Raw genomic sequence first — 55,768 nt, forward strand, 5'->3', positions numbered from 1 at the left:
TCGATGACCGAGATGATGTCGGCGATCTTGCTGCTGCTGGCGTTGATGCCTTTCATGGTCTCCACCACTTCGGCCACCACGTCACCGCCCTGTACGGCCACGGTCGAGGCGCTCAGGGCCAGCTGGTTGGCCTGGCGCGCGTTGTCGGCGTTCTGGCGCACGGTGGAGCCCAGTTCTTCCATCGAGGCCGCCGTCTCTTCCAGGGCCGAGGCCTGCTGCTCGGTGCGTGCCGACAGGTCGTTGTTGCCCGAGGCGATCTGCGCGCTTGCCGACGCCACGCTCTCGGCGTTGCCGCGCACCCCGGTGACCACACGGGCCAGGTTGGAGCGCATGTCCTCCAGGGCCGACAGCAGCTGGCCCATTTCATCGTTGCCATGGGCCGGCATGGCTGCCGTGAGGTCGCCTTCGGCAATGGCACGTGCAGCGCTCACGGCCTGGCCCGCGGGGCGCGTGACCGAACGCGTGATCGACACTCCCAGCACGATGGCGAGCGCCACGCAGGCGGCCAGCGTGCCCAGCACCCAGACGCGCGCCGCCTGGAAAACCGACGCCACCTCGGCCTGCTCCTTGTCGGCCTGCGCCGAGTTGATCTTCTGCAACTGGCCCAGGGTTTCGGCGGCAGCCACGAAGGCGGTTTCGGACTCACCGGCAAACAGCCCGGACAAGGCATCGGCGCTCAAGGCCAGGGTGTCGTTGGTGCTGAAGTCCACCGCCTTGGCGACATCCACCAGGTTGGCCTGGAGCTTGTAGTAAGCGGCCTTGCGCGTGCGAAAGGCCTGGAAGGCCTCGCGCTCCTCGCCCGCGCTGACCAGCGGTTCGTACTGCCCTTCCACGCGCTCCAGGTCCTTGGCGCGCGCGGTCATCTGCTCGGCAAAGGCCTGGACTTCGGCCGTGCTGCGGGCGGTGATCATGCCGGCTTCGGAGCGCCGCATGCGGTTCATCAGCACCCTGAGCTCGCCCGTGTAGCCCACGCTGGGCAGCAGGTTGCTCGCGATCTCCTGTGCGTTGTGGTGGATGCGTGACAGCTGGAACAGCGAGACCGCTCCCAGGAGACCCGTGAGCAGCACCAGGGCAAAGAACCCGATCCCCAGCTTGAGCCCGATACGCACGTCGGAAATCTTCATATCACCCCTTGGCCACGGCCATTCGTGCCAGGGCGTGCGCAGGATTGCGCACCGACACCTTGGCTTTGCCCAGTCTAGCAACCGCAGGGGCACTGCACAGTGCGGGGTTTCCATGAAAAAAAGCATGCAGCCCGCGAGGGCATGCATGCTTTCTGGTCAGCGGGCCACCGCAGGGGCAGCCGGCCCGGGCGCTCAGGCCGCGTTGTTCTTGGCCTTGAAGTTGGCGATGCCGTCCATGATTTCCTTCTTGGCGGCGTCCAGGCCTTCCCAGCCCAGCACCTTGACCCACTTGCCGGCTTCCAGGTCCTTGTAGTGCTCGAAGAAGTGGCTGATGGCCTTCAGGCGCATCGGGTTCACGTCTTCCACCTTCTGCCAGTGGGTGTAGATGGGCAGCACCTTGTCGGTGGGCACGGCCAGCACCTTGCCGTCCACGCCGGCTTCGTCTTCCATCATCAGGATGCCGATGGGGCGGCAGGGCACGACCACGCCGGGGAACAGCGGGTAGGGGGTGATCACCAGCACGTCCACCGGGTCGCCGTCGCCCGACAGCGTCTGCGGCACGTAGCCGTAGTTGGTGGGGTAGTGCATGGCCGTGGTCATGAAGCGGTCCACGAAGATCGCGCCCGATTCCTTGTCCACTTCGTACTTGATCGGGTCGGCGTTCATCGGGATCTCGATGACGACGTTGAAGGAGTCGGGGGCGTTCTTGCCAGGAGGTACGTGGTTCAGGGACATGTCTGTGGATAGTGGTTTGAAACGATAACCCGCGAGCCCGGTTCAGGACCCATGGCGTCGGGATTAACCCTGATTTTAGGCGCATGCCCCTTTCTGCCCGCTTGCAAACCGGCGTTTGCCTGTAAATTGGGCCTGTTGGCCAATCGACTCCTTGAGAACCTGCTCTCGATTTTGAGCAGGTTCCTCCCCCAGGAGCACGAGGAAGCAACGCAGCGGAAGCACCACCGACCTGCGTTGTGTTTCCTTCCGTGCAACTGAAAAAACCAAGGAGAAATGAATGGCTGACAACTCAGCGCTGACGTCCCCTCTGATACTGGCAGTGGTTTGCGGATTGATTGCGGTGGCCTACGGCATCTGGGCCCGTGGGTGGATTCTTGCCAAGGATGCGGGCAACGCGCGCATGCAGGAGATTGCCGGCGCCATCCAGGCCGGTGCAGCGGCCTACCTGGCACGCCAGTACAAGACCATTGCCCTCGTCGGCGTGGTGCTGGCCATTCTCATCGGTGCCTTTCTGGACCTGAGCTCCGCGCTCGGCTTCGTCCTGGGCGCATTTCTCTCGGGCGCCTGCGGCTTCATCGGCATGAATGTCTCGGTGCGCGCCAACGTGCGCACCGCACAGGCCGCCACGCAGGGCATCGGCCCGGCACTCGACGTGGCGTTTCGCGGCGGCGCCATCACCGGCATGCTGGTCGTGGGCCTGGGCCTGCTGGGGGTCACGGGCTTTTACTGGGCGCTGTCGCGGGGCATCACCTCGGGCCCCATGCTGGCCGAGGCGCTCAACCCGCTGATCGGCTTTGCCTTCGGCTCCTCGCTGATCTCGATCTTCGCGCGCCTGGGCGGCGGCATCTTCACCAAGGGCGCCGACGTGGGCGCCGACCTGGTGGGCAAGGTGGAGGCCGGCATCCCCGAGGACGACCCGCGCAACCCGGCCGTGATCGCCGACAACGTGGGCGACAACGTGGGCGACTGCGCCGGCATGGCGGCCGACCTGTTCGAGACCTACGCCGTGACGCTGATTGCCACCATGGTGCTGGGCGCGCTGATGGTGGTGGCCGCGCCGGTCAACGCCGCGGTGTACCCGCTGGCGCTGGGTGCCGTGTCCATCGTGGCATCGATCATCGGCTGCTTCTTCGTGAAGGCCTCGCCGGGCATGAAGAACGTGATGCCCGCCCTGTACAAGGGCCTGGCGATCGCGGGCATTCTGTCGCTGATCGCGTTCTACTTCGTCACGGTGTGGATCATGCCGGACAACGCCATCCGCGCCAGCGGCAGCCAGATGCGCCTGTTCGGGGCCTGCGCCACGGGGCTGGTGCTCACGGCCGCGCTGGTCTGGATCACCGAGTTCTACACCGGCACGCAGTACTCGCCCGTGCAGCACATCGCGCAGGCCTCCACCACGGGCCACGGCACCAACATCATCGCTGGCCTGGGCGTGTCGATGCGCTCCACCGCCTGGCCGGTGCTCTTCGTCTGCCTGGCCATCCTGGCGTCCTACCAGCTCGCAGGGCTCTACGGCATCGCCGTGGCGGCCACGTCCATGCTGAGCATGGCGGGCATCGTGGTGGCCCTGGACGCCTACGGCCCCATCACCGACAACGCCGGCGGCATTGCCGAGATGGCCGAGCTGCCCAGCAGCGTGCGCGACGTCACCGACCCGCTGGATGCCGTGGGCAACACCACCAAGGCCGTGACCAAGGGCTATGCCATCGGCTCGGCAGGCCTGGCCGCCCTGGTGCTGTTCGCCGACTACACCCACAAGCTGGAGACCTATGGCAAGGCCATCTCGTTCGACCTGTCGGACCCGCTGGTCATCGTCGGCCTGTTCATCGGCGGGCTGATCCCCTACCTGTTCGGCGCCATGGCCATGGAGGCCGTGGGGCGTGCGGCCGGCGCCGTGGTGGTGGAGGTGCGCCGCCAGTTCAGCACCATTCCCGGCATCATGGACGGCACGGGCAAGCCCGAGTACGGCAAGGCCGTGGACATGTTGACCACCGCCGCCATCAAGGAGATGGTGATCCCCAGCCTGCTGCCCGTGGTGGTGCCCATCGTGGTCGGCCTGGTCCTGGGGCCCAAGGCGCTGGGCGGCCTGCTCATGGGCACCATCGTCACCGGCCTGTTCGTCGCCATCTCCATGTGCACGGGCGGCGGCGCCTGGGACAATGCCAAGAAGTACATCGAGGACGGCCACCACGGCGGCAAGGGCAGCGAGGCGCACAAGGCCGCCGTGACCGGCGACACCGTGGGCGACCCCTACAAGGACACGGCCGGCCCGGCCATCAACCCGCTGATCAAGATCATCAACATCGTGGCGCTGCTGATCGTGCCGCTGGTGGTGCGATTCCATGGGAGCTGATACGCTGCGGTAGCAGCCAGTACGGCCACGGGCCCGCTTCGGCGGGCCTTTTTCATTTTCACACCCCAGTCGCCCTCCTTTGCCATGCCCATCACCGTGCAATCTCTGGACCATGTGGTCCTGACCGTCGCCAGCATCCCGGCCACCATCGCCTTCTACGAGCGCGTGCTGGGCATGCAGGCACGGGAGTTCAAGCCGGGGCGCCATGCCCTGCACTTCGGCAGCCAGAAGATCAACCTGCACGAGGTGGGCACGGTGGTGGACCCGAACGTGCGCCATGCCACCGCGGGCTCGGGCGACCTGTGCTTTCTCACGCGCACGCCGCTCGATGAGGTGCTCGTGCACCTGGCCGCGCAGAGCGTGGCCGTGGTGCAGGGGCCGGTGGGCGCCACGGGAGCGCAGCACCGCCTGCGCTCGGTGTACCTCTACGACCCGGACGAGAACCTGATCGAGATCGCCAACGAAGTCTGATTCAGAACTCCGCCGAGATCGCCGCACGCAGCAGCATCGCGGCCGGCTCCACCAGCTCCTGCAGGTCGTTGGCGCGCCCCTGCTCGATGGACTGCAACACCATCTCGTTGATGCCGCCCACCACCGCCATGGCCATCATGGGCTGGAGCGGCGCCTTGCGCAGGCGTTCGCCCGGGCGGTTGTTCACCACGTCGAGCATCAGGTCGGCCAGTTGCTGGTTGGCGCGGCGGCGCGCCGCCAGCCCTGGCGCCCCCAGTCCCAGCATCTCCACGAAAAGCGTGCGCAGCAGCACGGGGTTGCGCTCAAGCACGCCGAAGTAGGCCCCCATGGCCTGCTCCACCTGCGCCTGCCAGTCACTCGCCGGGTCGATGGCGTTGCGCAGCACGGTGATGGCGTTGCCGCTGGCGACCTCGTACAGCGCGATCAGGCACTCGGCCTTGTCGCCGAAGTTCTCGTAGAAGGTGCGGCGCGAGACGCTGGCCTCGCGCACGATGTCGGCGATGGTCGTTTCCGCATAGCCGCGCGCGGCCACGGCGCGCGCCATGCCCTCCAGCAGGCGGGAGCGGTGCACGGTGGCGGGAGACGGGCTGGCAGCGGTCGTGGCTTCGGTCATGGCGGCAGGCAATTCCAGGAAAGATCCAGAAGGTACTTGACAGTACCACACTCCGGGCGCATCATATGCATTGGTACCACGCAGTACCAAAACCTGTCCACCGATTGGAGCCTGCCATGACCGAACTTGTCGTCCGCCGCCTGCTCATTGACCTGGAAGCGCCTTTCGCGCGCCACTGGTGCGGTGGCGACGCGTTTCGCACAGCGCTCTTCAATGCGCTGTCCATGAGCTTCCCCGTGGGCGAGCAGTTCTTCATCGACGCGGTGCGCAATGGCCACAAGGCCTTGCCCGCCGATCGGCAGGCCCGGCATGCCGATGAGGTGCGCGGCTTCATCGGGCAGGAGGCCACGCACCGGCGCATCCATGCGCTGTTCAATGGCCACCTCGACACGCAGGGCCTGGTCAATACCTGGGCCCCGCGCGCGGCCGCGCGCATGAAGCTCTTCGAAGGCGCCGACCCGCGCCATCCCCTGGCGGTGACCGCGGCCAACGAGCATTTCACGGCCCTGCTGGCCGAGTGGCTGCTGGGCCATCCCGAGGTCCTGGCGGGCGCCGATCCGCGCCTGGCCACGATGTGGCAATGGCATTGCGCCGAAGAGGCCGAGCACAAGAGCACCGCCTTCGACATCTACCAGGCCCTGGGCGGCGACCATGCCTGGCGCATCACCTGGTTCCGGCGCATCACCCTGGTGTTCCTGGGCGACGTGCTGCGCCAGACCGTGGGCAACCTGCGCCGCGACGGCACGCTGTGGCGCTGGCGCACCTGGGCCAGCGCGGCACGCACCCTGTTCGGCCAGGGCGGCCTGGTGCGCGAGAGCTGGCGCCCCTGGCGCGCGTACCTGCGCAGCGACTTTCACCCCAGCCAGCAAGGCAGCGACCTCTCCGAGCGCTGGCTGGCCGACCACCGTGCTGCCTATATCCCCGTAGGCGCGCGCTAACCCCTCCCACCATGACCCAGAGCCCCTCCCACCGGCCGCATGCGGCGGCCGGCCAGCCCCGCCCTTGCCTGCGCACTTCCCCACTGCGGGCCGCCGCCCTGCTGGCCGCGCTCACCATGCAGCTGCCTGCACAGGCCGAACCCATGGCCTTCCACACGGCGCTGGAGCAGCTCGCGGCCCGCTCCGACCAGCTCGCCGCATCGCGCAGCGCGGTCGAAAGCGCCCAGCTGCGCCGCCAGGCCCTGGCACGCCTGGGCGGCCCGGTGGTCTCGCTCAGCGGTGCCGCGTACGCCTACAACGCCAACCTGGACCTCGACCTCAACCCCGTGAACCAGGCCCTGCCCGGCGTGCTGCAGCAGCTGCCGCCGCAGCTGGCGGGCTCGCTGGCCCAGTTGCCGCACCTGCCGGCCAGCTACACCTTGAACCGCCACAAGACGGACACCAGCACCTCGGTCTCGGGCATCTGGCCGATCTACATGGGCGGCGCGAGTGATGCCGCGCGCGGCCTGGTGGAGGCACAGGCCGCCGAGGTGCAGGCCGATGCCGACAAGACCGGCCACGAGGTCACCACGGTGCTGGTGCAGCGCTACTTCGGCGCCCAGCTGGCCGAGCAGGCGGCGAGGCTGCGCGAATCGGCGCTGGCCACGATCGAGCAGCACGATGCCGCCGCGCAGAAGATGCTGGAGGCCGGCGTGATTGCCCGCGTGGAGCGCCTGCAGGCCCGCGCCGCACTGGAGGAAGCGCGCCGCAACGCGCGCAAGGCCCGCGACGATGCCGATCTGGCGGCCACGGCCCTGACCCGCACGGTGAAGGCCAGCGAGCGCGTGACGCCCACCAGCCCGCTGTTCGTGCTCGGCCAGCCGGTGGAGCCCCTGCCCCACTTCGTCGATGCCGCCCTGCAGCGCCACCCGGGCCTGGCCAAGGTAGCCGCCAAGAAGGGCCAGGCCGAGCAGCTGCATGCGGCGCAGGAGGCCCTGCGCAAGCCCCAGGTGTTCGCCTTCGGCCAGCGCCAGCTCAAGACCGGCAGGGACGCGGACTGGGTGGCCGGCATCGGCGTGCGCTTCACGCTGTGGGACTCCATCGACCGCGACGCGCTGGCCGCATCGTCCTCGCGCCAGATCGAGCAGGCCGAGCGCAGCGGCGCCCAGGCGCAGAACGACATCGCCCTGCTGGTGGAAAAGCGCTGGCAGGCGCTGGAGCAGGCGCGGCGCGCCTACTTTGCCCTCCAGCCGGGGCTGGAAGTGGCCGACGAGGTGCTGCGCCTGCGCACCTCGGGCCTGCGCGCGGGCACCAGCACCACGCTGGACCTGATCGACGCCCAGGTCAACCAGGCCAAGGCGCAGACCGAACGCGCCCAGGCCGCCCACGACTACGTGAAGGCCCTGGCCGAGCTGCTTGAAAGCTGCGGCCTTTCCGATGAATTTGGCAAATACATGGCACGTGCCGATGTGAAGGTGGAATGAACATGAGCGATACCAGCAACAAGAACAACAACGGCAAGGGCAGCAAGAAGGCGGCCGTACTGGGCGCCGTGGCCCTGGTGGCCGCGGGCGGTTTCGTCGGCTTCGGCCTGTGGAAGGCCTCCCAGCCGGCCCCCGAGGTGTTCCAGGGCCAGATGGAGGCGCGCGAGGCCGACATCGCCCCCAAGGTCACGGCGCGCATCGCGCAGATCCTGGTCAAGGAAGGCGACCAGATCGCCGTGGGCGCCCCGCTGATCCGCATGGACAGCCCCGAGGTGCAGGCCAAGCTGGCGCAGGCCACCGCCGCGCAGGAAGCGGCCCAGGCCGTGGCCGACAAGGCCCAGCACGGCGCGCGCCCGCAGGAGGTGGAGATGGCGCGCCTCGCATGGCAGCGCGCCGTGACGGCGGCCGACCTGGCCGAATCCTCCTACCGCCGCGTGGATGGCCTGGCCCGCGAGGGCCTGGTGGCCGCGCAAAAACGCGACGAGGCCGAAGCCAACCACAAGGCCGCACGCGACCAGGCCCTGGCCGCCAAGGCCCAGTACGAGCTGGCGCGCGCCGGTGCCCGGCCCGAGGACCGGTCTGCCGCCAGCGCCCAGGCGCGCCAGGTGGCCGGCGTGGTCGCCGAGGTCAAGGCCGCCCAGGCCGAGACGGAGCTCAAGAGCCCTGTGGCCGGCGAGGTGGCCAAGGTGCTGGCACGCAGTGGCGAGCTCTCGCCCCAGGGCGTGGCCGTGGTCACGGTGGTGGACCTGGCCGACCAGTGGGTGGTGCTGAACGTGCGCGAGGACCGCCTGCAGCGCTTTGCCATCGGCAGCGAGTTCGAGGCCACGCTGCCGGCACTCGGTACCGCCGGCAAGCCCGTACGCTTCAAGGTCTACCACACGGCCGCCCTGCCCGACTTCGCCACCTGGCGCGCCACGCGCGCCGGCCAGGGCTTCGACGTGCGCACCTTCGAAGTGCGTGCCCGCCCGGCCTCCCCCATCGAAGGCGCCCGCCCCGGCATGACGGTGCTGGTGCAATGAGCCGGCACGCAACGCCCTGCCCCTTGACCACGCCATGAATCCCCTGGTCCACAGCTTTCGCCGCGAGGCGCGGCGCCTGCTTGCCAGCCCCTGGGACCTGGCCATGGTCAGCTGGGTGCCGTTGCTGGCGGTGCTGCTCATGGGCTGGATCTTCTCGGCCGGCATTCCCCGCCACCTGCCCGTGGGCGTGCTGGACGACGACCACTCGGCGCTTTCGCGCCAGGTGGTGCGCATGCTCGACGCCACGCCCGGCCTGCAGGTGGTGCAGCACTACGCCAACACGGCCGAGGCCGAACGCGCCCTGCGCTACGTGGAGGTCTACGCCGTGGTCACGCTGCCGCGCGACTTCGCGCGCACCGTGAAGGAGGGCCGCACGGCCCAGGTCACCCTGCTGCACAACGCGCAGTTGGGCACGCACTCAGGCGTGCTGCAGCGCGACGTGCGCGCCGTGGTGGGCACGCTGTCGGCCGGCATCGAGATGGCGGCGCGCAACAAGCGCGGCGAGCCGGCGCAGGCCGTGCGCGTGAGCATGGAGCCCATCCACACGCAGTTGCTGGCGCTGTTCAACGTGTCCACCAACTACGAACAGTTCCTGGGCGCGGCGCTGATTCCGGCGCTGCTGCACATCCTGGCCATGACGGCCGGCGCCTGGACCGTGGGCCGCGAACTGCGCGACCGCACGCTGGGCGAATGGCTGGGTGCGAACGGCGGCCTGCTGCGCACCGGTGGGGCCCTGGTCGGCAAGCTCGCCCTGCCCTGGGCATCCCTCACGCTGGTGGCCCTGCTGGCGCTGGTGGGCATCACCTGGGGCCGGGGCTGGCACCCGCCGGGCAACCTGGCCTGGGTGGCGGTCGGGCTGGCGCTGCTGATGGCCGTGTCGGTGGCCGCCGGAGCGGCACTGGCGGGCGCCACGCGCTCGCTGCGCACCGCCCTGTCGGGCGCGGGCTTCTTCGCGGCACCGGCGTTCGCGTTCAGCGGCGTGGGCTTTCCACTGGCGGGCATGCCGGCCAGCGCACGCGCCTGGGCCGAGGCCATGCCCTACACCCACTACATCCGCCTGCAGATCGAGCAGCTGCAGATGGGCGCTCCGCTGCGCACCAGCGTCTCCACCGTGGTGGCGCTGATGGCGGCCACGGCCGTGCTGCTGCTGGTGTGCACGCTGGCCTTGCAGCTGGCACGGCGCAAACCCGAGAGTTGGGGAGGACGGTGATGGACGCACGACACAACCCGTCGGCAGAGCCGGCGAGCCTGTGGAGCGCCTGGCTGCAGGCCCTGGCCACCATCGGCCGCGACAAGGGCGTGCTGCTGCTGCTCGTGGCGGCGCCGGTGCTCTACGGCTTCTTCTACCCCTGGTTCTATGCCGACGAGGTGCTGACCCGCGTGCCCGTAGCCGTGGTGGACATGGACCGCAGCAGCCTGTCGCGCCAGATCACGCGCTTTGCCGAGGCCGACCCGCGCATCGAAGTGCGCCTGGTGACTGCCAGCGAACGCGAGGCGCAGGAGGCGCTGTGGCGCGGCGAGGTGGAGGGCTACGCGCTGATCCCCCCCAACCTCAAGCGCAGCGTGGTGCGGGGCGAGGAAGCCCTGGTCCGCGTGGAGGGCAACGGCGCCTACGCACTGCTCAACAAGGCCGTGCAGTACGGCTTTGCCGAAGCCGTGGGCACCGTGTCGGCCGGCATCGAGATGCGCAAGCTGCAGGCCGCGGGCCAGAGCGCACAGCAGGCTGCCGCCAGCCGCAACCCGGTGCAGCTGCAGATGGTGGCGCTGTTCAACCCCACGGAAGGCTACGGCAGCTTCGTCGTGCCCGCCGTGGCGCTCCTGATCCTGCAGCAGACACTGCTGATGGGCGCAGCCATGCTCACCGGCACCTGGGTGGAGGCGGGGCGCCACCGGGCGCGCGCCCGCACCTGGCTGGGCCGGCTGCTGGCACTGTGCACCCTGGGCTGGGTGAGCGGCCTGTTCTATTTCGGCTGGATCTTCCTGCTGCACGACTACCCGCGCGGCGGCAACCCGCTCGGTGCGCTGGCGCTGCTGGCCTGCTATGTTCCTGCCATTGCGGCCCTGGGCGCGCTGATCGGCCTGTGGGTGGGCAACCGCGAGCGCGCGCTGCAGGTGCTGCTGTTCACCACCTTGCCGATCGCCTTCGTGGCCGGCTTCTCGTGGCCCGTGGAAGCGTTGCCCGAGCCGCTGCAATGGGCGCGCTGGCTGCTGCCCAGCACCTCGGGTGTGCAGGCCTCGCTGCGCCTGAACCAGCTGGGTGCGCCCCTCGCGGCAGCCTTGCCCCAGCTGTGCGCGCTGGTGGCGCTGTGCGCTGCAGGCACGGTGGCGCTGCTGGCCTGGACCCGGCCAGGGCCTGGCCGACCTGGCTGAGGAACCTGGAACCTGCTCAAGGTCTTCTTGAGCAGATTCTTGGGCACCTGGGCAGCAAGCCCGCGTACCATCACAGGCATTCCGGTATTCCCAGAGAAGATGGCCTTGACACATTCCGCACTGCCTGACCCTGCCCCTCTCGGCGGCAACGCCCCGCACTACCAGCGCATCGTCCAGGGTGTGCTGGCCGATTCCAGGCAGCTGATGGAGCGCGTCGCCGAGGCGACGCGCATGTCTTTGCAGCTGCGCCAGGACCAGGCCCGCACGCCGGGCGAGCACCAGGGCATGCTCGAAGCGCAGCAGCAGCTCATGCGACTCACCTCCGTGATGGGCGAGCGCTACCCCGGCGCGCTGCGCAAGGCACTCGCACAGCAGACCACGGCGCTCGGGGAGGAGAAACCCTCGCGCTCCCTGTTCTCCATCCATTTCGACCAGCTCGAACTGATGGACGAGTCGCAGATCACCGAAAGCATCGAGCGCGCCCGCGCCACCCAGGTGCTGGCGTCTGCCGTCGAGGGACCGCTGGCCGACCTCGATGCCCTGGTGTGCGCAGCCCAGGGGCTGCCCAGGGTGCAGCCCGAGCACAACCCCCTGCGCCCCGAAGTCTTCCTGCAGGCACTGCAGGCCGTGGTGTCGCAGATGCAGGCCACCGCCCAGGTGCGGCACGACTGGATGGCACACATGGCCAAGGCGCTGGGCACCGAGCTACGCAAGCTCTACCTGGCGCAGATCGATCTGCTCAAGCAAGGCGGGGTGCAGCCCGTGGGCTACGCCATGCGCCAAGCCGACGGCGAGTATGTGTACGTCGCGCCGGGTGGCGACGGAGCATCCCCCGGGTTCGGGGCGGAAACGGACCTGCCCGTGCCGGCAGGCTCCGGCGACCCGCTGCTGACGCTTGACCGGCTGCGCCGCCTGCTGCTCGGCGAGTTCAGCGAGAAACACGCGCCGGCGCAGGCCCCGGCGGCCGCGCCGGACGATGAGCCCTTCGCCGAACGTTTTGCACGCGAGTTCGAGAGCCCGGCCGAGCTTCCGCAGATCGACCCGCCCGCCACGGATTTCGCCATGACCGTGCCCGCCGCCTTCGAGGCGCTGCAGGAGATGAACCAGGTCGGCCAGATGATGGAGCGCCTGGGTGGCCAGCGCGCCCAGCCGGGCGACGGTTCGGGCCAGCGGCGCGCCGCGGGGCTGGGCGACGCCCTGGGCATGGAGGTGGTTGCGCTGATGGTGGACAACATCGCGCGCGACAGCCGGCTGCTGTGGCCCGTGCAGCAGTTCGTGCGCGCCCTGGAGCCTGCCCTGATGCAGCTGGCGCTGGCCGACCCCCGGTTCTTCAGCAACAAGGAGCACCCCGCGCGCCGCCTGCTGCAGGACATCACCGACCACGCCATGGCCTTCAACGGGCCCGAGGCACCGGGCTTCAAGCGCTTCATGCGCTCCCTCATGGACATTGCCGGCCCGCTGGCCACGGCCACCATCGAAGGGGCCGACGATTTCGAGCAGGTCCGCCAGCAGCTGCATGCGCAATGGGCAGACAGCGAGCAGGCGCGCGAACAGGAGCGCCAGCGCGCCATCGAGGCGCTGCAACACGCCGAGCAGCGCCACGTGCTGGCGGCCAGGTTGTCCGGCGAGATCCGGTTGCTGCCGCAGTTCGAGCAGATTCCCGGCGAAATTGCCCATTTCCTGCTCGGCCCCTGGGCCCAGGTCATGGCCCAGGCGCGCCTCATCGACCAGACAGGCAGCGCCGACCCGGGCCGCTACCAGGAGCTGGTGGGCGCCCTGGTCTGGAGCGCGCAGCCCGAGCTGACCCGCATGAACACCGGTGAGCTCGCGCGCCTGATCCCCCAGCTGCTGCCCCGGCTGCGCGAGGGGCTCGCCTTGATCGACTACCCAGCTGACAGGACCGAAGCCGTCTTCGAGCAGCTGATGCAGTTGCACCAGCAGGCCTTCCAGGGCGGGCCCAAGCCTGACGCAATGTCCCATGCTCCAGCGCCGCCGGGCACCGAGTCTGCGGAACCACCGGACCTGCTCCTGGATGAAGAGCCATGGGTCGCGCCATCGGAAGCCCAGGATTCCGGCTTCATGGACGACTTGCAGCCCTCTGTGCCAGGGGACCTGGAGCCCCTGCCGGCCCCCACCCCGGCGGATGCGCCCGCCAGGCCCACGCTGGCCGTCGGCAGCTGGGTCAACCTGCTGGTGGCGGGCCAGTGGGAACGCACCCAGCTGTCCTGGGTCGGCTCGCAGGGCACCTTCTTCCTCTTCACCAACGCGTCCGGCCGCACCCAGTCGATGACCCTGCGGCTGCTCGACCGGTGCATCCAGCAGGGCAACCTGCAGGTACTCAGCCAGCAGCCCGTGGTGGATGTGGCCCTGGACGCCGTGGCACAGACGGCCATGCGCAACAGCGTGGAAAGCAGGTCATGAGCCCGGGGCCTTCTGCCCCTGCCTGCGCAGCACCAGCATGCCGAACAGCGGCGCCATGATGTACATGCTGACCGAGTAGATGGCGGCCGGCAGCGCGAGCTGGAAGTTGTTCAGCACCGACAGCGCGATGAAGATCGCCAGCGTGGAGTTGTGGATGCCGATCTCGAAGCCGATGGCCGTGGCCATGGACTTGTCCATGCCCACCGCGCGCGGCAGGAAGTAGCCCGCGCCCAGGCTCAGGGCGTTGAACAGCAGCACGGCGGGGCCGATGTCGGCAAACGAGGCCGACAGGGCCGCCCATTCCTTCACGATGGCGATCAGTGCAAAGGCCGCCAGGACCACGGCACTGAAGAGCTTCATGGGCTTTTCCATGCGCGCGCTGAAGGCCGGCGCGCGCCGGTGCACCCACATGCCCACGACCACCGGGATGAGCACGATCACGATCACCTCCAGCACCTTGCCGAACTGCAGCGGCACCACCTGGCCCGTCTTGGCGAAGGTGGCGATGGCCCAGTTGGTGATGAGTGGCAGGCTCACGATGGACAGCAGCGTGTTGATGGCCGTGAGCGAGATGTTCATCGCCACGTTGCCGCCGAACAGGTGGCTGAACAGGTTGGCCGACACGCCGCCCGGCGAGGCCGCCAGCAGCATCAGCCCCACGGCATACAGCGGCGGCACGCCCAGCAGCACGATCAGTCCGTAGCAGACCGCTGGCAGCACCAGCACCTGCAGCACCAGGGCCAGCACCACGGCGCGCGGGTACTGCAGCAGGCGCTTGAAGTCCGCCACGGTGAGCGACAGGCCCAGGCCGAACATGACGAGGCCCAGCGCAATGAACAGCAGCGTGGGCAGGATGGAAATGAAACTCATGGTGCGCTCACGCGGCCAGACGGGCCGCGCTCCTGTGGCAAAGCCCACGGCACCGCCATGCGGTGCCGTGGGCCAGATTCAATGAACGGGGAGAGAGGGGGAGACGCGCCAGGTCAGGCCGTGGCAGCCGGCCCCGTGCGCAGGCGCACCGGGCCGCTGCGCTGCTCGATAGCGTGCTGCACTTCCTTGCGCAGGCCCATCAGAAAGCCCAGTTCCGCCACCACGAAGAGCGGGCCGACGATCAGGCCCGCCAGGTCGTCCACGAAGGCCGGCTTGCGGCCCTCGTAGTAGTGGCCCACGAACTGGATGATCCAACCCACGGCGAACAGGCCCACGCCCGTGGCCAGCCACAGCGTGGTGCCCTGCAGCGCCAGCCACTGGCCGCCGGCCAGCATGGCGGCCAGCAAGGTGGCCATCACCAGGCCGAAGCGCGTATCGAGCCGGAAGTAGAAGACACTGGCCGCGAGGGCCGCCACCAGGGCCGGCCCCACCGGCACCCCGCCCGGCAGCCAGGTGGGACGCGAGAGCAGGATCACCACGGCGAACATGATCATCGGCACGCCCACGAAGTGGGTGTGGATGTTGCGCGGGTCGCGGTGGTAGTCGGCGTACTGGGACAGCTGGTCGATCAGGGTTTTCATGGGTGTCTCCTGGTATTGTTTTGAGCAGCATCCATACTCGCCCGATGCCCCGCCACAGTCTGTCGGAAAGCCGACACAACGCCCTGCCCGACCGCCCTCTCCTTCCTGCATGACCGAACCCGCCGCCTACCTTCCCGTGCTCCAGACCGGCCGCTGGTTCGCCCACCTGCCCCCCGATTTTGCCCAGCCCCTGCTGGCCATGGCCCACCTGCGCCAGTTGGCGCCGGGGGAGGTGCTCTTCCTGCGCGGCGATGCGCCCTGCGGCCTGTACGCCGTGGTGCGCGGCGCTATCAACATCTCGGGCACGGGCGGGCGGGCCGACGAGGCACGCGCGGCCATGCTCACGCGGCTGGAGCCGCCGCACTGGTTCGGCGAGATCTCGGTCTTCGACAACTCGGCGCGCACGCACGATGCGCACGCGGCCGAGGCCAGCACCCTGCTGCAGATACCGCACGAGCCGCTGCAGGCCTGGCTCACCGCCCACCCGCAGCACTGGCATGCGCTGGCCCTGCTGCTCACCGACAAGCTGCGCACGGCCTTCGTGGCCATCGAGGAACTGGCCCTGCTGCCTGCCGGCCAGCGCCTGGCGCGACGCCTGGTGATGATGGCAGAGGGCTATGGCCAGTGGACGGCCGAAGGCCAGTCGCGCCGGGTGATCGGGATTTCGCAGGAGCAGTTGTCGCTGATGCTGGCCATTTCGCGCCAGACCACCAACCAGATCCTCAAGGACCTTGAGGCCCGGGCCCTGGTGCGCGTGCACCGTGGCGAGGTGGAGATCCTGGACCTGGCGGCCCTGCGCGCGACTTGCTATTGAAACGATAGCTATCGACGCATACGGGTTATCACCCAGCGGCAATTGCGCCACAAATACTAAGAACACGTTGTATTTCCGGGCAAAATGGCACCATGCAACTGAACTACATCGCCAACGCCTCCGTACCGTCTTCGTCGGGCCGTACGCTGCCCGTGATCGACCCGTCCGACGGCCAACCCTTCGACGAGATCCAGCGCAGCAACGCCGACGACATCGACGCGGCGGTGCATGCGGCGCGCCAGTGCTACAACGCCGTGTGGCAGCGCATGGCGCCCGCCGAGCGCGGCCGCCTGCTGCAGCGCCTGTCGGCCAAGGTGCTCGAGCATGCCGACGAGCTGACCGCGCTGGAGCAGCGCGACTGCGGCAAGCCCACCAAGCAGGCGCGGGCCGACACGCTGGCGCTGGCGCGTTACTTCGAGTTCTATGCCGGTGCCTGCGACAAGCTGCATGGCGAGACCCTGCCCTACCTGGACGGTTACAGCGTGCTCACCTGGCGCGAGCCGCATGGCGTGACGGGCCACGTGATCCCCTGGAACTACCCGATGCAGATCTTCGGCCGCAGCGTGGGCGGCGCCCTGGCCGCCGGCAACGTCTGCGTGGTCAAGCCAGCCGAGGACGCCTGCCTGTCGCTGATCCGCGTGGCGCAGCTCGCGGCCGAGGTGGGCTTCCCGTCGGGGGCCCTGAACATCGTCACCGGCTATGGGCATGAGGTGGGCGACGCGCTCGCGCGCCACCCCGGCATCGACCACATCAGCTTCACCGGCAGCCCCAAGATCGGCACGCTGATCCAGCAGGTGGCGGCCGAGCGCCACTGCCCCGTGACGCTGGAGCTCGGTGGCAAGAGCCCGCAGATCATCTTCGCCGATGCCGACCTGGATGCCGCCGTGCCCGTGGTGATCAACGCCATCGTGCAGAACGCGGGCCAGACCTGCAGCGCCGGCTCGCGCGTGCTGATCGACTCGCTGATCTACGAATCCCTGCTCGAACGCCTGGGCAAGGCCTTCGAGGCCCTGCGCGTGGGCCCGGCGGCGATGGACCTCGATGTGGGCCCGCTGATCCGCCAGACCCAGCAGCAGCGCGTGTGGGACTTCCTGTCCGACGCACAGGTGGCCGGCATCCCCATGGTGGCCCAGGGCGTGGTGGTGGACGAATCGCCCGAGGGCGGCTTCTACCAGGCCCCCACCCTGCTGCGCGACGTGCCGGTGCAGCACCGCCTGGCGCAGGAAGAAGTCTTCGGCCCCGTGCTCTCGGCCATGGCCTTCCAGGACGAGGACCATGCGGTGGAGCTGGCCAATGCCACGCAGTTCGGCCTGGTGGCCGGCATCTGGACGCGCGACGGCTCGCGCCAGTTCCGCATGGCCAAGCGCGTGCACAGCGGCCAGGTGTTCATCAACAACTACGGTGCCGGTGGTGGCGTGGAGCTGCCCTTCGGCGGCGTGAAGTCCAGCGGCTACGGCCGCGAAAAAGGCTTCGAGGCACTGTACGGTTTCACCACGCTCAAGACGGTCGCCATCAAGCACGGCTGATGCGCCAGGTGTCCCTCGCCCGCCGCGGGACACCGAGATTCAGAATCATTTTTCCATGCCCCTGAGCCCCCCCGCCCCTCGCACCGCCCGGCATGTCCGGCGCGTGACCTACCAGGGCTTCGAGCGCGACGACGGCCTGTGGGACATCGAAGGCGAGCTGCACGACAGCAAGGCCTACGATGCGCCCGTGCACCGTGGTCAAGGCATGCGCCGCGCGGGCGAGCCCATCCACCACATGCTGCTGCGCGTCACGGTGGACCGCCAGCTCGTGGTGCAGGCCATCGACGTGGCGATGGACGCCCACCCGCTCAAGGACTGCCCGCTGGCCCAGGCCGCGCTGCAGCAGATGGTGGGCTGCAGCATGACCCGTGGCTGGCGCCAGGCCATCCAGAAACACCTGGGCGGCGTGGCCAGTTGCACCCACCTGCGCGAGCTGCTGTTCAACCTGGCCACGGCCGCCTTCCAGTCCGTCACCGCCGTGTTCGCGCCGCCCGCCAATGGCGACCCGCCGCGCCACCTGGGCCAGTGCACGGGCTGGGCGTTCGACGGCAACGGCGTGAAGGAACATTTCCCGCAGTTCTACGGCCGTGTGCCCATCGCGCTCGGCAAGCCCGAGACGGCGGCACCGCCCGCCGAGCGCTGACCACGGCCGCCCCACCCTTACTTTTTACCGCCCCCCATTTTCCAAAGACAGGGAGACACTCCATGCGTGCACAGAACAAGTCCGTCATCGTCACCGGCGCCGGCAACGGCATTGGCGAGGGCATCGCCAAGCGCCTGGCGGCCGAGGGCGCCAAAGTCATCGTCAACGACATCAACGAAGCCGGCGGCCAGCGCGTGGTGGCCGAGATCACCGCCGCCGGCGGCACGGCCGCCTTCTTCAAGGCCGACGTGACGAATTCGGCCCAGGTCAAGGCCCTGGTCGACGAAGCCGTGCGCCTGTACGGCCAGCTCGACGTGATGGTCAACAACGCCGGCTGGACGCACCGCAACCGCCCCATGCTGGAGGTGAACGAGGAAGAGTTCGACAAGGTCTATGCCATCAACATGAAGAGCATCTACCTCTCGGCCATCCACGCCGTGCCCGCGCTGCGCAAGGTGGGCGGTGGCAGCATCATCAACATCGCCTCCACGGCCGGCCTGCGCCCGCGCCCGGGCCTGACCTGGTACAACGGCTCCAAGGGTGCCGTGATCATCACCAGCAAGTCCATGGCGGCCGAGCTGGGTCCGGACAACATCCGCGTGAACTGCATCAACCCGGTGTTCAACCCCGACACGGGTCTGGCCGCCGAATTCGCGGGCGGCCCGGTGGACGACGCACGCCGCGCCAAGTTCCTGGCCACCATCCCGCTGGGGCGCTTCTCCACCGCTCTGGACGTGGCCAACGCCGCCCTCTACCTGGCCAGCGACGAGGCTTCGTTCATCAATGGCGTCTGTATAGAGGTAGACGGCGGCCGCTGCGTCTAACCTACGAGCCCCAAGGGCAAGCTGCAGTGCAGCATGCCTGAATCCGCAACTGCGGCAAAATCGGCCCCATGGCCGAACGTGTGATCCCCCTGGTGGACCAGCGCATCGCCGCCTTGAAGGCGGTGGTGCCGCTGCATGGCCAGGCGCCCACGGGCCACCTGGTGGACACGCGCGGGCGGCCCTTGCGCGACCTGCGCATCAGCGTGACGGACCGCTGCAACTTCCGCTGCAGCTACTGCATGCCCAAGGAAGTCTTCGACAAGGACTACCCCTACCTGCCGCACAGCGCGCTGCTCAGCTTCGAGGAGATCACGCGCCTGGCCCGGTTGTTCCTGGCCCACGGGGTGCGCAAGATCCGCCTCACGGGCGGCGAGCCGCTGCTGCGCAAGAACCTCGAAGCGCTGGTGGAGCAACTCGCGGCGCTGCGCACGGTGGACGGCACGGCCCCCGACCTCACGCTCACCACCAACGGATCGCTGCTGGTGCGCAAGGCCCGGGCGCTCAAGGACGCGGGCCTGAACCGCGTGACGGTAAGCCTCGACGGCCTGGACGACACGGTGTTCCGGCGCATGAACGATGTGGACTTTCCGGTCGCCGACGTGCTGGCCGGCATCGAGGCCGCGCACGCGGCGGGCCTGTCGCAGATCAAGGTCAACATGGTGGTCAAGCGCGGCACCAACGACCACGAGATCCTGCCCATGGCGCGGCACTTTCGCGGCACGGGCACCACGCTGCGCTTCATCGAGTACATGGACGTGGGGGCCACCAACGGCTGGCGCATGGACGAGGTGCTGCCCTCGGCCGAGCTCATCGAGCGCCTGCGCGCCCACCTGCCCCTGGTGCCGCTCGACCCTGCCAGCCCTGGCGAGACCGCCGAGCGCTGGGGCTATGCCGATGCCAGCGGCCGGCACGACCCGGCGCTGGGCGAGATCGGCGTGATCAGCAGCGTCACGCAGGCCTTCTGCCACGACTGCAACCGCGCCCGCCTGTCCACCGAGGGCCAGCTCTACCTGTGCCTCTTCGCCACCCAGGGCCACGACCTGCGCAGCCTGCTGCGCGGCGGCGCCAGCGACGAAGACATCGCCGCGGCCATCGCCCCCATCTGGCAAGGCCGCAGCGACCGCTACTCGGAGCTGCGCAGCAGCCTGCCCGCGGATGCCACGCCAGGGCCGCGCCGGGTGGAGATGAGCTACATCGGCGGCTGACGGCGCAGCCACGGCTGCCCTTTCATTTTTTCTTCAACGCGCACGGGGCCACACCTTCCAATGATCGACATCCAGGACATCACCGGCCTCGTGCTGGCCGGGGGCCGCGGCTCCCGCATGGGCGGGGTCGACAAGGGCCTGCAGGGCTTTCGCGGCATGCCGCTGGCGCTGCACACGCTGATGCGGCTGCAGATGCAGACCGGGGCCACCATGGTCAACGCCAACCGCAACCTGGCAGCCTACGAATCCTTCGGTGCACCGGTGTGGCCCGACGTACTGGCCGACTATGCGGGGCCGCTGGCCGGCTTCATGACCGGGCTGGAGCGCTGCGAGACGCCGTGGATGCTGACCGTGCCCTGCGACACCCCCTTGTTCCCGCTGGACCTGGCTGCGCGCCTGGCTGCTGCGGCCGAGGAAGCGGGTGCCGACATCGCCATGGCGGCCGCCCCCGAGGACGACGGCAGCGGCCAGGTGGCCGTGCGCCCCCAGCCCGTGTTCTGCCTGATGCGCGTGGAGTTGCTGGAGAGCCTGGTGGCCTTCACCCAGGCCGGCGGTCGCAAGATCGATGCCTGGACCGGCCAGCATGCCTGCGCCGTCGTGCCGTTCAACGCACCGGGCGACGACCCGCAGGCCTTCTTCAACGCCAACACCCTGGCCGAGCTGCATGCGCTGGAGGCCGGTACACCATCCAACCGCCCATGAAGACCCTTGCCCAGATTGCCGCCGAACTGCAGGGCTACGACCCCAAGGCCCTGAGCGTTGCCGATGCCAACGCCTTCCTCGCGCGCCTGGTGCAGCCGGTGCAGGGCAGCGAAACCCTGCCCCTCTTCGATGCGCTGGGCCGCGTGCTGGCCAGCGACGTGGTCTCGCCCGTGAGCGTGCCGCCGCACGACAACTCGGCCATGGACGGCTACGCGCTGGACGGTGCGCAACTGGTGCCGGGCCAGCCGCTCACGCTGCGCCCCGTGGGCACGGCCCTGGCCGGCAAGGCCTGGACGGGCAGCGTGGCTGCAGGCGAGTGCGTGAAGATCATGACCGGCGCCATCATGCCGGCGGGCCTGGACACCGTGGTGCCGCAGGAGTTCACCAGCACCGGGGCGGACGGGTCCATCACCATTGCCGCCGATGTGCTGCGCCCGGGCGATAACCGCCGCTTCGAGGGCGAGGACCTGATGCAAGGCAGTGTTGCGCTCGCGCAGGGCGAACTGCTCACCCCCGCCGCGCTGGGCCTGGTGGCCAGCCTGGGCCTGCCCACGGTGGCGGTGTACCGGCGCCTGCGCGTGGCCTACTTTTCCACCGGCGACGAGATCCTGAGCCTGGGCGAGGCCCCGCGCGAGGGCGCGGTGTACGACAGCAACCGCTACACCGTGTTCGGCCTGCTCACGCGCCTGGGGGTGGAGGTGATCGACCTCGGGGTGGTGCGCGATGAGCCCGCCCTGCTGGAGGCCGCCTTTCGCCAGGCGGCGCAGCAGGCCGACGCCATCATCACCAGCGGTGGTGTGAGCGTGGGCGAGGCCGACCATACGCGCACCATGATGAAGCAGCTCGGCGACGTGGCCTTCTGGCGCATCGCCATGCGGCCCGGCCGCCCCATGGCCGTGGGCCGCCTGGCCAGCGACACGCAGGATGATGGCCGCAGCGCCGTGCTGTTCGGCCTGCCCGGCAACCCGGTGGCGGTGATGGTCACCTTCCTGGCCTTCGTGCGCCCGGCCCTGCTGCGCATGATGGGCAGCACCCACACCCCCGTGCCCCTGATGCGCGCCACCAGCACCGAAGCCCTGCGCAAGAAGCCCGGCCGCACCGAGTACCAGCGCGGCACGGTGAGCACCGCGCCCGACGGCAGCCTGCAGGTCTGCACCACCGGCAACCAGGGCTCGGGCGTGCTCAGCTCCATGGTGCAGGCCAATGGCCTCATCGTGCTGCACCATGGCCAGGGCGACGTGGCGGCCGGCGAGCCCGTCGACGTGATGGTTTTTGACGGCGTGATCTGACATGCAGGTGCGGCCTGGCCTTCCCCACGCCTGGCCCGACACGGTCTACGCTGTACCGAACATCCTCCATTGGAACGAGATACACCATGCCTTACGCAGCCAAACACCTTGTACAGCCCCCTTCGCGCGATGAAGTGAACCAGCTGGCGGGAACCACCGTCGTCGAGTTCGGCACGCCCTGGTGCGGCCACTGCCAGCGCGCCCAGCCGCTCATCGAAGGGGCCTTGAAGGACCGCGCCGACGTGGCCCACATCAAGGTCGAGGACGGCCCCGGCCAGCGCCTGGGACGCACCTTCGGCGTGAAGCTCTGGCCGACGCTGGTCTTCCTCAAGGATGGCAAGGAAGTGGAGCGCCTGGTGCGCCCGCAGCAGGCGGCCGATGTACAGCAGGCCCTGCAGGCCGTGGCCGGCTGAGCCCCTTCAGCCCTCCTTCTTCTTCATCGCCAACAGGTAGCCCACGCGCAGCGCGCGGTGCAGCCTGAATGCCCGGGTGAACGGGTTGTAGCCCAGCCCGCGCGCATCCCTAAGGGCCAGGCCGGCCCCATGGGCATGGACGGTGAGTTCGTGCGGGCGGATGAACTTGTGCCAGTCGTGCGTGCCCACGGGCAGCAGCCGCAGCACATACTCGGCACCAAACACTGCGATCAGCCACGCAAAGGGCGTGCGGTTGATGGTGGAAAAGAACACCCAGCCACCGGGCTTCACGAGCCGCGCACAGGCCTCGACCACCAGGCGCGGGTCGGGCACATGCTCCAGCATCTCCATGCAGGTCACCACGTCGTAGCTGCCTGGCTGCTCGGCCGCCAGCTCCTCGGCCGACACGGCGCGGTAGGCCACGCTCGCCCCGCTCTTGCGCGCATGCAGCGTGGCCACCTTGAGCGGCTTGTCCGCCAGATCGATACCCAGCACGTCGGCCCCGCGCCGGGCCATGGACTCGGCCAGGATGCGGCCGCCGCAGCCCACGTCGAGCACACGCTTGCCGGCGAGCGAGACCTCATCGTCGATCCACTGCAGGCGCAGCGGGTTGATCTCGTGCAGCGGGCGGAACTCCGATTGCGGATCCCACCAGCGATCGGCCAGTTGCTGGAATTTGGCGAGTTCGGCGGCGTCGAAGTTGGTGTGGACCATGGTGTGGCTCCTTCTTTGGAATGGGAAAACGATTGATCTGCTTACCAATGGCCCTTGGCCCGGTTCCAGCGGTAGAGCCGGCGCGCAAAGGCGTTGTAGAAAAGGTCGGTGACCTTGCGCACACCCCACCACCGCAGCGGCGCGGCCAGCCAGCCCCAGCACGGCACGCGCCGCAGGGCTGCGGCCAGGGCATCGGCGCCCACCTGCATGCGCCCCTGCCCGTCGGCCACGTGCAGGCGCTCGCGCACGGCTTCGAGCTCCAGGCCCAGGGCATCGAGCACCTCGGGGTGCTGGTGCACGTCCACCCATTGCACATCCCCATCGGCGGCCAGCCGCTCCCGCATGGCGCAGATGCCGGCGTCGCACACGGGGCAGGCGCTGTTGTAGTACACGGTGGCAGTGGGGTTGGGGGTGTTGCTCATGGCCATGTCCTTTGCAGCCATCATAGCAATATTTAGTTAAATACCTAAATATTTAATTAAATAAGTCACGACACAGCTTCGCTAGAATGCGCGGATGGAAAAAATCTTCGAAGCGCTTGCGTCCACCCCCCGGCGCAAGATCCTGGCCTACCTGTCTGAGACCGAGCTGTCCGCGGGCGAGATCGCCGCGCGCTTCGAGATGAGCAAGCCCTCGCTCTCGCAGCACCTCAAGGTGCTGGAGAACGCCGGCCTCGTCACGTCGGAAAAGCGCGGCCAGTTCGTCTACTACAGCCTGCTGCGCGACAACCTGGCCCACACGCTCACGGGCTTCATGCAGAGCGTGTGCCCCGTGTCCACGGGGCTCAAGAAGGAAAGCCGCGCCCTGGCCCAGAGCAAGGCCAAGGCGGCAGGCGCCAAGCCGACTGTCAAGTAGAACGAAGCCTGCCCCTCAGCAGTCTCGCGGCTTGGCATTCATCCGGATAGCTAGGCGGAGAGCCGCAGACAGTGCTGTAGCACGGCAAGGCTCTCCAACGACGTTAGCCGGTTGAAGGTCAAGCCGCCTCAGCCTCTTCCGGCGAACGGCATGTTCGATGCCATCACCGTCATGTTGAGCACATTGGCGCTCAATGGCAGGCTGGCCATGTAGCTCACGGCATCGGCCACGTGCTTGACGTCCATCAGCGGCTCGGTGGACATGGTGCCATTGGCCTGGCGCACGCCTTCGCCCTTGCCCATGCGGGCCGCCAGGTCGGTCAGCGCATTGCCAATGTCGATCTGGCAGCCGACGATGTTGTAGGCGCGGCCGTCCAGCGCCAGGCACTTGGTCAAGCCCAGCACGGCATGCTTGCTGGCCGTGTAGGGGCTGCTGAAGGGCCGCGGCGTGTGCGCGGAAATGGAGCCGTTGTTGATGATGCGCCCGCCCTGCGGCGACTGGCGGCGCATGAGGCCGAAGGCGGCCCGCGCGCACAGGAACACGCCGGTGATGTTGGTGTTCACTACGTCCAGCCACTTTTCCACGGGCAGTTCGTCCATGGGCACGGCAGGCGCGCCGATGCCGGCGTTGTTGAACAGCACGTCCAGGCGGCCGCATTCCTTCTCGACGGTCTGGAACAGCGCATCCACGCTGGCCGGGTCGCGCACGTCGGACACCACGGCCAGGGCCTTGCCCCCCGCAGCCTGCACCTCGGCCACCAGGGCATCGAGCAATTCGGTACGGCGCCCGGTGGCCACGACGTGGAAACCGTCCTTGGCGAGCTGCAGGGCAACGGCACGGCCGATGCCGCTGCCGGCACCGGTGACGAGAGCGACTTTCTGTGCGGGAAGAGAGGACACGCAATGACTCCTGTTGGATAGGTAAAAACTGGCGAACGCGAGACCTTACACTGCTCCGTGCGACTCGACGTACAGCGCGTACAGCGAATGGCTGCTGGTCATGTACAGCCGGTTGCGCTTGGGCCCGCCAAAGGCCAGGTTGGCACAGCGCTCGGGCAGGCGGATGAAGCCGATGGGCTTGCCCTCGGGGTTGAAGACCTTCACACCGTCCATCTCGTCGGAGCGGCCCGTGGGCAGGTGCGCCCTCATGCCGCCACCGATGTCCGTGGGCTCGGCCGCCACGGCACCGGTGTAGCCCCAGCCGCACCACAGGTTGCCGTCGCGGTCGACCTTGAAGCCGTCGAGGGCGCCGGGGCCGGCCGCATCGATGAGCTTGGTCTTGTTGGAGACGCTGGCCCCGTCGGCAGACACGTCGTAGGCCCAGATGCTGCGGTGGGGCGTGCCCTTCCACTCCACCACGTAGAGCTTCTTCTCGTCGGGCGAGAAGGCCAGGCCGTTGGGATTGACCAGGTCGGTGATCACCGCGGTGAGCTTGCCGTCGGGCGCGATGCGGTAGACATTCGTCGTGGCCTGCTCGGGCGTGGCGCGCGAGCCCTCCCATTCGCCGTTGATACCGAAGATGGGATCGGTGAACCAGACGCTGTCGTCCGACTTGACGACGATGTCGTTGGGCGCGTTCAGGCGCTTGCCCTCGAAGCGGTCGGCCAGCACGGTGGTGCGCCCATCCTTCTCGGTGCGCACCACCCGGCGTGTGACCGAATGCTCGCAGGTGATGAGCCGACCCTGGCGGTCGCAGACATTGCCGTTGGCGTAGTTGACGTTGGTCTTGTGCACCGAGAACTGCCCGGTCTTCTCGTCGTACTTCATCAGCCGGTTGTTCGGGATGTCGCTGAGCAGCAGGTAGCCGCCCTGGGGGAAATAGGCCGGCCCCTCGGCCCAGCGCATGCCCGTGCCCAACTGCTCCACCGTGCTGCTGTAGATGCGGTACTTGGAAAAGCCCGGGTCCAGGATGAACACCGACGGGTCGGGGTAGCGCTGTTGGGGCCTGAAGTCGAAGGCCTGGGCGCCAGCCAGGCCGCTCAGCGCAGCCATGCCAGTGCCGGCCGCCGTTTTCAGGAACTGCCGGCGGGCCTGGTTCTTGTTTGTCGTCATCGCTCTTGTCTCCTGTTGTGGTTTTGAATGAAAGAAGGCGGAACGCGGCCGATCCTCGGCCGCGGAATCAGGTCACCGGGGCCGGGTTGAAGAGGACCAGAGCGTTGTGCAGCTTCCACTGCTCGGCCCAGGTCTTCTTGCGGCCGCTGGCCACGTCGAGCATGAGCTGGAACATCTCCCAGCCCACGTCGGCAATCGTCTTTTCGCCGGTGGCGATCGTTCCGGCGTTGATGTCCATCAGGTCATGCCAGCGGCGCGCCAGGTCGTCACGCGTAGCCACCTTGATGACGGGCACCTGGGCCAGGCCATAGGGCGTGCCGCGGCCGGTGGTGAACACGTGCAGGTTCATGCCCGCAGCCAGCTGCAGGGTGCCGCAGATGAAATCGCTGGCCGGCGTGGCCGCGTAGATCAGGCCGCGCTGGCGGAGCTTTTCGCCCGGCGAGATCACGCCCGAGATGGGCGAACTGCCCGACTTGACGATGGAGCCCATGGCCTTTTCCACGATGTTGGACAGGCCGCCCTTCTTGTTGCCCGGAGTGGTGTTGGCGCTGCGGTCCACCCGGCCGCGCTGCAGGTAGGCGTCGTACCAGGCCATCTCGCGGATCATGGCCTCGGCCACTTCGGGGGTGGAGGCACGCGAGGTGAGCTGGTCGATGCCATCGCGCACCTCGGTGGTTTCCGAGAACATCACGGTGGCACCTGCGCGCACCAGCAGGTCGGTGCAGTAGCCCACGGCCGGATTGGCCGTGACGCCCGAGAACGCATCGCTGCCGCCGCACTGCACGCCCACCACGAGTTCGCTGGCAGGCACGGTCTCGCGCCGGCGCGCGTTCAGGCGCTTGAGGTGCAGCTCGGCCTGGCGCAGGATGGAGTCGACCATGGACATGAAGCCCACGTGCGCATCGTCCTGCAGGCACACCACGTCAAGCGGCGTTTCGGCGCTGGTGCCCGTGTCGGCCACGCTGCGCTCATCCACCAGCGGGATGCTGCCAGGCGGCAGCAGGCGCTCGGGCTGCAGCTTCTCGCAGCCCAGGCTGACCACCATGACCTCGCCGCCGAAGTTGGGGTTGAGCGAGATGTTGCGCAGCGTGCGGATGGGGATCACCGCGTCGGGTGCGTCGATGGCCACGCCGCAGCCATAGGTGTGCTCCAGCGCCACCACGTCGTCGACGTTGGGAAAGCGCGGCAGCAGCTCGGCCTTGATGCGCTGCACGGCGAAGTCGGTGACACCGGCCACGCACTGCACGGTCTGCGTGATGGCCAGGATGTTGCGCGTGCCCACCGAGCCATCGGCATTGCGGTAGCCCTCGAAGGTGTAGCCTTCCAACGCGGGCTGTGGCTCGGGCTTGACGGTGGCGATGGGCAGGCCTTCGAGCTCGCGCGCCTCAGGCATGCGCAGCAGGCGCTCGTGCACCCAGCTGCCCGCGGGGATGGCTTTCAGGGCATAGCCGATGGGCACGTTGTAGCGGCGCACCTCGCCGCCTTCAGGGATGTCCACCAGCGCCACCTTGTGCGCCTGCGGCACCTTGTCCACCAAGGTCAGGCCAGAGGGAAACACCGTGCCCGCAGGCAGCCCCCCGTCGTTGGCGACGATGGCGACGTTGTCGCGCTCGTCCATCTTGATGTGCAGGGGCGGCCGCGCCGGGGTCGTGGTGGATGCGGTGCTATCGGTCATGGGGTTTTCTCGGTGCTGTTTTTCTCAATCTACCGCAGGCGCGTCAGGGGCGCTGTCCGACTTCTGCGCTCTCGCGTGTCCAGGCGCGCGCCTGCTCGCTCAGGCTCAGGCCCAGGCCGGGGCGCGTGGGCACGAGCATGCGACCGTTCTGGATCTCCAGGCGCTCGTTGAACAACGGCTCCAGCCAGTCGAAATGCTCGACCCAGGGCTCGGTGGCATACACGGCAGCCAGGTGCACGTGCAGCTCCATGGCGAAGTGCGGGCCCAGGCTCAGGCCGGCATGCTCGGCCTGCCCGGCGATCTTGAGGAAGGGCGTGATGCCGCCCACGCGCGGTGCGTCGGGCATCAGGTAGTCGGCTGCGCGGTGGCGTATCAGCTCGCCGTGCTCGGCAGCGCTGGTGAGCATTTCGCCGGTGGCGATCGGTGTGTCGAAGGTCGCGGCCAGGGCGGCGTGGCCCTCGAAATCGTAAGCGTCGAGCGGCTCCTCGATCCACACCAGGTTGAATTCTTCGAAGATGCGGCACATGCGCTGGGCCGTGGGGCGGTCCCACTGCTGGTTGGCGTCCACCATCAGCGGCACCTGCTCGCCCAGGTGCTTGCGCACGGTCTCCACGCGCTTGATGTCCAGCGCCCGGTCGGGCTGGCCGACCTTGAGCTTGATGCCGCCGATGCCGCGCTCGATGGAAGCGCCCGCGTTCACCACCAGTTGCTCGATGGGCGTGTGCAGAAAGCCGCCCGAGGTGTTGTAGCACTGCACCGAGTCGCGCTGCGAGCCCAAGAGCTTGGACAGCGACAGCCCCGCGCGGCGCGCCTTGAGGTCATACAGCGCCACGTCGAAGGCGCCGATGGCCTGGGTGGACATGCCGCTACGCCCCACCGAGGCACCGGCCCAGCACAGCTTGGTCCAAAGGCGCGAAATGTCGCTCGGGTCCTCACCGATCAGCGCGGGCGCGATCTCCTTGGCATGGGCGAACTGCCCTGGCCCGCCCGCGCGCTTGGAATAGCTCAGCCCCAGGCCCTTGTGGCCATCCTTGGTCTCGATCTCGGCGAACAGCATCGCGATCTCGGTCATTGGCTTCTGGCGGCCGGTGAGCACCTTGGCATCGCTGATCGGGTTGGCCAGCGGCAGGTAGCACGAGGAGATGCGGACCCAGGCGATGGAATCGCCAGCGGCGGAGGGGGTAGAGGCAGTCATGGGCAGGGGCTGGGGAACGACAGGGAACACAGAGGCCCCAAGGCGGCGCCTTGGGGCAGGGAGGCATCAATCAATCGAAATCTTGCCGGTCTCGATCACCGTCTTCCAGCGCGCGTATTCCTTCTTCTGGAACTCAGCGAACTGGGCTGGCGTGTTGACCACCATCTCGAAGCCGATGCCGACGAACTGGTCCTTGACCTTGGGGTCGTTGAGCGCCTCGGCGAACGCGGCGTGGGCCTTCTCGCGCACGGCGGGCGGCAGGCCCTTGGGGGCGACGATGGCCTGCCAGGAGGTCACTTCCACGTTCTTCACGCCGGCTTCGGTCAGGGTGGGCACGTCGGGCAGCACGGGCGAACGCGCTGCGCTGGTGACGGCCAGGGCGCGCATCTTGCCGCCCTTGATGTACTGCACCACCGAGTTGACGTTCTGGAACGAGGCATCGACCTGCCCGCCCATGATGTCGGTGTGCGCGGGCGCGCCGCCCTTGTAGGGCACGTGGATGGCCGTGGTGCCCGTCTGCTGCCAGAACAGCTCGGCCGTCAGGTGGTCGCTGGAGCCGTTGCCAGCCGAGGCGAAGGTCAGCTTGCCGGGATTGGCCTTGAGGCTGGCGATCACGTCGGCCACCGACTTGAGCGGCGAATTGGTGGGCACGACGAGCACATTGGGCGACTGCACGGCCACGGTGACCAGGTCGAAGTCCTTGAGCGGGTCGTACTGCATGCCCTTGAGCAGATGCGGCGTGATGACCAGCGGGCCCAGCGAGGTGACCAGGAAGGTATACCCATCGGCCGGCGCACGCTTGACGAAGGTGGCGCCGATGGTGCCCGTGGCCCCGGCCTTGTTCTCCACCAGGAAGGACTGCTTGAACTTGTTGGTGAGCAGCGGGCCCACGGCGCGCGCCACCTGGTCGGTGGAGCCCCCGGGCGGGAACGGTACGACCAATGTCACCGCTTTTTCAGGCCAGGCCTGGGCGTGCGATGCGAGTGCGGCCAGGCCGAGGCACAGGGCTGTGAGTGTGTTTTTCATGCGTTGTCTCCTTGTTGGTAAACGGTCTGACCGCCCATCACCCATGGACGAGCGGCACGGCCGGGAGGGGAAAGCAGTGTTCCCCCGAAATGGTAACGTTGTCATTTTTGGCAAATGAAGTCGTCTTGCCGACTGCTCCATCTTTCCGAAAGCCACAAGCCTCGTGAAAGCGCCTTTGCTACCGTTCAGCGCAAATGATATCGTTGTCATTTGCCGCAGTCAACCTGGGCAATGCGCAGTGTCTGCAAGCCAGCCACCAGGCACCCTGCCCGGGCCTCCCACCGCGGAAGGGGCCCGGAATTTTGGTAGGGTACGGACTTCTCTCTCCATTGCGCCAGCCCTGCCCTTGCGTCGCCGTACCCGTCCATGAACACCCCCGCCCCCCACAAGCCCGTCACCCTGCACGATGTGGCCAAGGTCGCGGGCGTATCGCTCATCACCGCCTCGCGCGCGCTGAGCAACCCGGGCGTGGTGTCGGACAAGACGATCGCCAAGGTGCGCGAGGCCGTGGAGGCCACGGGCTACATCCCCAACCTGCTCGCAGGCGGCCTCAAGTCCAAGCGCAGCCGCATGGTCGCGGCCATCGTGCCGGCGCTGTCGGTATCGCAGTTTTTGCCCACCGTGCAGACCCTCACCTCGGCGCTGGCCGCGGGCGGCTACCAGGTCATCGTGGGACAGACCAACTACGACGCCGAGCGCGAGGAGGCCGTGCTCAACACCATGATCAGCCGCCAGCCCGACGGCATCGTGATGACCGGCCTGGTGCAGTCGCAAAAGGCACGCGACCGGCTCAGGCGATCCGGCATCCCGGTGGTGGAAACCTGGGACCTGAGCGACCGGCCGGTGGACATGGTGATCGGCTTCTCGCATCTCAAGGTGGGCGGAGCGGTGGGTGGCTACTTTCTCTCGCGCGGCTGGACCAGGGTCGGCATCGCCACCGGCAGCGACCACCGCGCCATGCTGCGGCGCGAGGGCTTTCTGGCCACGCTGGGCCGCGACGACGTGCCCACGGCCGTGGTGCCCGCGCCCAGCAGCCTGGCCCTGGGCCGCCGCGCGCTGGCCGAGCTGCTGGACAAGGAGCCGGGCCTGCAGGCCGTGTGCTGCAGCTCCGACACCCTGGCCCACGGCGTGCTGGTGGAGGCCCAGGCCCGTGGCCTGCGCGTGCCCGAGGACCTGGCCGTGGTGGGCTTCGGCAATGCCGAGTTCGGCGCGCACATGGTGCCGTCGATCACCACCGTGCACGTGGACGGCCCCGAGATCGGCCGCCTGGCCGCACAGCTCATCCTGGCGCGCTGCAATGGCGAGACCGTGGAGCAGCCCATCGTGGACCTGGGGTTTCGCATGATCGAGCGGCGCTCCACGTCGGTGGACGCGGAGTAACCGCCGGGGGCACGGGCCTACGCCCTGCCCCCCAGCCGCACGCTAGCCAGCAGGGCCAGCGCCAGACACGTGGCACCTGCTCCCACGAGGAAGGCCGTGCCAATGCCGAACCAGTGCGTCGCCATGCCCACCACCGGCCCCGTCACGCCCAGCGCAATGTCGGCAAAGGCGATGAAGTTGCCCACGGCGCGGCCGCGCTGCTCGGGTGGCACCGAACGCGTGGCCAGCACGCCCATGGCCGGGAACACGAGCGAAAAGCCCAGGCCCGTGAGCGTGGCACCCAGCACGGCCATGGCGGGACTGCCGGCCTGCCAGACCAGCACCTGGCCCACGGCCTCGAAGGCCAGCGAGCCCACGGCGACAGCGGTGGCACCGAAGCGGTCCGGCAGGCCCGAACCCACCAGACGCACCAGCACATAGGCCGCGCTGAAGCCCAGCAGCGCCGTGCCCGCATGCGGCCAGCCGTGGGCTGCGTATGCCAGCGTGAGGAAGGCCGCCATGGCCGCATAGGGCACGGTGGCCAGCGCCAGCACCAGGCCCGGCCGCCAGATCAGGCCCAGCACGCGGTGGAACGGCACGCGCTGCTGCCCACCCGAGGCCGGTACCGCCGGCAACCGCAATGCGATGGCCCAGGCCACCATCGGCGTGAGCAGCACCAGCACGCCCACGCAGGCAAAGCCGAAGGCCGGCTGCACCGCCAGCCCCAGCGGCGCGCCCAGGCCCAGCGCGGCGTAGATGGCGATGCCCACCCAGGACATGACGGCGCCCGTGCGCGCCGGCCCCACACGGGCGATGCCCCAGCTCATGAGGCCGGTGAGGAACAGGCTTTCACCCAGGCCCGCCACCAGGCGGCCGAGGATGAGCACGGCCAGGCTGGCCGCAGGCGCCATGGGCAGCATGCTGGCCAGCACATAGGCCAGCCCCGAGCAGGCCGTGAGCGGCAGGCCCAGCAGCACGGCAAAGCGCGGCCCGCGCTGGTCGCACAAGGTGCCCGCCTGGTGGCGCGTGAGCAGGGTGGCCAGCGACTGCAGGCCGATGGCCCAGCCCACCGTGGCCGCGCCAAAGCCCAGGTGGTCGCGCACCTCCAGCGCCAGAGCGCCGAGCGGGATGCTGATGGACAAGAACCCGAGGAAGACCGCCAGCACCACCGGCGCAAGCGCTGTGAACAAGGCAGGCGCGGGTGCACCAGCCAACCCGAGCGGGCGAACGGAAGAAGAAACGGAGGGAGAGGAAGACGGAGAAGAAGAATGCGAAATGCGTGACGTCATGGAGAGCGCGCCTTTAAAACGCCGAGACACGCCCTTACTGGGCTCCTCTCGACAAAGGACGCGTTGGATGACGGTAACGCTTACGACAGGCCGGCAAGCGGCTGCGGGGCGGATTATGGCGTGGTGTTTCGCTGCCCGTCAACCGCATCGGGGAAAAAAATTTCTCCGATGCGCCGACAAAACTTCACACGACCAGGCTCAGCCGCGAACGGCCTTTTCTATCGCCGCCACATCGATCTTTCTCATGGGCATCATGGCCTGGAACGCACGCTTGGCCACATCGCCGCCCTGGGCCATGGCATTGGTCAGCACACGCGGCGTGATCTGCCAGTTGATGCCCCAGCGGTCCTTGCACCAGCCACACTGGCTCTCCTGCCCGCCGTTGCCGACGATGGCGTTCCACAGGCGGTCGGTCTCGGCCTGGTCGTCGGTGGCGATCTGGAACGAGAAGGCCTCGCTGTGCTTGAACTGTGGGCCGCCGTTCAGGCCAATGCAGGGGATGCCGGCGACGGTGAATTCCACCGTCAGCACATTGCCCTTCTTGCCGCCGCCCGGGAAGTCGGATGGCGCCTGGTGCACGGCCGCCACCTGGCTGTCCGGAAAGGTCTGGGCGTAGAAGTTGGCAGCGGCCTCGGCTTCGCTGTCGTACCAGATGCAAACGGTGTTCTTGGCGGCGGGCATGCAGGTCTCCTGTGTCAGAAAGCGGCCAGTGTGTCGCTTTCGATCCTCGCCCGCAAGGCAAGCACTTGTAGGACACCTGCTTGATCGGATTGGCACAGAATGCGATTGGCGCCGCACCCTTTGAAAGCACCCGGGAACCTAGACTTTCCCCACACCAACCACCGGGAACCGACATGCTTTTCACCACCTCTTTTTCCACGTTTCGCGCCCTGCTCGCACTGCCGCTGCTCGCCCCTCTGGCAGCCTGCACCGTCGTCGCGCCAGGCCCAGGCGGTGCCATGCCACCATTCACTGTGCACAGCCCCGACATGGCCGATGGCCGGGTGGCCCGCGCGCAGTTTGCCAGCGCCATGGGCGGCCCGGGCGACAACCTGTCGCCGCAAATCGAATGGCAGGGCGCTCCGGCCAATGCGCAGAGCTTTATCGTCACGATGTACGACCCCGATGCCCCCACCGGCTCGGGCTGGTGGCACTGGGCCGTGGCCAATATCCCCGCCAGCGCCCGCGCGCTGCCGCGTGGCGCGGGCGTGGCGGGCACCGGCGCACTGCCCCCGGGTGCAGTGGAGATCAACACCGACATGGGCGTACCCGGCTATGGGGGACCCCTGCCCCCGCCGGGCGAAACGCACCGCTATGTGGTCACCGTGACCGCGCTCGACGTGCCGCGGCTGGACCTGCCGCCCACGGCCACGCCGGCGCTGCTGGCCTTCATGGCGGGGGCCCACACGGTGGGCAAGGCCAGCTTCACCGCCATGGGCGCACGCTGAGCGAGCCACCACGGAGCACGATCCCACCATGCGCCCACGCCACTCCCAGCCCGACGGCACCCACCTGGCCCGCAGCATCCACGCCCTGCCCGGCGTGGGCATGGCAGCCCATGTGCTGCAGGGGCGTGGGCTGGAAATCCTGCGCATGCGCATGGACCAGCCCGCGCTGATCCTGGTGGACCAGGGCACCAAGACCGTGCGCGCCGAGCGCGGTGCCACGGCCTGCGCCATGCCCGGGCAGGCCATCGTGATCGACGGCCAGCAGACGGTGGACTTCACCAACGCCGTGCCCGAAGGGGTGGACCACTACGAAGCGCGCTGGCTGGTGTTCGACCCGGCGCTGCTCGAAGACCCCTACTACCGGGCCCGCGCCGCGCAGGCCGAGCGTTCCGGCACCACGGGCGCATCGGTGCGCCTGGTGCCGCAGGTGGCGCCGAAGTTGGCGAGCGCGTTCGGGCACGCTGCGCAGTCACTGGCACCGGATGCAGCCCTGCCCGCATCCATCGCGCGCCAGCGCGTGCTGGAGGTGCTGCACTGGTTGCTGGAGCAGCATGGCATCGCCCTGCACGCCCCGCCCGTGAACCCCGGCGTATCGGTCAAGGTGCGCGCACTGATCGCGGGTCGGCTCGACGCCGAATGGACCGCCAGCCGCATCGCCAATGAACTGGCCGTGTCCGAGGCCACGCTGCGCCGCCGCCTGGTGGCCGAGGGCGCATCGCTCACCCAGCTGCTGGTGGACGCGCGCATGGCCACCGCGCTCACGCTGCTGCAGGCCACCACGCAGCCGGTGTCATCCATCGCGCTGTCGGTGGGTTATGAATCGCCCTCGCGCTTCGCGGTGCGCTTTCGCCAGCGCTTCGGCTTTGCCCCCACGGCCGTGCGCGGGCACGAGCGCGGCGCCAGTTGATCCTTTCGTCCCCTCCCCCACAACATCCAACACCCATGCTCAAAATCCACCACCTCGGCCACTCCCAATCCGAACGCATCGTCTGGCTCTGCGAAGAGCTGGGCCTGCAATACGACCTGGTGCACTACAAGCGCGATGCCGTCACGCGCCTGTCGCCGCCCGAACTCAAGGCCCTGCACCCGCTGGGCGCCGCGCCGCTCATCGAAGACGGCAGCCTGCTGCTGGCCGAGTCGGCCGCCATCGTCGAGTACATCATCGCCAAGCATGGCGGCGGCCGCCTCAAGCTCTCGCAGGACCATGCCGACTACGCGCAGTACCTGTACTGGTTCCACTTCTCCAATGGCAACCTGATGCCCGTGATGGGCCGCATGATGGTGGTCAACCGCGCCCAGCTGCCTGCCGACCACCCGGTACAGCAGAACGCGCAGGTACGCCTGGACCGGGTGCTGGCGCTGGTGGAGGCCCGACTGGGCGAGGTGCCCTACTTCGCAGGGCAGGAGTTCACGGCCGCCGATGTGATGAGCGTGTTCTCGCTCACCACCATGCGGCTGTTCCAGCCGCTGGATCTGGGGCCTTACCCCAACATCCGCGCGTACCTACAGCGCATCGGGGCGCGGCCGGCGTACCAGCGTGCGATGGCGAAGGGGGATCCGGATCTGGTGCCGTTGCTGGGCTGACAGCGCGGTTCAACGGAGCTTGCGCGACATCACAACCTTCCCTTCGCAAACACCCCGATCCGCAGCGCCGTATCCGGGTCTGCAAAGCAGGCATTCGCAGCCTTGCCCTCTGCCACCAGCGCCTCTTCGATCTTCGGCCCCAGGCCTGAAGTCAGCACGCGCTTGAGCCGCGCGGTGGCGCCAGCCGAGCGGGTGGCCACCTCGGCGGCCAGGGCCAGGGCGGTGGGCAGCATCTGGTCGGCAGGCACCACGCGGTTGACCAGGCCCTGGGCCTTGAGGTCCGCGGCGCTCTGGCGTTCGCCCAGCACGATGAGCTCCATCGTGCGCTGGTGGCCCAGGGCCTGGGGCAGCAGGTGGGTGACGCCGCCGGTGACGAAGTGGCCCAGTGCCATCTCGGGGAAGAAGCAGACCAGGGTGTCTGCAGCGACCACCATGTCGCAGTTGAGTACCCACTCGAAGCCGCCGCCCACGGCATAGCCGTGCACGGCGCCGATGACGAGCTTGGGGCCGAACATGATGTCGCGCGTGATCTGCTGGATGCGCTCGCAGTGCTCGGCGATGGCGGCGGGGCTTTCGGACTGTTCACCGAACTCCTTGAGGTCGTCGCCTGCGCAGAAGGCGCGGCCTGCGCCAGTGAACACGATGCAGCGCGTGGCGGGCTCGTTCTGCGCGGCCTGCAGGGCGGTGTGCAGGTCCACCAGCAGCGTGCCGCTGATCGCATTGAGTCGCTCGGGGCGCTGCAGGGTGACGACGCTGACGGCGCCGTCCATCGTGTGGGTGGCAAAGCTCATGGTTGGTCTCGCTTTCTTCGTTCGTTGGATGGTCAGTTGGTGGTGCGCAGCGTCTCTGCTTCGCGGTCCCAGGTCCCCGGCGCAATGCCTTCGGCCTGCAGGCGGAATTTCTCGACCTTGTCGGTGGGGGTCTTGGGCAGTGCGGGCAGCAGGCGCAGGTAGCGCGGCACCATGAAGCGGGCCATGTGTTCGCTGCAGTGCTGCGCCAAGGCTTCGGGGCTCAGGCTGGCCCCAGGGCGCAGCACCACGCAGGCCATGACCTCTTCCTCGGTCATCTCGCTGGGCACGCCGAACACGGCGCATTCGAGCACGTCGGGGTGGGTCTCGATGCCCATCTCGACCTCGGCGGCCGAGATGTTCTCGCCGCGGCGGCGCACGATGTCCTTGGTGCGGCCGACGAAGTACATGTACCCCTCTTCGTCCTGGCGCAGCAGGTCGCCGGTGTGGAACCACAGGTCCTTGAAGGCGGCGAGCGTGGCCTCGGGCATGCCGTAGTAGCCCTGCATGAGCAGGCCGGGCTGCTCGGGGCGCAGCAGCAGTTCGCCGGGCTGGCCCACGGGCACTTCGAAGCCCTGCGGGTCTGCCAGCCGTGCACGGAAGGCAGGGGCCACCTTGCCGCACGAACCCCTGCGCCGCGGTTCGTGCAGCGGCGTGTACATCACGCCGCCGGCCTCGGTGGAGCCGTACAGCTCTACCAGACGGCAGCCGAAGCGCTCCTCGAACTGCGGGGCGAACGCGGGCAGGGGCACGCCCCAGCCCAGGCGCGCGCGGTGGTCGCGGTCGCGGGGTGATGGCGCCTGCTTCCACAGCATGGTGACCGTGGCGCCCATGAAGTCGAACACGGTGGCCTGCAGGGCGCGCACCTCGTCCCAGTAGCGCGAGACGCTGAAGCGCTCGCCGATGGCGGCCACGCCGCGCAGCAGCAGCGCGGGCACGATGGTCATCACCGTGGCGTCCAGGTGGAACATCGGGTACGGGCAGTACAGCACGTCGTCGGGCCGCAGTTCGAGCCCCGCGATGAACAGCCGTGCCTGGGCCAGCACGAAGCGGTGCGCGATCATGGCCGCCTTGGAGCGGCCCGTGGTGCCCGAGGTGTAGAGCAGCAGGCACAGTGCATCGCAAGCGACTTCGGGGCGCGGCAGGGTGTGCTCTGTGGGCTCCACGCTGCGCAGCAAGGCGTAGGGTGAGCATCCTGCCGCATCGGCCGCATCGGCCGCATCGGCCGCATCGGCCCCCACCACGAAGACCTGGGTGGCCGTGGCCAACCGGGCCTGCACGTCGGCCCACTGGGGGTGCAAGCTGGCGTGCACCACAGCCAGGCGGCTTTCCACGAGGTTGACCGCGTCGGCCAGCACCGTGCCGCGAAACGAGGTGTTGACCGGCACGGCCACCGCACCCAGCTTGGCCAGCGCGAACCAGAGCACGGCCATCTCGATGCAGTTGGGCAGCATGAGGCTGACGTGGTGGCCCGCACGCACGCCCTGGGCATGCAGGCCGGCGGCCAGGCGGTCGCTTTCCTCGTCGATCTGGCGGTAGGACCACTCGCCTGCCGCCATGCGGATGAAGGGCTGCTCGGGTACCTCGGCGGCCGCGCGGCGCAGCTCGGCACCGAGCGAGGGGGCGAAGGGGTCGTGGGTGGTGGTGGAAGGGGCGTTGGCCATGGGTGTTGCAGGATAGGAAGGCCCTGCTCTCAGGGCAAGCTCCGTGCCACATGCGGCAGGCCGGTTTTATCTGGGAACGCCGCTCTCTGCATCCGACGTGGGGGCATATGATTTGCAACGAACGTTCAATAATTGAACGTTTCATATTGCAACACCATGCCCACCAAGCGACCACCCTCCCCGCCCCCTGCTGCAGCCGGCAGGCCCGATGACCTGCTGGAGCGCCAGGGCCAGCTTATCGAGGAGCTGCAGACCCTGGTGAACCATGTGCCCTATGGCCTGATGGTGCTGGAGCCCGGGGGCGTGGTGCGCCACCTCAATGCCGAGGCGGCGCGCCAGCTGCGGTTGCCGCGCCACCTGGCGCAGGGGCGCACGCTGGGGTCGCTGCTCGACTTCGACACCATGGTGGAGCAGGTGTTCCTGACCGGCGAGGGCTATACCGACCGCGAGCGCATCATCGCCACGCCGCGCTTTCAGCTGCATGTGCTGGACACGGCGGTGCCCGTAAAGGCAGCCGACGGGCGCGTGCTGTCGGTGGTGAACACCTTCCGCGAGATCAGCGGCGTGCACCGGCTGGCGGACCGCCTGGCGGGCAGCCAGGCGCGGCACACCTTCGACACCATGGTCGGGCAGAGCCCCGCGCTGCGCGCCACCATCGCCGCTGCGCGCAAGGCGGCTGCGGGCCAGGCCAATGTGCTGCTGTGCGGCGAGAGCGGCACGGGCAAGGAGGTGCTGGCCCAGGCCATCCACAACGCCAGCGCGCGGCGCGACGGCCCCTTCATCGCGGTGAACTGCGCGGCGCTGCCGCGCGATCTGATCGAGAGCGAGCTGTTCGGCCATGCGCCGGGCGCCTTCACGGGTGCTCAGCGCGAGGGGCGGCCGGGCAAGTTCGAGGCGGCCAGCGGCGGCACCATCTTTCTGGACGAGGTGTCGGAGCTGCCGCTCGATGTGCAGGCCAAGCTCTTGCGTGTTTTGCAGGAGCGCGAGGTGGTGCGCCTGGGCAGCACGCGCGCCGTGCGCGTGGATGCGCGCGTGGTCACGGCCAGCAACCGCGACCTGCACGCCATGGTGGCGCGCAAGGAGTTCCGCGAGGACCTGTATTACCGCTGCCATGTGATCGCACTGACCCTGCCGCCGCTGCGCGAGCGCCCGGCCGACGTGGCGCTGCTGGCCACGCATTTCCTGGCGCGCTACGGTACGGCGCTGGGCAAGCCGGTGCATGATTTGCCGCCTGCCGTACTGGCCGCCCTGCTGCAGCACCCCTGGCCGGGCAATGTGCGCGAGCTGGAGAACGCCATGGAGCGGCTGGTGAACCTGAGCGAGGGCGGCACGCTCGATGCCGGCGTGCTGGGCCTGGTGCCGGCGTCACCGGGTGCACAGGCCCCCGCGGACTCAGCCCCTGGCACCGAAGTGCGCAGCCTGCGCGCGGCCGAGCGCGAGGCCATCGTGCAGGCGCTCAAGGCCCACCGCTACAACGTGACACGCGCGGCGCAGGCCCTGGGCATTGCCAAGCCCACGCTGTATGCCAAGCTGCGCCTGCACGGCATCGCGCTGGAGCGGCCACTGGCCTAGGACGGCCGAACCGGCCTATTTCGCCACGTAGTCGTGCGGTGGGTGCAGCGGCTCGGCGGGTTCCTCCGCGGCCACGGCGGTGTTGGCCCCGGGCACGGCCTTGCGCGCGAACAGGGTGTACATGGTGGGCACGACGAAGATGGTGAGCAGCGTGCCCAGCGACATGCCGCCCACGATCACCCAGCCGATCTGCGAGCGCGTTTCGGCACCGGCGCCCGAGGCCAGGGCCAGCGGGATGGCGCCGAGCACCATGGCGCCCGTGGTCATCAGGATGGGGCGCAGGCGCTGGGCCGAGGCCTTGACGAGCGCGTCCACCATTTCCAGGCCCTGCTCGCGCAGCTGGTTGGTGAACTCGACGATCAGGATGCCGTGCTTGGTGATCAGCCCCACCAGCGTGATCAGGCCGATCTGCGAGTACACGTTGAGCGAGCCCCCGCTCCACTTGAGCGCCAGCAGCGCGCCGATCATGGACAGCGGCACCGAGACCATGATCACCAGCGGGTCGATGAAACTCTCGAACTGCGCCGCCAGCACCAGGAAGATGAACACCAGCGCCAGCAGGAAGACGATGCCCAGAGCCCCCTGCGAGCTGCGGAACTCGCGCGAGGTGCCGTTCAAATCGGTGGTGTAGCCGGGCTTGAGCACCTTGGCGGCCGTGGCGTCCATGAAGCCCAGGGCCTCGCCCAGCGAGTACTCGGGCGACAGGTTGGCCGTGATGGTGACCGAGCGGCGCTGGCCGAAGTGGTTGAGCTCGCGCGGGCTCACGCTTTCCTTGACGTTGACCAGGCTCGAGAGCGGGATCATCGCGTCGTTGCGGCCGCGCACGTAGATGCTGTCGATGTTCTCGGGCGTGGTGCGGCCGCTGGCCTGGGTCTGCACGATCACGTCGTACTGCTCGGAGTCGCGCTTGTAGCGCGTGACGGTGCGCCCGCCCAGCATGGTCTCGATGGCCTTGGCCACCACGTCCACGCTCACGCCCAGGTCGGCGGCGCGGTCGCGGTTGACGGCGATGCGCAGCTCGGGCTTGTTCAGGCGCAGGTCGGCCTCGGGGGAGATGATGCCGGGGTTCTTGGCGATCTCGGCCATCATGGCGTTGGACACGGCGTTGAGGTTCTCGTAGCTGTCGGAGGTCTGGATCACGTAGGTGAGTGGGCGCGCGCGGAACGGCTGGCCCAGCGACGGCGGCGTGATCAAGAAGGCATTCACCCCCGGCAGGCCGACCACCTTGGGCTGCAGCTCGCGCACCATGTTGAGCGTGCTGCGCGAGCGGTTCTCCCAGTCCACCGTGCGGTAGATCACGCTGCCCTGCGCTACCGTGGGGTTGCCGATGTTGGCGAAAATGCGGTCGAACTCGGGGTAGTCGCGGCCCACCTTTTCGAGCTCCAGCGCATAGCGGTTGGTGTAGTCCAGCGTGGCGCCGTCAGGCGCGGTGACGTTGACCAGGATGGTGCCGCGGTCCTCCAGCGGCGAGAGCTCCTGGCGCATGCCGGGGTAGACCAGCACCAGCGCGGCGCCGCTGACCACCATGGCCAGGATCACCAGCCAACGCGCCTGGAACAGCGCGCCGCGCACGCCCCCCGCCCGGCCGCCCCAGCGCGCGGTGACGATCCAGCGCAGCAGGCGGCCATAGGCGTCCGACAGGGCCGTGAGCCAGCGCTCCATGGAGCGGTCGAACCAGTTGGGCTTGGGGTTGTGCTTGAGCAGCAGCGAGCACATCATGGGCGACAGCGTGAGCGCCACGAAGCCCGAAACCACCACGGCGCCGGCCAGCGCCAGCGCGAACTCGACGAACAGCCGGCCCGTGCGGCCCGGGGTGAAGGCCAGCGGCGCATACACGGCCACCAGGGTCAGCGTCATGGCGACGATGGCAAAGCCGATTTCGCGCGCGCCCTTGATGGCGGCCGAGAACGGATCGAGCCCCTCCTCGATGTGCCGGTAGATGTTCTCCAGCATCACGATGGCATCGTCCACCACCAGGCCGATGGCGAGCACCAGGGCCAGCAAGGTGAGAGTGTTGATCGAGAAGCCGGCCAGCGACATCAGCGCAAAGCTGCCCACCAGGCTCACCGGGATGGTGACGATGGGGATGATGGAGGCGCGCGCCGTGCGCAGGAAGACGAAGATCACCAGCGCCACCAGCACCACGGCTTCGGCAATGGTGGTGTAGACGCTCTTCACCGAGCGGTCGATGAACAGCGAGTTGTCGTTGGCGATGTCGATCGCGATGTCCGGCGGCAGGTCGGCCTTGAGCGTGGGCAGCATGGCGCGCACGCCGGCCGACAGCTCCAGCGGGTTGGCCGTGGCCTGGCGGATCACGCCCAGCGAGATGGCCTCGCGCCCGTTCAAGCGCACGCGGCTGCGGTCGCTGGCGGCGCCCTCCTCCACCCGCGCCACGTCGCGGATGCGCACCGGAAAGCCGTTGACGGTGCGGATCACCACGTTCGAGAACTGCGCCGGGCTGGCCAGATCGGTCTGCGAGGTGACGCTGAATTCGCGCTGCTGCGACTCGATGCGGCCGGCGGGCAGCTCCAGGTTGTTGCGGCGGATCGCGTCTTCCACGTCCTGCGTGGTCAGGCGGTAGCCGGCCATGCGCTCGGGGTCGAGCCACACGCGCATGGCGTAGCGGCGCTCACCGTAGATGGGCACGTCGGCCACGCCGGTCACGGTCTGCAGGCGCGGCTTGACGATGCGGTTGAGCAGGTCGTTGATCTCCAGCGGGGTGCGCGTGTCGCTGCTGAAGGCCAGCCACATCACGGGCGAGGCGTCGGCCTCGACCTTGGCGATGACGGGCTCGTCCACCGCATCGGGCAGGCGGTTGCGCACGCGGGCGGTGCGGTCGCGCACCTCGGCGGCGGCGTTGTCGGCGTCCTTCTCCAGGCGAAAGCGCACGCTGATCTGGCTTTGCTCGGCACGACTGATGGAGGTGATCACGTCCACCGCGTCGATGCCGGCAATCGAGTCTTCGAGCGGCTTGGTGACCTGCGACTCGATCACCTCGGCCGAGGCCCCCGCATAGCGCACGCTGACGGTGACCACGGGCTCGTCGATCTTGGGGTATTCGCGCACCGACAGGCGCGTGAAGCTCACGGCGCCGATCAGCAGCACCAGCAGCGACAGCACGGTGGCAAACACCGGCCGGCGGATCGATAGTTCAGCGAGTTGCATGGCAGGGGCTCATGGAGGGGGGTCGCCGGCTCGCTCAGCCGGGCTGGCGTGGCGCTGCGGCAGGGGCCTGGCGGCCCGGGGCGGTGCCCGCCACCTGGCAGGGGTTGGGGCCGGGCGGCGGCTCGGCCAGCACGGCCACCGCAGGTGCGGCGGGCGCAGCAGGGGCCGCCGGGGCCGGCACGGGAGCCGGTGCGGCAGAGGCGGGTACATCGGCCGCGGTGGCTGTGCCCGACGCAGCGCCCGAGGCCGCGCGCGCAGGCCCGCCAGCGCCCTTGGCCTTGCCAGCCGCCTCCGGCTGGCCCAGCACCACCACGCGCACGGCGGTGCCGTCGCGCTGGATGCGCTGCTGGCCGGCGGTGACGACCAGGTCATCGGCGGCCAGGCCGTCCACCACCTCCACCAGGCCGGGGGCACGTGCGCCCAGCTTCACGGCGGTGCGCTGGCTCACGCGGGTGCCGGGCTCCTTGCCCTCGATCACCTTGTAGACGAAGGCGTTGCTGCCCTCGGGCACGATGGCCTCCTCGGGCACCACGCGGGCGTTGGCACGTTCGGAGAACACCGTGGTCACGCGCGCGAACATGCCGGGGCGCAGCTGCAGGCGGCGGTTGTCGATGCAGCCGCGCACGGCGACCGCGCGGCCATCGGCATCGATCTGCGGGTTGATGGCCTGGATGACGGCGGCGTAGCGCACGCCGGGCAGCGCATCGAAGGCCACGCGCGCCGTCTGGCCGGTGCGCACCTTGGCCTGCAGGCGCTCGGGCAGGCGAAAGTCTACGTACACCACGTCCAGGTCTTCCACGTTGACGATGTCGGCACCGTCCTTGAGGTAGTCGCCCACGTTCACGCCGCGGATGCCGGCAATGCCATCGAACGGCGCCAGGATGCGCAGCCGCGAGGCGGTGGCCTGCGCCAGCGCGAGCTTGGCCTGGGCCACTTCGAGGTTGGCCGCGCTCTCGTCGACCGAGCGCTGGCTGATGAAGCCCTGGGCCACCAGCTCCTGGTTGCGCTTGTGGTTGGCCTGGGCGATGGACAGTTCGGCCTGGCTCTGCTGTACCTGGGCGCGGGGCAACTGGTCGTCGAACTGCACCAGCACCTGGCCCTGGCGCACGCGCTGGCCATCGGTGAAATTGAGTGCCGTGATGCGCCCGCTGACTTCGGGGCGCAGCACCACGCTGCGGCGCGAGCGCAGGCTGCCCACGGCCTCGGCATCGTCGCGCAGCGCCATCTGGCGCACGGGCACGGCCTCTACGGCCACCACCCGGCCTGCACCACCCTGCCCGCCCGGGCCCCGCGCACCGGCCGAGGGGGCGTTGCCCCCTGCGGGCGCGGATGCAGCGTCCGTCTTGGGCGGCGCAGCGGGTCGCTGAAGCCACCATGCGGCCCCCGATGCGGCAGCAATGCCGACGACAGCAACAACGATGTAACGGGTTTTGGACGCCATGGATCAGCAGCAGCAATGAAATCGGTGGAGCCGCATGGGTGCGGACAATCCATCAATGTATCAGTGTGTGTCCAAAACCGCAGCCTCCGGCGATACCGGGGTGGGGCATTGGAGACAGATCCACGCCCCTTGCGTCTCAGATCCGGCCCAGCGCCTTGTCCACGCCTTTGTTGGCCAATTGGTCGGCGCGCTCGTTGCCGGGATCGCCCGAGTGGCCCTTGACCCAGCGCCAGTCGATGCGGTGCCCGCCGCTGGCGACCAGCGCATCCAGGCGCTGCCACAGCTCCACGTTCTTCACCGGGGCCTTGGAGGCGGTGCGCCAGCCACGGGCCTTCCAGCCGTGGATCCACTCGGTGATGCCCTTGCGCACGTACTCGCTGTCCAGGTACAGGGTGACGGCGCAGGGGCGCTTCAGGGCAGCCAGCGCCTCGATCACAGCCAGCAGTTCCATGCGGTTGTTGGTGGTGCCCAGCTCGCCGCCGAACAACTCCTTCTCCGACGTGCCTGCGCGCAGCAGCACGCCCCAGCCGCCAGGGCCAGGGTTGCCCTTGCAGGCGCCATCGGTGTAAATCACGACCTCGTTCAAATTGGATTCCTGTTCTCGTTCTTCTTTCATGTCCATCGCCATCAGCGCCGATGGGTGGCGCCCGGTGGCGAGGGTGTGCGGTGCGCCACGGGCACGGTGGCCGCGTTGCGCTGGCGGGCGGTGCGCCAGCCGGGCTCCAGCAGGCGCATGCCATGCACGCGCTTGACGGCCACCAGGAAGTACCCGGCTCCGAAGATCGGCCACCATTTCTCGCCCAGCGGGTCCAGCCAGCCAAAGCGCTCTATCCACTGGCTGCTGCGCACCGCCGGACAATAACAGCCAAACCGCGCGGATTCGACCTCGAAGCTCAACAATCGCAGCCAGTCGCGCAGGCGGCGGTAGCCAATGAACTCGCCCACGTCGGGCAGGTACAGCGTGCTGCGGCCCAGCCGGCCGTACAGCCGCGCACGCCGCTGGCGCAGGCCCCACAGGCTCATGGGGTTGAGGCCGCTGATCACCACGCGCCCTTCGGGCACCAGCACGCGCGCCACCTCGCGCAGCGCGGCGTGGGGGTCGATGCTCAGCTCCAGCGTATGGGGCAGCACCACCAGGTCGAGGCTGCCCTCCGCAAACGGCAGGGCCACGGGCTCGGCCAGCAGCGCAATGCCCTGGCGGGGAGTACCATCCGCGCGCAGGCCGGCGTCCGTCGGCAGGCCCTCGCCGTCCGCCGCCTCCTGGCCCAGCACCAGCCACTGGTTGGGCATGCGGTTGGCACGCAGGCCGTCCAGCAGCGGCATGCCCAGCTGCACGGCGTGGTAGCCGAAGAGGTCGGCCACCGCCTCATCCAGCCGCGCCTGCTCCCAGGCCAGCAGGTAACGGCCGGGCGGGGAATCGAACCAATGGTGCAAACCTATAATTTGATCGCTCATGAACCTGCTACCGCTGCCCGCCTTTGCCGACAACTACATCTGGATGCTGCACGACACGCGCCAGGCCATTGTCGTGGACCCGGGAGATCCCGCACCGGTACAGAAGGCTTTGCACGACCAGGGACTGCGATTGCAGGCCATTCTAGTCACGCACCACCACAACGACCATGTGGGTGGGGTGGACGTGCTGCGCGAGGCCACGGGCGCCACCGTGTACGGCCCGGCACGCGAGAAGATCCCCGAACCCCTGGTGCGCCTGTCCGCCGGGGACACGGTGGACGTGGCCGGCCTGCACTTCACGGTGCTGGACGTGCCGGGCCATACGGCCGGGCACATCGCCTTCTACTGCGCGGACATCGGGGGTGCGCCCGTGCTGTTCTGCGGCGATACGCTGTTTTCGGCCGGCTGCGGGCGCCTGTTCGAGGGCACGCCGGCCCAGATGCTCGGCTCGCTCGACCAGTTGGCCGCGCTGCCAGGCCACACGCGGGTGTGCTGTGCGCACGAATACACACTCTCGAACCTTAAATTCGCACGGGCGGTGGAACCCGGCAACCAGGATCTGGTCCACTACCTCGGCTGGTGCGAGGAACAGCGGGCACGCAACGTACCCACGCTGCCATCGACCATTGCGCAGGAGCGCGCGGTGAACCCCTTCCTGCGAGTGCGCGAGTCCGAGGTGCGCCAGGCGGCACAGCGGTTCCACCAGCAGACCGATCAACACGACGCGGTGGCAGTGCTGGCTGCCCTGCGCCAATGGAAAAACGAGTTTCGATGAAAATTGTGCACATCGCATGCCTGGCGGGCATGCTCTGGCTGACTGGCTGCGCCACCACCGGAACCAACACCGCCAACAACACGGCGTCCGGCACGCCGGATGGCACCCCTACCCCCACCAGCAACACCCCGGCACGCCCCGCGCACACGCCGTTCATCCCGAATGGGCCACTGCAGCCCATCATGGCGGTGAACGCCTTCAACAACGGCGGCGTGGCCTCGCTGTCGGCCCCGGCCGACCTGTGGGACCGCATACGCCGCGGCTTCGCCATGCCCGACCTGCAGCACGAGCTGGTGCAGGACCGCGAGCAGTGGTATGCCACGCGGCCCGACTACATCCAGCGCATGACGGAGCGCTCGAGCAAGTACCTGTTCCACATCGTCGAGGAACTGGAGCGCCGCGGCATGCCGACCGAGCTGGCGCTGTTGCCCTACATCGAGAGCGCGTTCAACCCGCAGGCCGTGTCGAGCGCCAAGGCGGCCGGCATGTGGCAGTTCATGCCGGCCACGGGCAGCTATTTCGATCTCAAGCAGAACGCCTTCCGCGACGACCGGCGCGACGTGCTGGCATCGACCCGCGCGGCCCTCGATTACCTGCAGAAGCTCTATGGCATGTTCGGCGACTGGCACCTGGCCCTGGCTGCCTACAACTGGGGCGAAGGCAGCGTGGGCCGCGCCATTGCGCGCAACCAGAAGGCGGGCCTGGGCACCAGCTACACGGACCTGAACATGCCGGCCGAAACCCGGCTGTACGTGCCCAAGCTGCAGGCGGTGAAGAACATCGTGGCCAACCCCGACGCCTTCAAGGCCGAACTGCCGCTGATCGAGAACCACCCCTACTTCCAGACGGTGGACATCACCCACGACATCGATGTGGCGCTGGTGGCCAGCCTCTCGGGCATCCGCGAGGAGGATTTCCGCGCGCTGAACCCTTCGTACAAGCGCCCTGTGATCCTGGCGGCCGGCACGCCGCAGATCCTGCTGCCCTGGGACAACGCCAAGGTCTTCCAGCGCAACCTGGAAGCGCGCCGCGAAGGCCAGTACGCGAGCTGGACCGTGTGGTCCGTGCCCACCACGATGACGGTGGCCGACGCCGCCCAGCGCGCCGGCATGAGCGAGGCCGATCTGCGCGCCATGAACAACATCCCCCCGCGCATGCTGATCAAGGCCGGCTCGGCGCTGATGGTGCCGCGCTCCGTGACCACGCGCGAGGACGTGTCCTCGCACCTGGCCGACAACGGCCAATTGGCCTTTGCCCCCGAGATCGTCACGCGCCGCACCACGGTGCGCGCCCGCAAGGGTGAAACCGTGGCCAGCGTGGCCAAGCGCTACAACCTGAGCGCCAGCAGCGTGGCCGACTGGAACGACGTGAAGGCCGGCGCCGCCTTCAAGCTGGGCCAGCAGGTCGTGGTCTACCTGCCGGTGCGCGCCGCCGTGGCCGCGGCCGCCACCCAGGTGCGTTCATCGAACGTGCGCAACGTGGTGCAGGCCCGCGGCAACAAGCAAAGCGCGGCCAAGGCCCCGCCGTCCGCCCCCGCCAAGCGCGGCGGCACGCCTTCCAAAGTGAAGAAACGCTGAACCCCACGGGTCTGCCGCACAACAAGCAGACAGACCCTGTCCTCAAGAGCGGCTGAAAGACTTTCCTGGCTAGGCACCTCGTCGCAGACAGTACTGAAAGTACGGCAAGACGAGGCAACGACGCCAGGGGAGTTTTCTCAGCGACTCACCCCCTCAAAGCTTGAGGGAGTGCATGCCCATGAGTCCCAGCACGCCCATGACGATGAGGTAGATCGCCACGATGGTGCTGAGCAGGCGCGGCATGACGAGGATGAGGATGCCCGCGATCAGGGAGACGAGCGGGCCGATGCTGAGGGTGAACGACATGGTGGAGCAGTCCTTGTTGGCTGGGTGGTAATCGGTATCCGGAGGTTACGCATCCGGAGCGCTGGCCAATGTAAGCCATCTTCCCGACCCGAAAGCGCATTTTTCGGACAATGGTGTCCCCCGCCCATCCAGGGCGCTGCGCTGGTTCAGACGTTGTATTTCAGGCGTGCCTTGCGCACCCACTCATTGCTGAAGGTGCGCGCCAGGTCCACCTTCACGTCGGCCACCTCCGGGCCGGTGCGGCCCAGCACGCGCAGCGCGGTGGCAGGCCCGTCGTCGGGCATCAGGCCGTTGGGCGAAAAGGTCTCGCGCACACGGCTGAACGCGGCCAGGTAGAGCCCGCGGTCGCCCAGCAGGTAGTGGGGCGGCACCACCTTGATCAGGTCGGCCGGTGCCGCCGTCTGCAGCCACTTGAGCGCATGCACGATGGCATTGGTCAGCGCCTGTACCTGGGCAGCCTGCCGTTGCACGAAGGCCTGCGGTGCATACAGGCAACCCGCCGGCATGTTGCCACCGAACATCTCGTGCGATCCCTTCAGGGTGCGCATGTCGCCGACGATGGTCACGTCCATCTTCTGCTCGAGCAGCGTCATGATGGGGTCGGCATGGCACAGGGCATGCACCTGGCCCGTGCGCAAGGCCGCGACGGCCGGCGCACCCGAGCCCACGCCGATGAAGCCCACGTCGCGCTCGCGCACGCCGGCGCGCGCCAGCAGGTGGATGGCCATGAGGTGCGTGGACGAACCCAGGGCCGAGACGCCGATGCGCCGGCCCGCCAGGTCACCGATTTCGCCATAGCGCGGCAGCGCCTTGCGCGACACCCCCATGGCGATCTGCGGCGCACGGCCATGCACGGCCATGGCGCGCAGGTGGTTGCCACGCGCCTGCTGGCGGATGGTGTACTCATAGGCCCCCGACCCCACGTCGGCCACGCCGGTGAGCACCGCCTGCAGCGCCATGGCGCCGCCGGCAAAGTCGGAGACCGCCACCTGCAGGCCCTCGCTCTCGAAGTAGCCCAGCAGGTCGGCCAGCGCCAGCGGCAGGTGGTAGAGCACGCTTTGCCCGCCCACGGCCACGGTGACGCGGCCCAGCCCCGGGGCGGCCGCCTGCTGCGAGAGCACGGCAGGCGCGAACACCGCAGCCGCCGAGAGGGCGGATACGGCGCCAAATGCGCGGCGGCTGAGCAGGGGTGGTGGCATGGAAAAAAGAAAGGCGGAGCGCCCATTGTTGCACTGCAACAATCGTGCCTCAGCATGCCCCATCGGGCATCAGGGACTACCCCTGAGGACTAATACGTAGGTGACAGTGGCAAGGGCCGAAAACCGGGGCCCGCAAGGGCCCGCGTCCTGCCGATCAGCGGTATCCGAGAAACAGGATGCCAACGTTCACCAGGAAGGCGCCCGACCACAGCGCACTGCGCACGGTCGGCATGTCCGACACATACATCATGATGTAGAAAATGCGCAGAAACACCCACAGCAGAGCCGCCAGGTCCAGCAGCGTCTGGCCGGCGCCGAGCTGGTGCGCAATGACCACGGCACCGATGAAGAACGGCAGCGCCTCGAAACTGTTGGTCTGCGCCGCATTGGCGCGCGCCTGCCAGCCCGTCTGCCGGGCCAGCCAGCCGCGCGGGTCGCGGTTGTCGAAACCGCCCTCCTTGCGGGACTTGCCCAGCCCACCGCTCTTGGCCATGTAGGAGCACACCATGGGCAGCAATGCAGCCACCAGCACACACCAGTAGGCCGCCGTGAAGCGCGCCATGTGCAGGGAGTTCATTGGAATTGACTTTCTTGGTATGGCCTGCCAGTCCTGACTGGCAAGCTATTGAATTGATAGTAGTAGTGGGGGGAGGGATTCTAAGCGGCCCCGGAGGCTGGGGCTGCACTGCTGCCGCCGATCAGCGCCGATCCACCAGCGCATGGGCGATGGTGCCCAGGTCCACGTACTCGAGCTCGCTGCCCACCGGCACGCCGCGCGCCAGCCGCGTGACATGCAGGCCCCGGGCCTTGAGCGCCTCGCTGATCACATGCGCCGTCGCCTCGCCCTCGGCATTGAAATTGGTCGCCAGGATCACCTCCTGCACCGTGCCGTCGCTGGCCCGGTCCATGAGCTTGTGCAGGCCGATCTCCTTGGGGCCGATGCCGTCGAGCGGGCTGAGCCGCCCCATCAGCACGAAATACAGCCCCTTGAAGGCCCCGGTGCGCTCCAGCGCCGACTGGTCCGCCGGCGTCTCCACCACGCACAGCCGCGTGGCATCGCGCTCCGGGTCCAGGCAGGTGCTGCACACCTCGGCCTCGGTGAAGGTATGGCAGCGGCTGCAGTGGTGCACCGATTCCGCAGCATCCTGCAGCGCCCGCGACAAGGCCTGCGCCCCCTCGCGGTCATGCTGCAACAGATGGAACGCCATGCGCGAAGCCGACTTCACCCCCACCCCCGGCAGCCGCCGCAGCGCCTGGATCAGAACGTCAAGAGAGTTGGTGGACGAAGAAGAAGCCATAGGCCAGTGTAAGCAGCAAGTGCCTGAAAAAAACGAACTCTGCCAGGCGCCAGTGAGCAAAGCGAACGAAGCGCCGCCCCTGCCTTCATACCCCGCACTCCAGGGCGTAGCGAGCGGTCTTCAGGCTAGGCGGACGGAGCGCAGCAACCGGAACGTACTTCCTGTACGTGAGGATTGCGAGCACCGCCCAACGACGCATGAAGGCCGCTCGGTAGCCAGCCCTCAAAAGGGAAGTTTCATGCCGCCGGGGAGGCCTGGCATCCCGGCTGTCAGCTTGCCCATCTTCTCGCTGGAAGTCTCCTCCGCCTTGCGCACCGCCGCGTTGAACGCAGCAGCCACCAGGTCTTCGAGCATGTCCTTGTCCTCGGCCAGCAGGCTGGGGTCGATGGTGATGCGCTTGACGTCGTGCTTGCAGGTCATGAGCACCTTGACGAGGCCGGCGCCGGATTCGCCTTCCACTTCGATGAAGGCCAGTTCGTCCTGGGCCTTCTTCAGGTTGTCCTGCATGGCCTGGGCTTGCTTCATCAGGCCGGCGAGTTGTCCTTTGTTGAACATGGTGGTGGTCCTTGGGTTGGAGGTTGTTGTCTGTCTGTCTATCTATCTATCGGTACCGGTGAAGGCGCCTCACGCAGGCTTGATGCTGCCCGGCACGATTTTCGCGCCATGGTCGCGCAGCAGCGTCTGCACATAGGGGTCATTCATCACGATCTCTTCGGCCACGCGCTGGCGCTCGGCGGCAGCGGCGGCGTTGCGGCGGGCGGGGCTGTCGATCACCACGCCCACCTCGACGGTGATCTGGGTGGCGTGGCCGGCAGCCTCCAGCGCGCTGCGCAGGCGCTCGCGCGCCATCGGCTGGTTGAGCGACTCGCGCTCCACGCGCAGCAGCCAGTGGGCCCCGTCGCGCGCCACCAGCTGCGATTGCAGCGCCAGTTCGCGCACCAGGGCGGTGATCGCTTCGGCGGCCACCAGGGACTGCACGGTGGTGTACCAGACCTCGCCCTCTTCGGTCGGCGTATAGCGGGCCGAAGCGGGCAGCGATGCCGCAGAAGGCGAATGCGCCGTGGGCTGCAGGCGTGCGCCAGGCTCGGCGGACATGCTGCGCACGGGGATGGACATCACATCGGCAGCCGGGCGCTCGGCCACGGCCGCAGCGGATGGAGGGGATGATGCGGCGGAAGAAAAAGAATCCAGGGGGTCTGCAGCCTCGCCTGCGCGCCCGTCCTCGTCACCGTCGCCACCACCACCGTGCTGCCGGTCGAAATCATCGAGCGTGCGCACCGGCAGGGCCATGGCCTGGGGTGCGGCAGCGGCCACGGGAGTCGGCGCTGGCACCGCAGAAGAAGGAGCCGTCGCGGCCACAGGCACCGGGGACTGCGCCGCGGCAACCGGTGCCGGCACTGCGGCCACCTCGGCGGCGGGCGGGGCCAGGGGCGCCACCACCGGGGCAGCAGCGACAGGAGCCGCCACGGCCACGACGGGCGCGGGCGAAGCAACAGCAGAAGCAACAGGAGCCCGCGCGGCGGCAGGCGCCGGGGCGGTGACAGCCTGCGGCTCAGGCCGCGTCAGAGTTTTTTTTTCCGCCGATCCGTCTGTGGTGGCGGGCTTGAAGGCCAGCAGGCGCAGCAGCACCATGGTCAGGGCCGCGTATTCATCGGGCGCCAGGCCCAGCTCGCCGCGGCCGTGCAGGCACAGGCTGTACAGCAGCTGGGTCTCGTCGGCGGGCATGGCGGCCGACAGGCGTGCGGTCTCGGCGGCCTCGGGGTCGTCGGCATCCACTGCGCCCACCATCTGCGGCACGGCCTGGAACACGGCCATGCGCTGCAGCACGGCGCTCATCTCCTCCAGCGTGGAGGCGGCCGACAGGCCGTTCATGCGCAGCGCATCGGCGGTTTCCACCACCGTCTTGCCATCGCCCAGGGCCAGGGCCTCGATGAGGCGGAATACATAGGAGCGGTCCACGGCCCCCAGCATCTGGCGCACGCCGGCTTCCTGCAGCTGGCCGCTGCCAAAGGCGATCGCCTGGTCGGTGAGCGAAAGAGCGTCGCGCATGGAGCCGCGCGCCGCGCGCGAAAGCAGGCGCAGGGCCTGGGGCTCGGCCGGCACGTTTTCGGCCGCGAGCACCTGGGTCAGGTGGCCGAGCACCGTCTCGGGTGCCATGGGGCGCAGGTTGAACTGCAGGCAGCGGCTGAGCACCGTGACCGGCACCTTCTGCGGGTCGGTCGTGGCGAGCACGAACTTCAGGTACTCGGGCGGCTCCTCCAGCGTCTTGAGCATGGCGTTGAAGGCCGTGTTGGTGAGCATGTGCACTTCGTCGATCATGAAGACCTTGAAGCGCCCCTGCACCGGCTTGTACACCGCCTGCTCGAGCAGGCTCTGCACTTCGTCCACGCCGCGGTTGGAGGCGGCATCGAGCTCGGTGTAGTCGACGAAGCGGCCGCTGTCGATGTCGGTGCAGGCCTGGCACACGCCGCAGGGCGTGGCGGTGATGCCGCCCGTGCCGTCGGGCCCCTGGCAGTTGAGCGACTTGGCCAGGATGCGCGAGACCGTGGTCTTGCCCACGCCCCGCGTCCCCGTGAACAGGTAGGCATGGTGCAGGCGCTGCTGGGTGAGCGCATTGGTGAGCGCCTGCACGACGTGCTCCTGCCCCACCATTTCGGTGAAATTGCGGGGGCGGTACTTGCGGGCGAGCACGAGATAGGACATGGCCTGATTCTAAGGGGGTCTGCGGATGCCCCTGCGCAGCGCTCGCCGCCACGTGCACCTGCTTTCACCTCCCAAAAGCCGCCGCTTGCAACCCGGGAAAACACTGCGGGCAGTCCTCTGTACATCCTGCAACACCCTGCCTAGCATGGGCCAGGAACGTATTCACGCTCTGTGGCAGGCATGCCCGCATGCAGCCTGCCACCAACGCACGATGGAAGGTGGCTGTATATGGTGGATACCTCCCAGCGGCGGCCCATGGGGATCGCCAGGCGCATGGGCCTGCTGATTGCCTGCGCGCTCGCCGGCATCGCGGTCATCACCGCCATTTTGCTCGGCTCGGAGCGCAGCCTCATCATGGAAGAGCGCAAGAGCAGCGTGCGCCAGAACGTCGAATCGGCGCACAGCCTGATCGTCCACTTCCATGCCCAGGCCAAGGCCGGCAAGATGCCCGAGGCACAGGCCCAGCAGATGGCCAAGGACAGCCTGCGCGCCATGCGCTACAGCGGCAACGAGTATTTCTGGATCAACGACATGCAGCCGGTGATGGTGATGCACCCGATCCGCCCCGAGCTCGATGGCAAGGACCTCTCGGACAACAAGGACCCCACGGGCATGCGCCTGTTCGTGGAGTTCGTGAACGTGGTCAAGGCCCGCGAGGCGGGCTTCGTGCTCTACCTGTGGCCCAAGCCCGGCAGCACCGACCCGGTGCTCAAGGCCTCTTACGTCAAGGGCTTTGCCCCCTGGGGCTGGGTGGTGGGCTCGGGCGTGTACGTGGACACGGTGAATTCGACCGTCAACGAGCGCATCGTCAAGTTCGGCCTGGGCGCGCTGGCGCTGGCCGGCGTGCTGCTGGGGGTGAGCATGCTAATCTCGCGCGGCATCCTGCGCCAGCTGGGCGGCGAGCCCGACTACGCGGCCCGCATCACCGAGCAGATGGCGCAGGGCGACCTGTCGATGGACATCGCCCTGCAACCGGGCGACCAGTCCAGCCTGCTGCACGGCATGCAGGCCATGCGCACCAGCATCGCCAACATCGTGAGCGAGGTGCGCTCGGGCACGCAGTCCATCGCCACGGCATCGACCGAGATCGCGGCGGGCAACAACGACCTCTCGGCGCGCACCGAACAGCAGGCCAGCGCATTGCAGCAGACGGCAGCGTCCATGGAGGAGCTGACCAGCACCGTGCGCCAGAACGCCGACAACGCACGCCACGCCAGCCAGCTGGCCAACACGGCCTCCCAGGTGGCGGTGCGCGGCGGCACCGTGGTCAACCAGGTGGTGAGCACCATGGGCGAGGTGAATACCTCGTCGAAGAAGATCGTGGACATCATCGGCGTGATCGATGGCATTGCCTTCCAGACCAACATCCTGGCGCTCAACGCCGCCGTGGAAGCGGCGCGCGCGGGTGAGCAGGGCCGTGGCTTTGCGGTGGTGGCCAGCGAAGTGCGCGGCCTGGCCCAGCGCAGCGCCGAAGCGGCCAAGGAGATCAAGCAGCTGATCGACGCCTCGGTCAACAAGGTGGGTGAAAGCACGCGCCTGGTCGACGAAGCCGGCAGCACCATGACCGAGGTGGTGAAGAGCGTTCAGCAGGTCACGCAGATCATCAGCGAGATCGCCTCCGCGAGCCAGGAGCAGTCGTCGGGCATCGACCAGGTGAACGTGGCCATCTCCAACATGGACCAGGTCACACAGCAGAACGCCGCCCTGGTCGAGGAAGCGGCCTCGGCCGCCGAATCGCTGAACGTGCAGGCGGCCAAGCTGGAACAATTGGTCAGCGTGTTCAGGCTGGGCTGAAACCGCCCTTCAACAGCCGCGCCGCCAGCACGGCAGCCAGTTCGTGCGCCGATGGCACAGCCACGGGCGCGGTGGACAGGGCCCCGTCGATCGCCAGGCTGGCCAGGCCATGGGCCAGGCTCCAGCCCGCCAGGGCCAGTGCATCGCCCCCCTCGGGCACATGGGCCCGGGCCGCCTGCAGCAGCACCTGGAACGAGCCATCCGCCGCCGCCTGCAGGGCCGGGTGCTCGGCCTTGCGCTGCAACAAGGGGCTGAACATGAGCCGGAACACGGCTGGGCGCGCCAGCGCAAAGGCCACGTACGCGGTGCAGTGCCCGACCAGGGTGGCCGCTGTGTCGCCGCCCTGCTGTGCCCCCCGCATGGCCGCCGCCAGGTCGTCAAAACCCCGCGCAGCCACCGCC

Annotated in this window: 52 protein-coding genes (1 of these 52 cut by a window edge); 25 read left to right on the forward strand and 27 right to left on the reverse strand. The window is 68.6% G+C overall.

Features of this window, described 5'->3' with window-relative positions; translation table 11 throughout:
* Together AC07PA_RS18290 and ppa are read right to left on the reverse strand one after the other, a co-directional pair.
* Nucleotides 1–1,124 (reverse strand): MCP four helix bundle domain-containing protein (locus AC07PA_RS18290; RefSeq protein WP_494655382.1); only part of this gene is annotated, 1,124 nt, incomplete at its 3' end.
* 192 nt (nt 1,125–1,316) lie between these two features.
* Nucleotides 1,317–1,859, reverse strand: coding sequence for an inorganic diphosphatase (ppa, locus tag AC07PA_RS18295; RefSeq protein WP_007848109.1), 543 nt, complete (start codon nt 1,857–1,859; stop codon nt 1,317–1,319).
* Nucleotides 1,860–2,136: 277 nt separating this feature from the next.
* Here ppa and AC07PA_RS18300 point away from each other — a divergent pair, with 277 nt between their 5' ends.
* Both AC07PA_RS18300 and AC07PA_RS18305 read left to right on the forward strand, forming a co-directional pair.
* On the forward strand, nt 2,137–4,212 hold the full coding sequence (locus AC07PA_RS18300; RefSeq protein WP_145697976.1) for a sodium-translocating pyrophosphatase: 2,076 nt from the start codon (nt 2,137–2,139) through the stop codon (nt 4,210–4,212).
* Between the two features lie 84 nt (nt 4,213–4,296).
* Entirely contained in the window at nt 4,297–4,683 is a 387-nt protein-coding gene (locus tag AC07PA_RS18305; RefSeq protein ID WP_494606071.1) for a VOC family protein, read from the forward strand.
* 1 nt (nt 4,684) lies between these two features.
* On the opposite strand, the gene AC07PA_RS18310 is transcribed toward AC07PA_RS18305, so the two are convergent.
* Entirely contained in the window at nt 4,685–5,296 is a 612-nt protein-coding gene (locus tag AC07PA_RS18310) for a TetR/AcrR family transcriptional regulator (protein ID WP_145697978.1), read from the reverse strand.
* 116 nt (nt 5,297–5,412) lie between these two features.
* On the opposite strand from AC07PA_RS18310, the gene AC07PA_RS18315 reads away from it, so the two are divergent.
* The 6 genes from AC07PA_RS18315 (at nt 5,413) to AC07PA_RS18340 (ending at nt 13,507) form a co-directional block, all read left to right on the forward strand.
* The gene (locus AC07PA_RS18315) at nt 5,413–6,234 is read left to right on the forward strand and encodes a metal-dependent hydrolase (RefSeq protein WP_494606073.1); all 822 of its coding nucleotides are present in this window, start codon (nt 5,413–5,415) and stop codon (nt 6,232–6,234) included.
* Nucleotides 6,235–6,245: 11 nt separating this feature from the next.
* Nucleotides 6,246–7,697, forward strand: a complete 1,452-nt coding sequence (locus AC07PA_RS18320; protein WP_494606075.1) for a TolC family protein — start codon at nt 6,246–6,248, stop codon at nt 7,695–7,697.
* 2 nt (nt 7,698–7,699) lie between these two features.
* Nucleotides 7,700–8,716: an HlyD family secretion protein gene (locus AC07PA_RS18325; protein WP_007848088.1), complete on the forward strand. Its 1,017-nt coding sequence runs from the start codon at nt 7,700–7,702 to the stop codon at nt 8,714–8,716.
* A gap of 34 nt (nt 8,717–8,750) precedes the next feature.
* On the forward strand, nt 8,751–9,926 hold the full coding sequence (locus tag AC07PA_RS18330; protein WP_145697982.1) for an ABC transporter permease: 1,176 nt from the start codon (nt 8,751–8,753) through the stop codon (nt 9,924–9,926).
* Nucleotides 9,926–11,086: an ABC transporter permease gene (locus tag AC07PA_RS18335; RefSeq protein ID WP_007848084.1), complete on the forward strand. Its 1,161-nt coding sequence runs from the start codon at nt 9,926–9,928 to the stop codon at nt 11,084–11,086. The genes AC07PA_RS18330 and AC07PA_RS18335 overlap by 1 nt, the downstream gene beginning before the upstream one ends.
* 99 nt (nt 11,087–11,185) lie before the next feature.
* Entirely contained in the window at nt 11,186–13,507 is a 2,322-nt protein-coding gene (locus AC07PA_RS18340; RefSeq protein ID WP_494606078.1) for a DUF1631 family protein, read from the forward strand.
* Here the strand turns inward: AC07PA_RS18340 and AC07PA_RS18345 are convergent.
* Entirely contained in the window at nt 13,502–14,377 is an 876-nt protein-coding gene (locus tag AC07PA_RS18345; RefSeq protein WP_494606080.1) for a bile acid:sodium symporter family protein, read from the reverse strand. The two genes, AC07PA_RS18340 and AC07PA_RS18345, sit on opposite strands and share 6 nt — an antisense overlap.
* 113 nt (nt 14,378–14,490) lie before the next feature.
* Complete coding sequence (locus AC07PA_RS18350; RefSeq protein WP_145697986.1) at nt 14,491–15,018, reverse strand: Mpo1-like protein; 528 nt, start codon at nt 15,016–15,018, stop codon at nt 14,491–14,493.
* Nucleotides 15,019–15,127: 109 nt separating this feature from the next.
* On the opposite strand from AC07PA_RS18350, the gene AC07PA_RS18355 reads away from it, so the two are divergent.
* From AC07PA_RS18355 to AC07PA_RS18390, 8 genes are all read left to right on the forward strand, one after another.
* Nucleotides 15,128–15,832, forward strand: coding sequence for a Crp/Fnr family transcriptional regulator (locus AC07PA_RS18355; protein ID WP_007848069.1), 705 nt, complete (start codon nt 15,128–15,130; stop codon nt 15,830–15,832).
* A gap of 92 nt (nt 15,833–15,924) precedes the next feature.
* Nucleotides 15,925–17,358: an aldehyde dehydrogenase family protein gene (locus tag AC07PA_RS18360; RefSeq protein WP_494606082.1), complete on the forward strand. Its 1,434-nt coding sequence runs from the start codon at nt 15,925–15,927 to the stop codon at nt 17,356–17,358.
* Between the two features lie 55 nt (nt 17,359–17,413).
* Complete coding sequence (locus tag AC07PA_RS18365; protein WP_494606084.1) at nt 17,414–18,001, forward strand: DUF2889 domain-containing protein; 588 nt, start codon at nt 17,414–17,416, stop codon at nt 17,999–18,001.
* 62 nt (nt 18,002–18,063) lie between these two features.
* Entirely contained in the window at nt 18,064–18,825 is a 762-nt protein-coding gene (locus tag AC07PA_RS18370) for an SDR family oxidoreductase (protein ID WP_494606086.1), read from the forward strand.
* 68 nt (nt 18,826–18,893) lie between these two features.
* On the forward strand, nt 18,894–20,030 hold the full coding sequence (moaA, locus tag AC07PA_RS18375) for a GTP 3',8-cyclase MoaA (RefSeq protein WP_494606088.1): 1,137 nt from the start codon (nt 18,894–18,896) through the stop codon (nt 20,028–20,030).
* A 60-nt stretch (nt 20,031–20,090) separates the two neighbouring features.
* Complete coding sequence (gene mobA, locus AC07PA_RS18380) at nt 20,091–20,732, forward strand: molybdenum cofactor guanylyltransferase MobA (protein ID WP_494606089.1); 642 nt, start codon at nt 20,091–20,093, stop codon at nt 20,730–20,732.
* Nucleotides 20,729–22,021, forward strand: coding sequence for a molybdopterin molybdotransferase MoeA (moeA, locus tag AC07PA_RS18385; protein ID WP_494606091.1), 1,293 nt, complete (start codon nt 20,729–20,731; stop codon nt 22,019–22,021). The genes mobA and moeA overlap by 4 nt, the downstream gene beginning before the upstream one ends.
* A gap of 86 nt (nt 22,022–22,107) precedes the next feature.
* On the forward strand, nt 22,108–22,434 hold the full coding sequence (locus tag AC07PA_RS18390; protein WP_494606093.1) for a thioredoxin family protein: 327 nt from the start codon (nt 22,108–22,110) through the stop codon (nt 22,432–22,434).
* 6 nt (nt 22,435–22,440) lie between these two features.
* Here AC07PA_RS18390 and ubiG read toward each other — a convergent pair whose 3' ends face one another.
* Together ubiG and AC07PA_RS18400 are read right to left on the reverse strand one after the other, a co-directional pair.
* On the reverse strand, nt 22,441–23,148 hold the full coding sequence (ubiG, locus tag AC07PA_RS18395; protein ID WP_494606095.1) for a bifunctional 2-polyprenyl-6-hydroxyphenol methylase/3-demethylubiquinol 3-O-methyltransferase UbiG: 708 nt from the start codon (nt 23,146–23,148) through the stop codon (nt 22,441–22,443).
* A gap of 41 nt (nt 23,149–23,189) precedes the next feature.
* A complete protein-coding gene (locus AC07PA_RS18400; protein ID WP_494606097.1) occupies nt 23,190–23,570 on the reverse strand; it encodes a thiol-disulfide oxidoreductase DCC family protein in 381 nt (126 codons plus the stop codon).
* 94 nt (nt 23,571–23,664) lie between these two features.
* Here AC07PA_RS18400 and AC07PA_RS18405 point away from each other — a divergent pair, with 94 nt between their 5' ends.
* A complete protein-coding gene (locus tag AC07PA_RS18405) occupies nt 23,665–24,003 on the forward strand; it encodes a metalloregulator ArsR/SmtB family transcription factor (protein WP_007848043.1) in 339 nt (112 codons plus the stop codon).
* A gap of 128 nt (nt 24,004–24,131) precedes the next feature.
* Here AC07PA_RS18405 and AC07PA_RS18410 read toward each other — a convergent pair whose 3' ends face one another.
* The 5 genes from AC07PA_RS18410 to AC07PA_RS18430 form a co-directional block, all read right to left on the reverse strand.
* Nucleotides 24,132–24,902, reverse strand: a complete 771-nt coding sequence (locus AC07PA_RS18410) for an SDR family oxidoreductase (protein WP_007848041.1) — start codon at nt 24,900–24,902, stop codon at nt 24,132–24,134.
* Nucleotides 24,903–24,947: 45 nt separating this feature from the next.
* The gene (locus tag AC07PA_RS18415; RefSeq protein WP_494606100.1) at nt 24,948–26,054 is read right to left on the reverse strand and encodes an SMP-30/gluconolactonase/LRE family protein; all 1,107 of its coding nucleotides are present in this window, start codon (nt 26,052–26,054) and stop codon (nt 24,948–24,950) included.
* 67 nt (nt 26,055–26,121) lie between these two features.
* Entirely contained in the window at nt 26,122–27,729 is a 1,608-nt protein-coding gene (gene garD / locus AC07PA_RS18420) for a galactarate dehydratase (RefSeq protein WP_007848037.1), read from the reverse strand.
* 43 nt (nt 27,730–27,772) lie between these two features.
* Nucleotides 27,773–28,924, reverse strand: coding sequence for an L-talarate/galactarate dehydratase (locus tag AC07PA_RS18425; protein WP_494606102.1), 1,152 nt, complete (start codon nt 28,922–28,924; stop codon nt 27,773–27,775).
* A gap of 66 nt (nt 28,925–28,990) precedes the next feature.
* Entirely contained in the window at nt 28,991–29,950 is a 960-nt protein-coding gene (locus AC07PA_RS18430; protein ID WP_007848031.1) for a Bug family tripartite tricarboxylate transporter substrate binding protein, read from the reverse strand.
* Between the two features lie 366 nt (nt 29,951–30,316).
* On the opposite strand from AC07PA_RS18430, the gene AC07PA_RS18435 reads away from it, so the two are divergent.
* Complete coding sequence (locus AC07PA_RS18435) at nt 30,317–31,330, forward strand: LacI family DNA-binding transcriptional regulator (protein ID WP_007848007.1); 1,014 nt, start codon at nt 30,317–30,319, stop codon at nt 31,328–31,330.
* 17 nt (nt 31,331–31,347) lie between these two features.
* Here the strand turns inward: AC07PA_RS18435 and AC07PA_RS18440 are convergent, their stop codons facing one another.
* Nucleotides 31,348–32,499 carry an MFS transporter gene (locus tag AC07PA_RS18440; RefSeq protein WP_494606105.1) on the reverse strand — a complete coding sequence of 384 codons (1,152 nt, stop codon included), beginning with the start codon at nt 32,497–32,499 and terminating at the stop codon, nt 31,348–31,350.
* Between the two features lie 297 nt (nt 32,500–32,796).
* Nucleotides 32,797–33,279 (reverse strand): VOC family protein, encoded by a 483-nt coding sequence (locus AC07PA_RS18445; protein WP_007848000.1) that lies wholly within the window; start codon nt 33,277–33,279, stop codon nt 32,797–32,799.
* A gap of 278 nt (nt 33,280–33,557) precedes the next feature.
* Between AC07PA_RS18445 and AC07PA_RS18450 the strand changes: the two genes are divergently transcribed.
* From AC07PA_RS18450 to AC07PA_RS18460, 3 genes are read left to right on the forward strand one after another with little or no spacing between them, the layout of a single operon-like run.
* Entirely contained in the window at nt 33,558–34,046 is a 489-nt protein-coding gene (locus AC07PA_RS18450) for a YbhB/YbcL family Raf kinase inhibitor-like protein (RefSeq protein WP_494606107.1), read from the forward strand.
* 28 nt (nt 34,047–34,074) lie between these two features.
* On the forward strand, nt 34,075–34,953 hold the full coding sequence (locus AC07PA_RS18455; protein WP_494606109.1) for a helix-turn-helix transcriptional regulator: 879 nt from the start codon (nt 34,075–34,077) through the stop codon (nt 34,951–34,953).
* Between the two features lie 35 nt (nt 34,954–34,988).
* Nucleotides 34,989–35,630 carry a glutathione S-transferase family protein gene (locus tag AC07PA_RS18460; protein ID WP_494606111.1) on the forward strand — a complete coding sequence of 214 codons (642 nt, stop codon included), beginning with the start codon at nt 34,989–34,991 and terminating at the stop codon, nt 35,628–35,630.
* A gap of 29 nt (nt 35,631–35,659) precedes the next feature.
* Here the strand turns inward: AC07PA_RS18460 and AC07PA_RS18465 are convergent, their stop codons facing one another.
* Nucleotides 35,660–36,421 carry an enoyl-CoA hydratase/isomerase family protein gene (locus AC07PA_RS18465; protein ID WP_494606113.1) on the reverse strand — a complete coding sequence of 254 codons (762 nt, stop codon included), beginning with the start codon at nt 36,419–36,421 and terminating at the stop codon, nt 35,660–35,662.
* Between the two features lie 32 nt (nt 36,422–36,453).
* Entirely contained in the window at nt 36,454–38,082 is a 1,629-nt protein-coding gene (locus tag AC07PA_RS18470; RefSeq protein WP_494606115.1) for an AMP-binding protein, read from the reverse strand.
* 156 nt (nt 38,083–38,238) lie between these two features.
* Between AC07PA_RS18470 and AC07PA_RS18475 the strand changes: the two genes are divergently transcribed.
* On the forward strand, nt 38,239–39,654 hold the full coding sequence (locus tag AC07PA_RS18475; protein ID WP_494606117.1) for a sigma-54 interaction domain-containing protein: 1,416 nt from the start codon (nt 38,239–38,241) through the stop codon (nt 39,652–39,654).
* 15 nt (nt 39,655–39,669) lie between these two features.
* On the opposite strand, the gene AC07PA_RS18480 is transcribed toward AC07PA_RS18475, so the two are convergent.
* The 4 genes from AC07PA_RS18480 to AC07PA_RS18495 all read right to left on the reverse strand — a co-directional run bounded on the left by AC07PA_RS18480 (nt 39,670) and on the right by AC07PA_RS18495 (nt 45,715).
* The gene (locus AC07PA_RS18480; protein ID WP_007847991.1) at nt 39,670–42,819 is read right to left on the reverse strand and encodes an efflux RND transporter permease subunit; all 3,150 of its coding nucleotides are present in this window, start codon (nt 42,817–42,819) and stop codon (nt 39,670–39,672) included.
* 34 nt (nt 42,820–42,853) lie between these two features.
* Entirely contained in the window at nt 42,854–44,260 is a 1,407-nt protein-coding gene (locus AC07PA_RS18485; RefSeq protein ID WP_494606119.1) for an efflux RND transporter periplasmic adaptor subunit, read from the reverse strand.
* A gap of 136 nt (nt 44,261–44,396) precedes the next feature.
* A complete protein-coding gene (rnhA, locus tag AC07PA_RS18490; protein WP_035201835.1) occupies nt 44,397–44,846 on the reverse strand; it encodes a ribonuclease HI in 450 nt (149 codons plus the stop codon).
* Nucleotides 44,847–44,887: 41 nt separating this feature from the next.
* Complete coding sequence (locus AC07PA_RS18495) at nt 44,888–45,715, reverse strand: class I SAM-dependent methyltransferase (RefSeq protein ID WP_145698002.1); 828 nt, start codon at nt 45,713–45,715, stop codon at nt 44,888–44,890.
* Between AC07PA_RS18495 and gloB the strand changes: the two genes are divergently transcribed.
* Both gloB and AC07PA_RS18505 read left to right on the forward strand, forming a co-directional pair.
* The gene (gene gloB / locus AC07PA_RS18500) at nt 45,714–46,490 is read left to right on the forward strand and encodes a hydroxyacylglutathione hydrolase (protein ID WP_007847979.1); all 777 of its coding nucleotides are present in this window, start codon (nt 45,714–45,716) and stop codon (nt 46,488–46,490) included. The two genes, AC07PA_RS18495 and gloB, sit on opposite strands and share 2 nt — an antisense overlap.
* Nucleotides 46,487–48,067, forward strand: coding sequence for a transglycosylase SLT domain-containing protein (locus AC07PA_RS18505; protein ID WP_494606122.1), 1,581 nt, complete (start codon nt 46,487–46,489; stop codon nt 48,065–48,067). The genes gloB and AC07PA_RS18505 overlap by 4 nt, the downstream gene beginning before the upstream one ends.
* 153 nt (nt 48,068–48,220) lie before the next feature.
* Here the strand turns inward: AC07PA_RS18505 and AC07PA_RS18510 are convergent, their stop codons facing one another.
* From AC07PA_RS18510 to dnaX, 6 genes are all read right to left on the reverse strand, one after another.
* The gene (locus tag AC07PA_RS18510) at nt 48,221–48,373 is read right to left on the reverse strand and encodes a DUF3096 domain-containing protein (protein WP_145698004.1); all 153 of its coding nucleotides are present in this window, start codon (nt 48,371–48,373) and stop codon (nt 48,221–48,223) included.
* A gap of 146 nt (nt 48,374–48,519) precedes the next feature.
* Entirely contained in the window at nt 48,520–49,572 is a 1,053-nt protein-coding gene (locus AC07PA_RS18515; protein ID WP_494606124.1) for an ABC transporter substrate-binding protein, read from the reverse strand.
* A gap of 154 nt (nt 49,573–49,726) precedes the next feature.
* Nucleotides 49,727–50,149, reverse strand: coding sequence for an MAPEG family protein (locus AC07PA_RS18520; RefSeq protein ID WP_494606126.1), 423 nt, complete (start codon nt 50,147–50,149; stop codon nt 49,727–49,729).
* A gap of 121 nt (nt 50,150–50,270) precedes the next feature.
* On the reverse strand, nt 50,271–50,870 hold the full coding sequence (gene recR, locus AC07PA_RS18525) for a recombination mediator RecR (RefSeq protein ID WP_007847965.1): 600 nt from the start codon (nt 50,868–50,870) through the stop codon (nt 50,271–50,273).
* A 222-nt stretch (nt 50,871–51,092) separates the two neighbouring features.
* Nucleotides 51,093–51,425, reverse strand: coding sequence for a YbaB/EbfC family nucleoid-associated protein (locus AC07PA_RS18530; RefSeq protein WP_007847962.1), 333 nt, complete (start codon nt 51,423–51,425; stop codon nt 51,093–51,095).
* Between the two features lie 69 nt (nt 51,426–51,494).
* Nucleotides 51,495–53,573, reverse strand: a complete 2,079-nt coding sequence (dnaX, locus tag AC07PA_RS18535) for a DNA polymerase III subunit gamma/tau (protein WP_494606129.1) — start codon at nt 53,571–53,573, stop codon at nt 51,495–51,497.
* 228 nt (nt 53,574–53,801) lie between these two features.
* Between dnaX and AC07PA_RS18540 the strand changes: the two genes are divergently transcribed.
* Nucleotides 53,802–55,367, forward strand: a complete 1,566-nt coding sequence (locus AC07PA_RS18540; RefSeq protein ID WP_494606131.1) for a methyl-accepting chemotaxis protein — start codon at nt 53,802–53,804, stop codon at nt 55,365–55,367.
* On the opposite strand, the gene AC07PA_RS18545 is transcribed toward AC07PA_RS18540, so the two are convergent.
* Nucleotides 55,354–55,768: the 3' portion of a TetR-like C-terminal domain-containing protein gene (locus AC07PA_RS18545; protein ID WP_145698010.1), read on the reverse strand. It continues 185 nt past the right edge of the window; only the last 415 of its 600 coding nucleotides appear in the window; its start codon lies beyond the right edge, outside the window — the gene reads right to left on this strand; its stop codon occupies nt 55,354–55,356. The two genes, AC07PA_RS18540 and AC07PA_RS18545, sit on opposite strands and share 14 nt — an antisense overlap.

The sequence above is a fragment of the Acidovorax sp. GW821-FHT09B03 genome, assembly GCF_059418305.1.

Coding starts and splice junctions, on each gene's coding strand:
- ppa (WP_007848109.1), bottom strand. CDS start 1,859: ATGTCCCTGAACCACGTACCTCCTGGCAAGAACGCCCCCGACTCCTTC.
- AC07PA_RS18300 (WP_145697976.1), top strand. CDS start 2,137: ATGGCTGACAACTCAGCGCTGACGTCCCCTCTGATACTGGCAGTGGTT.
- AC07PA_RS18305 (WP_494606071.1), top strand. CDS start 4,297: ATGCCCATCACCGTGCAATCTCTGGACCATGTGGTCCTGACCGTCGCC.
- AC07PA_RS18310 (WP_145697978.1), bottom strand. CDS start 5,296: ATGACCGAAGCCACGACCGCTGCCAGCCCGTCTCCCGCCACCGTGCAC.
- AC07PA_RS18315 (WP_494606073.1), top strand. CDS start 5,413: ATGACCGAACTTGTCGTCCGCCGCCTGCTCATTGACCTGGAAGCGCCT.
- AC07PA_RS18320 (WP_494606075.1), top strand. CDS start 6,246: ATGACCCAGAGCCCCTCCCACCGGCCGCATGCGGCGGCCGGCCAGCCC.
- AC07PA_RS18325 (WP_007848088.1), top strand. CDS start 7,700: ATGAGCGATACCAGCAACAAGAACAACAACGGCAAGGGCAGCAAGAAG.
- AC07PA_RS18330 (WP_145697982.1), top strand. CDS start 8,751: ATGAATCCCCTGGTCCACAGCTTTCGCCGCGAGGCGCGGCGCCTGCTT.
- AC07PA_RS18335 (WP_007848084.1), top strand. CDS start 9,926: ATGGACGCACGACACAACCCGTCGGCAGAGCCGGCGAGCCTGTGGAGC.
- AC07PA_RS18340 (WP_494606078.1), top strand. CDS start 11,186: ATGGCCTTGACACATTCCGCACTGCCTGACCCTGCCCCTCTCGGCGGC.
- AC07PA_RS18345 (WP_494606080.1), bottom strand. CDS start 14,377: ATGAGTTTCATTTCCATCCTGCCCACGCTGCTGTTCATTGCGCTGGGC.
- AC07PA_RS18350 (WP_145697986.1), bottom strand. CDS start 15,018: ATGAAAACCCTGATCGACCAGCTGTCCCAGTACGCCGACTACCACCGC.
- AC07PA_RS18355 (WP_007848069.1), top strand. CDS start 15,128: ATGACCGAACCCGCCGCCTACCTTCCCGTGCTCCAGACCGGCCGCTGG.
- AC07PA_RS18360 (WP_494606082.1), top strand. CDS start 15,925: ATGCAACTGAACTACATCGCCAACGCCTCCGTACCGTCTTCGTCGGGC.
- AC07PA_RS18365 (WP_494606084.1), top strand. CDS start 17,414: ATGCCCCTGAGCCCCCCCGCCCCTCGCACCGCCCGGCATGTCCGGCGC.
- AC07PA_RS18370 (WP_494606086.1), top strand. CDS start 18,064: ATGCGTGCACAGAACAAGTCCGTCATCGTCACCGGCGCCGGCAACGGC.
- moaA (WP_494606088.1), top strand. CDS start 18,894: ATGGCCGAACGTGTGATCCCCCTGGTGGACCAGCGCATCGCCGCCTTG.
- mobA (WP_494606089.1), top strand. CDS start 20,091: ATGATCGACATCCAGGACATCACCGGCCTCGTGCTGGCCGGGGGCCGC.
- moeA (WP_494606091.1), top strand. CDS start 20,729: ATGAAGACCCTTGCCCAGATTGCCGCCGAACTGCAGGGCTACGACCCC.
- AC07PA_RS18390 (WP_494606093.1), top strand. CDS start 22,108: ATGCCTTACGCAGCCAAACACCTTGTACAGCCCCCTTCGCGCGATGAA.
- ubiG (WP_494606095.1), bottom strand. CDS start 23,148: ATGGTCCACACCAACTTCGACGCCGCCGAACTCGCCAAATTCCAGCAA.
- AC07PA_RS18400 (WP_494606097.1), bottom strand. CDS start 23,570: ATGAGCAACACCCCCAACCCCACTGCCACCGTGTACTACAACAGCGCC.
- AC07PA_RS18405 (WP_007848043.1), top strand. CDS start 23,665: ATGGAAAAAATCTTCGAAGCGCTTGCGTCCACCCCCCGGCGCAAGATC.
- AC07PA_RS18415 (WP_494606100.1), bottom strand. CDS start 26,054: ATGACGACAAACAAGAACCAGGCCCGCCGGCAGTTCCTGAAAACGGCG.
- garD (WP_007848037.1), bottom strand. CDS start 27,729: ATGACCGATAGCACCGCATCCACCACGACCCCGGCGCGGCCGCCCCTG.
- AC07PA_RS18425 (WP_494606102.1), bottom strand. CDS start 28,924: ATGACTGCCTCTACCCCCTCCGCCGCTGGCGATTCCATCGCCTGGGTC.
- AC07PA_RS18430 (WP_007848031.1), bottom strand. CDS start 29,950: ATGAAAAACACACTCACAGCCCTGTGCCTCGGCCTGGCCGCACTCGCA.
- AC07PA_RS18435 (WP_007848007.1), top strand. CDS start 30,317: ATGAACACCCCCGCCCCCCACAAGCCCGTCACCCTGCACGATGTGGCC.
- AC07PA_RS18445 (WP_007848000.1), bottom strand. CDS start 33,279: ATGCCCGCCGCCAAGAACACCGTTTGCATCTGGTACGACAGCGAAGCC.
- AC07PA_RS18450 (WP_494606107.1), top strand. CDS start 33,558: ATGCCACCATTCACTGTGCACAGCCCCGACATGGCCGATGGCCGGGTG.
- AC07PA_RS18455 (WP_494606109.1), top strand. CDS start 34,075: ATGCGCCCACGCCACTCCCAGCCCGACGGCACCCACCTGGCCCGCAGC.
- AC07PA_RS18460 (WP_494606111.1), top strand. CDS start 34,989: ATGCTCAAAATCCACCACCTCGGCCACTCCCAATCCGAACGCATCGTC.
- AC07PA_RS18465 (WP_494606113.1), bottom strand. CDS start 36,421: ATGAGCTTTGCCACCCACACGATGGACGGCGCCGTCAGCGTCGTCACC.
- AC07PA_RS18470 (WP_494606115.1), bottom strand. CDS start 38,082: ATGGCCAACGCCCCTTCCACCACCACCCACGACCCCTTCGCCCCCTCG.
- AC07PA_RS18475 (WP_494606117.1), top strand. CDS start 38,239: ATGCCCACCAAGCGACCACCCTCCCCGCCCCCTGCTGCAGCCGGCAGG.
- AC07PA_RS18480 (WP_007847991.1), bottom strand. CDS start 42,819: ATGCAACTCGCTGAACTATCGATCCGCCGGCCGGTGTTTGCCACCGTG.
- AC07PA_RS18485 (WP_494606119.1), bottom strand. CDS start 44,260: ATGGCGTCCAAAACCCGTTACATCGTTGTTGCTGTCGTCGGCATTGCT.
- gloB (WP_007847979.1), top strand. CDS start 45,714: ATGAACCTGCTACCGCTGCCCGCCTTTGCCGACAACTACATCTGGATG.
- AC07PA_RS18495 (WP_145698002.1), bottom strand. CDS start 45,715: ATGAGCGATCAAATTATAGGTTTGCACCATTGGTTCGATTCCCCGCCC.
- AC07PA_RS18505 (WP_494606122.1), top strand. CDS start 46,487: ATGAAAATTGTGCACATCGCATGCCTGGCGGGCATGCTCTGGCTGACT.
- AC07PA_RS18510 (WP_145698004.1), bottom strand. CDS start 48,373: ATGTCGTTCACCCTCAGCATCGGCCCGCTCGTCTCCCTGATCGCGGGC.
- AC07PA_RS18515 (WP_494606124.1), bottom strand. CDS start 49,572: ATGCCACCACCCCTGCTCAGCCGCCGCGCATTTGGCGCCGTATCCGCC.
- AC07PA_RS18520 (WP_494606126.1), bottom strand. CDS start 50,149: ATGAACTCCCTGCACATGGCGCGCTTCACGGCGGCCTACTGGTGTGTG.
- recR (WP_007847965.1), bottom strand. CDS start 50,870: ATGGCTTCTTCTTCGTCCACCAACTCTCTTGACGTTCTGATCCAGGCG.
- AC07PA_RS18530 (WP_007847962.1), bottom strand. CDS start 51,425: ATGTTCAACAAAGGACAACTCGCCGGCCTGATGAAGCAAGCCCAGGCC.
- dnaX (WP_494606129.1), bottom strand. CDS start 53,573: ATGTCCTATCTCGTGCTCGCCCGCAAGTACCGCCCCCGCAATTTCACC.
- AC07PA_RS18540 (WP_494606131.1), top strand. CDS start 53,802: ATGGTGGATACCTCCCAGCGGCGGCCCATGGGGATCGCCAGGCGCATG.